Origin of the sequence: Nocardia sp. NPDC006982, from assembly GCF_042869435.1 — a bacterium.
Lineage (GTDB): Bacteria > Actinomycetota > Actinomycetes > Mycobacteriales > Mycobacteriaceae > Nocardia.
The window spans coordinates 230,687-288,357 of sequence record NZ_JBIAFV010000006.1 but is presented as its reverse complement, the minus strand read 5'-3'; the positions used below and the strand labels follow the sequence as shown (position 1 = coordinate 288,357).

49 protein-coding genes and 3 pseudogenes (2 of these 52 running past the window's edge) are annotated in these 57,671 nt (G+C 64.3%); 39 read left to right on the top strand and 13 right to left on the bottom strand.

All coding sequences use genetic code 11. The features are described 5' to 3' along the window. The 5 genes and pseudogenes from ACFYOW_RS25430 to ACFYOW_RS25410 form a co-directional block, all read left to right on the top strand. Nucleotides 1-437, top strand: the 3' portion of a protein-coding gene (locus ACFYOW_RS25430; RefSeq protein ID WP_387291853.1) for a TetR/AcrR family transcriptional regulator. It extends 232 nt beyond the left edge of the window; 437 of the gene's 669 nt are visible here — the last part of the coding sequence; its start codon lies off the left edge, out of view; its stop codon occupies nucleotides 435-437. Nucleotides 438-681: 244 nt separating this feature from the next. After that, a pseudogene (locus ACFYOW_RS25425) lies at nucleotides 682-2,105 on the top strand (AMP-binding protein); the annotation flags it as partial. Nucleotides 2,106-2,197: 92 nt separating this feature from the next. Beyond that, nucleotides 2,198-2,554: a DoxX family protein gene (locus tag ACFYOW_RS25420; protein ID WP_387291851.1), complete on the top strand. Its 357-nt coding sequence runs from the start codon at nucleotides 2,198-2,200 to the stop codon at nucleotides 2,552-2,554. Nucleotides 2,555-2,575: 21 nt separating this feature from the next. Next, nucleotides 2,576-3,763 carry a cytochrome P450 gene (locus ACFYOW_RS25415; RefSeq protein ID WP_387291849.1) on the top strand — a complete coding sequence of 396 codons (1,188 nt, stop codon included), beginning with the start codon at nucleotides 2,576-2,578 and terminating at the stop codon, nucleotides 3,761-3,763. 13 nt (nucleotides 3,764-3,776) lie between these two features. After that, nucleotides 3,777-3,974 (top strand): ferredoxin, encoded by a 198-nt coding sequence (locus tag ACFYOW_RS25410; protein WP_387291847.1) that lies wholly within the window; start codon nucleotides 3,777-3,779, stop codon nucleotides 3,972-3,974. Between the two features lie 21 nt (nucleotides 3,975-3,995). On the opposite strand, the gene ACFYOW_RS25405 is transcribed toward ACFYOW_RS25410, so the two are convergent. After that, entirely contained in the window at nucleotides 3,996-4,568 is a 573-nt protein-coding gene (locus ACFYOW_RS25405) for a TetR family transcriptional regulator (RefSeq protein WP_387291845.1), read from the bottom strand. Between the two features lie 95 nt (nucleotides 4,569-4,663). Here ACFYOW_RS25405 and ACFYOW_RS25400 point away from each other — a divergent pair, with 95 nt between their 5' ends. The 11 genes from ACFYOW_RS25400 (at nucleotide 4,664) to ACFYOW_RS25350 (ending at nucleotide 15,065) form a co-directional block, all read left to right on the top strand. Beyond that, nucleotides 4,664-5,473, top strand: coding sequence for a class I SAM-dependent methyltransferase (locus ACFYOW_RS25400; RefSeq protein ID WP_387291843.1), 810 nt, complete (start codon nucleotides 4,664-4,666; stop codon nucleotides 5,471-5,473). A gap of 210 nt (nucleotides 5,474-5,683) precedes the next feature. Beyond that, on the top strand, nucleotides 5,684-6,382 hold the full coding sequence (locus ACFYOW_RS25395; protein ID WP_387291841.1) for a TetR/AcrR family transcriptional regulator: 699 nt from the start codon (nucleotides 5,684-5,686) through the stop codon (nucleotides 6,380-6,382). A gap of 6 nt (nucleotides 6,383-6,388) precedes the next feature. Next, a complete protein-coding gene (locus ACFYOW_RS25390; RefSeq protein ID WP_245567560.1) occupies nucleotides 6,389-7,246 on the top strand; it encodes an ABC transporter permease in 858 nt (285 codons plus the stop codon). Further along, nucleotides 7,246-8,112 carry an ABC transporter permease gene (locus ACFYOW_RS25385; protein WP_040701171.1) on the top strand — a complete coding sequence of 289 codons (867 nt, stop codon included), beginning with the start codon at nucleotides 7,246-7,248 and terminating at the stop codon, nucleotides 8,110-8,112. The genes ACFYOW_RS25390 and ACFYOW_RS25385 overlap by 1 nt, the downstream gene beginning before the upstream one ends. 5 nt (nucleotides 8,113-8,117) lie before the next feature. Then, the gene (locus ACFYOW_RS25380; RefSeq protein WP_387291838.1) at nucleotides 8,118-9,209 is read left to right on the top strand and encodes an MlaD family protein; all 1,092 of its coding nucleotides are present in this window, start codon (nucleotides 8,118-8,120) and stop codon (nucleotides 9,207-9,209) included. Then, nucleotides 9,206-10,213 (top strand): MlaD family protein, encoded by a 1,008-nt coding sequence (locus ACFYOW_RS25375; protein WP_387291836.1) that lies wholly within the window; start codon nucleotides 9,206-9,208, stop codon nucleotides 10,211-10,213. Before ACFYOW_RS25380 ends, ACFYOW_RS25375 begins: the two co-directional genes overlap by 4 nt. Then, on the top strand, nucleotides 10,201-11,244 hold the full coding sequence (locus ACFYOW_RS25370; protein WP_387291834.1) for an MlaD family protein: 1,044 nt from the start codon (nucleotides 10,201-10,203) through the stop codon (nucleotides 11,242-11,244). The genes ACFYOW_RS25375 and ACFYOW_RS25370 overlap by 13 nt, the downstream gene beginning before the upstream one ends. Further along, nucleotides 11,244-12,347, top strand: a complete 1,104-nt coding sequence (locus tag ACFYOW_RS25365; protein ID WP_387291832.1) for an MlaD family protein — start codon at nucleotides 11,244-11,246, stop codon at nucleotides 12,345-12,347. The genes ACFYOW_RS25370 and ACFYOW_RS25365 overlap by 1 nt, the downstream gene beginning before the upstream one ends. 59 nt (nucleotides 12,348-12,406) lie before the next feature. Continuing rightward, a complete protein-coding gene (locus tag ACFYOW_RS25360) occupies nucleotides 12,407-13,444 on the top strand; it encodes an MlaD family protein (protein ID WP_357474463.1) in 1,038 nt (345 codons plus the stop codon). After that, nucleotides 13,441-14,409 (top strand): MlaD family protein, encoded by a 969-nt coding sequence (locus ACFYOW_RS25355; RefSeq protein ID WP_357474460.1) that lies wholly within the window; start codon nucleotides 13,441-13,443, stop codon nucleotides 14,407-14,409. Before ACFYOW_RS25360 ends, ACFYOW_RS25355 begins: the two co-directional genes overlap by 4 nt. A 38-nt stretch (nucleotides 14,410-14,447) precedes the next feature. Continuing rightward, nucleotides 14,448-15,065, top strand: a complete 618-nt coding sequence (locus ACFYOW_RS25350; protein ID WP_387291830.1) for a hypothetical protein — start codon at nucleotides 14,448-14,450, stop codon at nucleotides 15,063-15,065. Nucleotides 15,066-15,067: 2 nt separating this feature from the next. On the opposite strand, the gene ACFYOW_RS25345 is transcribed toward ACFYOW_RS25350, so the two are convergent. The 3 genes from ACFYOW_RS25345 to ACFYOW_RS25335 form a co-directional block, all read right to left on the bottom strand. Then, nucleotides 15,068-15,892 (bottom strand): SDR family oxidoreductase, encoded by an 825-nt coding sequence (locus ACFYOW_RS25345; RefSeq protein ID WP_387291829.1) that lies wholly within the window; start codon nucleotides 15,890-15,892, stop codon nucleotides 15,068-15,070. A gap of 77 nt (nucleotides 15,893-15,969) precedes the next feature. Then, nucleotides 15,970-16,401, bottom strand: coding sequence for an SRPBCC family protein (locus ACFYOW_RS25340; RefSeq protein ID WP_387291827.1), 432 nt, complete (start codon nucleotides 16,399-16,401; stop codon nucleotides 15,970-15,972). 143 nt (nucleotides 16,402-16,544) lie between these two features. Next, on the bottom strand, nucleotides 16,545-17,288 hold the full coding sequence (locus tag ACFYOW_RS25335) for a TetR/AcrR family transcriptional regulator C-terminal domain-containing protein (protein ID WP_387291825.1): 744 nt from the start codon (nucleotides 17,286-17,288) through the stop codon (nucleotides 16,545-16,547). A 77-nt stretch (nucleotides 17,289-17,365) separates the two neighbouring features. Here ACFYOW_RS25335 and ACFYOW_RS25330 point away from each other — a divergent pair, with 77 nt between their 5' ends. Genes ACFYOW_RS25330 through ACFYOW_RS25315 form a run of 4 tightly spaced genes read left to right on the top strand, consistent with a single transcriptional unit; the run spans nucleotide 17,366 to nucleotide 21,041 of the window. After that, on the top strand, nucleotides 17,366-18,220 hold the full coding sequence (locus ACFYOW_RS25330; RefSeq protein WP_387291823.1) for an alpha/beta fold hydrolase: 855 nt from the start codon (nucleotides 17,366-17,368) through the stop codon (nucleotides 18,218-18,220). After that, nucleotides 18,217-19,113 carry an alpha/beta fold hydrolase gene (locus ACFYOW_RS25325; RefSeq protein WP_387291821.1) on the top strand — a complete coding sequence of 299 codons (897 nt, stop codon included), beginning with the start codon at nucleotides 18,217-18,219 and terminating at the stop codon, nucleotides 19,111-19,113. Before ACFYOW_RS25330 ends, ACFYOW_RS25325 begins: the two co-directional genes overlap by 4 nt. Beyond that, a complete protein-coding gene (locus ACFYOW_RS25320; RefSeq protein ID WP_387291820.1) occupies nucleotides 19,110-20,690 on the top strand; it encodes an FAD-dependent oxidoreductase in 1,581 nt (526 codons plus the stop codon). Before ACFYOW_RS25325 ends, ACFYOW_RS25320 begins: the two co-directional genes overlap by 4 nt. An 18-nt stretch (nucleotides 20,691-20,708) precedes the next feature. Beyond that, on the top strand, nucleotides 20,709-21,041 hold the full coding sequence (locus tag ACFYOW_RS25315) for a hypothetical protein (protein WP_387291818.1): 333 nt from the start codon (nucleotides 20,709-20,711) through the stop codon (nucleotides 21,039-21,041). Nucleotides 21,042-21,085: 44 nt separating this feature from the next. On the opposite strand, the gene ACFYOW_RS25310 is transcribed toward ACFYOW_RS25315, so the two are convergent. Together ACFYOW_RS25310 and ACFYOW_RS25305 are read right to left on the bottom strand one after the other, a co-directional pair. Further along, on the bottom strand, nucleotides 21,086-22,234 hold the full coding sequence (locus ACFYOW_RS25310) for a DUF3500 domain-containing protein (RefSeq protein WP_387291816.1): 1,149 nt from the start codon (nucleotides 22,232-22,234) through the stop codon (nucleotides 21,086-21,088). Next, complete coding sequence (locus tag ACFYOW_RS25305) at nucleotides 22,221-23,300, bottom strand: zinc-binding dehydrogenase (RefSeq protein ID WP_357474431.1); 1,080 nt, start codon at nucleotides 23,298-23,300, stop codon at nucleotides 22,221-22,223. Before ACFYOW_RS25305 ends, ACFYOW_RS25310 begins: the two co-directional genes overlap by 14 nt. 265 nt (nucleotides 23,301-23,565) lie before the next feature. Between ACFYOW_RS25305 and ACFYOW_RS25300 the strand changes: the two genes are divergently transcribed. From ACFYOW_RS25300 to ACFYOW_RS25290, 3 genes are read left to right on the top strand one after another with little or no spacing between them, the layout of a single operon-like run. Further along, complete coding sequence (locus ACFYOW_RS25300; RefSeq protein WP_357474428.1) at nucleotides 23,566-24,351, top strand: SDR family oxidoreductase; 786 nt, start codon at nucleotides 23,566-23,568, stop codon at nucleotides 24,349-24,351. 34 nt (nucleotides 24,352-24,385) lie between these two features. After that, nucleotides 24,386-25,315, top strand: coding sequence for a dihydrodipicolinate synthase family protein (locus ACFYOW_RS25295; RefSeq protein ID WP_387291814.1), 930 nt, complete (start codon nucleotides 24,386-24,388; stop codon nucleotides 25,313-25,315). Nucleotides 25,316-25,367: 52 nt separating this feature from the next. Further along, complete coding sequence (locus ACFYOW_RS25290; RefSeq protein WP_387291813.1) at nucleotides 25,368-26,273, top strand: LysR family transcriptional regulator; 906 nt, start codon at nucleotides 25,368-25,370, stop codon at nucleotides 26,271-26,273. 24 nt (nucleotides 26,274-26,297) lie between these two features. On the opposite strand, the gene ACFYOW_RS25285 is transcribed toward ACFYOW_RS25290, so the two are convergent. From ACFYOW_RS25285 to ACFYOW_RS25275, 3 genes are all read right to left on the bottom strand, one after another. Next, on the bottom strand, nucleotides 26,298-28,436 hold the full coding sequence (locus tag ACFYOW_RS25285) for a bifunctional 3-(3-hydroxy-phenyl)propionate/3-hydroxycinnamic acid hydroxylase (protein WP_387291811.1): 2,139 nt from the start codon (nucleotides 28,434-28,436) through the stop codon (nucleotides 26,298-26,300). Continuing rightward, on the bottom strand, nucleotides 28,433-29,779 hold the full coding sequence (locus tag ACFYOW_RS25280; protein WP_387291810.1) for an amidohydrolase family protein: 1,347 nt from the start codon (nucleotides 29,777-29,779) through the stop codon (nucleotides 28,433-28,435). The genes ACFYOW_RS25285 and ACFYOW_RS25280 overlap by 4 nt, the downstream gene beginning before the upstream one ends. Nucleotides 29,780-30,005: 226 nt before the next feature. Then, the gene (locus ACFYOW_RS25275; RefSeq protein WP_387291808.1) at nucleotides 30,006-31,208 is read right to left on the bottom strand and encodes an MFS transporter; all 1,203 of its coding nucleotides are present in this window, start codon (nucleotides 31,206-31,208) and stop codon (nucleotides 30,006-30,008) included. Between the two features lie 413 nt (nucleotides 31,209-31,621). On the opposite strand from ACFYOW_RS25275, the gene ACFYOW_RS25270 reads away from it, so the two are divergent. The 5 genes and pseudogenes from ACFYOW_RS25270 (at nucleotide 31,622) to ACFYOW_RS25250 (ending at nucleotide 35,690) form a co-directional block, all read left to right on the top strand. Then, on the top strand, nucleotides 31,622-32,722 hold the full coding sequence (locus tag ACFYOW_RS25270; RefSeq protein WP_387291806.1) for a zinc-binding dehydrogenase: 1,101 nt from the start codon (nucleotides 31,622-31,624) through the stop codon (nucleotides 32,720-32,722). Further along, nucleotides 32,685-33,035: pseudogene (locus tag ACFYOW_RS25265) on the top strand (DUF3500 domain-containing protein); the annotation flags it as partial. The gene ACFYOW_RS25270 and the pseudogene ACFYOW_RS25265, both read left to right, overlap by 38 nt. A 20-nt stretch (nucleotides 33,036-33,055) precedes the next feature. Further along, nucleotides 33,056-33,892, top strand: coding sequence for a DUF3500 domain-containing protein (locus tag ACFYOW_RS25260; protein WP_387291804.1), 837 nt, complete (start codon nucleotides 33,056-33,058; stop codon nucleotides 33,890-33,892). Between the two features lie 9 nt (nucleotides 33,893-33,901). Then, nucleotides 33,902-34,693 carry an HpcH/HpaI aldolase/citrate lyase family protein gene (locus tag ACFYOW_RS25255; protein WP_387291802.1) on the top strand — a complete coding sequence of 264 codons (792 nt, stop codon included), beginning with the start codon at nucleotides 33,902-33,904 and terminating at the stop codon, nucleotides 34,691-34,693. Nucleotides 34,694-34,778: 85 nt separating this feature from the next. After that, nucleotides 34,779-35,690 carry a LysR family transcriptional regulator gene (locus ACFYOW_RS25250; RefSeq protein ID WP_387291800.1) on the top strand — a complete coding sequence of 304 codons (912 nt, stop codon included), beginning with the start codon at nucleotides 34,779-34,781 and terminating at the stop codon, nucleotides 35,688-35,690. 48 nt (nucleotides 35,691-35,738) lie between these two features. Here ACFYOW_RS25250 and ACFYOW_RS25245 read toward each other — a convergent pair whose 3' ends face one another. Beyond that, entirely contained in the window at nucleotides 35,739-36,248 is a 510-nt protein-coding gene (locus tag ACFYOW_RS25245; RefSeq protein WP_387291798.1) for an Lrp/AsnC family transcriptional regulator, read from the bottom strand. 272 nt (nucleotides 36,249-36,520) lie between these two features. On the opposite strand from ACFYOW_RS25245, the gene ACFYOW_RS25240 reads away from it, so the two are divergent. The 11 genes and pseudogenes from ACFYOW_RS25240 to ACFYOW_RS25190 form a co-directional block, all read left to right on the top strand. Further along, a complete protein-coding gene (locus ACFYOW_RS25240) occupies nucleotides 36,521-38,851 on the top strand; it encodes a pyruvate dehydrogenase (protein WP_387291796.1) in 2,331 nt (776 codons plus the stop codon). Nucleotides 38,852-39,111: 260 nt separating this feature from the next. Further along, nucleotides 39,112-42,342, top strand: a complete 3,231-nt coding sequence (locus ACFYOW_RS25235) for a protein kinase (protein ID WP_387292403.1) — start codon at nucleotides 39,112-39,114, stop codon at nucleotides 42,340-42,342. Between the two features lie 433 nt (nucleotides 42,343-42,775). Continuing rightward, complete coding sequence (locus ACFYOW_RS25230) at nucleotides 42,776-43,387, top strand: YceI family protein (RefSeq protein ID WP_387291794.1); 612 nt, start codon at nucleotides 42,776-42,778, stop codon at nucleotides 43,385-43,387. A gap of 96 nt (nucleotides 43,388-43,483) precedes the next feature. Next, entirely contained in the window at nucleotides 43,484-45,265 is a 1,782-nt protein-coding gene (locus ACFYOW_RS25225; RefSeq protein ID WP_387291792.1) for an FAD-dependent monooxygenase, read from the top strand. 799 nt (nucleotides 45,266-46,064) lie between these two features. Then, on the top strand, nucleotides 46,065-46,676 hold the full coding sequence (locus ACFYOW_RS25220) for a TetR/AcrR family transcriptional regulator (protein ID WP_387291790.1): 612 nt from the start codon (nucleotides 46,065-46,067) through the stop codon (nucleotides 46,674-46,676). A 311-nt stretch (nucleotides 46,677-46,987) separates the two neighbouring features. Next, a complete protein-coding gene (locus ACFYOW_RS25215; RefSeq protein ID WP_357474379.1) occupies nucleotides 46,988-47,653 on the top strand; it encodes a helix-turn-helix domain-containing protein in 666 nt (221 codons plus the stop codon). A gap of 409 nt (nucleotides 47,654-48,062) precedes the next feature. Beyond that, nucleotides 48,063-49,301: an SDR family oxidoreductase gene (locus tag ACFYOW_RS25210; RefSeq protein WP_387291788.1), complete on the top strand. Its 1,239-nt coding sequence runs from the start codon at nucleotides 48,063-48,065 to the stop codon at nucleotides 49,299-49,301. A 195-nt stretch (nucleotides 49,302-49,496) separates the two neighbouring features. Beyond that, nucleotides 49,497-50,246 carry a phosphatidylserine decarboxylase gene (locus ACFYOW_RS25205; protein WP_387291786.1) on the top strand — a complete coding sequence of 250 codons (750 nt, stop codon included), beginning with the start codon at nucleotides 49,497-49,499 and terminating at the stop codon, nucleotides 50,244-50,246. Continuing rightward, complete coding sequence (locus ACFYOW_RS25200) at nucleotides 50,243-51,412, top strand: hypothetical protein (protein ID WP_357474370.1); 1,170 nt, start codon at nucleotides 50,243-50,245, stop codon at nucleotides 51,410-51,412. The genes ACFYOW_RS25205 and ACFYOW_RS25200 overlap by 4 nt, the downstream gene beginning before the upstream one ends. Next, nucleotides 51,412-53,625, top strand: a complete 2,214-nt coding sequence (locus ACFYOW_RS25195; RefSeq protein ID WP_387291784.1) for an MMPL family transporter — start codon at nucleotides 51,412-51,414, stop codon at nucleotides 53,623-53,625. Before ACFYOW_RS25200 ends, ACFYOW_RS25195 begins: the two co-directional genes overlap by 1 nt. Nucleotides 53,626-53,784: 159 nt before the next feature. Continuing rightward, nucleotides 53,785-54,072: pseudogene (locus tag ACFYOW_RS25190) on the top strand (IS110 family transposase); the annotation flags it as partial. 77 nt (nucleotides 54,073-54,149) lie between these two features. On the opposite strand, the gene ACFYOW_RS25185 reads toward ACFYOW_RS25190, so the two are convergent. The 3 genes from ACFYOW_RS25185 to ACFYOW_RS25175 form a co-directional block, all read right to left on the bottom strand. Further along, on the bottom strand, nucleotides 54,150-55,043 hold the full coding sequence (locus ACFYOW_RS25185) for a PDR/VanB family oxidoreductase (protein WP_387291782.1): 894 nt from the start codon (nucleotides 55,041-55,043) through the stop codon (nucleotides 54,150-54,152). 104 nt (nucleotides 55,044-55,147) lie between these two features. Next, nucleotides 55,148-56,170 carry an MFS transporter gene (locus ACFYOW_RS25180; RefSeq protein ID WP_387292401.1) on the bottom strand — a complete coding sequence of 341 codons (1,023 nt, stop codon included), beginning with the start codon at nucleotides 56,168-56,170 and terminating at the stop codon, nucleotides 55,148-55,150. Between the two features lie 264 nt (nucleotides 56,171-56,434). Further along, a protein-coding gene (locus ACFYOW_RS25175) for a carotenoid oxygenase family protein (RefSeq protein ID WP_387291780.1) crosses the window boundary here: on the bottom strand, nucleotides 56,435-57,671 show its 3' portion. It continues 203 nt past the right edge of the window; the window shows 1,237 of its 1,440 coding nt (coding positions 204-1,440); its start codon lies beyond the right edge, outside the window; it ends in the stop codon at nucleotides 56,435-56,437.

Below are 57,671 nucleotides of genomic sequence, written 5' to 3'. Positions count from 1 at the left end.
TCTTGCGGACCCATGTGCTGCGTCCCGAAATGTCGCCGGTCGAGCAGATTCGCAGCGCGTTCACCGCGCAGTTCAGGTTTCTGGCCGCACATCGGGGGCTTGCATTGCGCCTGGTGCTGGGTGGTCGGGGCGCTGATCCCGAGGCCTGGGAGGTGCTCGAGGCAGGCCGGTGGCAGACCATCGAGGCCTGGATCTCGCTGCTGGGGCTCGACCCGCAGAATCAGGCCTTGCGCATGATGATCCGGTCGATTGCCGGCGCGATCGACGAGGCCGCCGTCTATTGGCTACAGAACGATGAACCGTTCGACGTCGACGCTGTGGTCGACTGCCTCATGCAACTGACGCTGGCGGCGCTGCGTTCGGCCGCCGCGCTCGACCCCACCCTCGAAGTGGAAGCGGCGCTCGAGCCGTTCCTGGATGAGCTCTCTGAATACTGAAGTTCAGCAAGGGTTTCCGTATATCTCGTCGAGTGGGTGACTCCGCGGTGGTGGAGGTGAACTCCGTAGCGGCGGCATTCAGTCAATTCGTCGACGGGCGGGTGCGGCAGCTGCGTCGTGGAAGGTGGCGGCCGCTCTCGGTGGCGAGTCGATACTGACGAAATATTCAGTTTGCTTGACTGACTAAGCCTTCATGCTTGACGATATCGTCAGGAGATTGAAGGGATGGAAACCGATGCCACCGATGCCGGCCCGCGAGGAGCTCTGGCCCCGCTACGAATTGCCGGCGGATCTGCTCGACATCGAATCGGTGCCGCTTGTCGAGCGCGGACTGCCCGAATCGACCTACGCTCTGCTCGCGCGGGCAGCAGAGTTGTGGCCTGACAAGACAGCGTGCACGGTGCTGCCCGATGCGGCGCGCTGGCGTGAACCCACGCACCGCGGTTATGCGCACTTGCTTGCCGATGTGCACCGGTGTGCAAACCTGTTGCACGCCCTCGGTATTCGACGCACCGATGCGGTGGCGTTGATCGCTCCCAATTGCGCGGAGCTGATATCTGCGACACTGGCCGCTCAGTTGGCGGGTATAGCCGCTCCGATCAACAGCGGCTTGTCCCGGGAACACATCGCACAGCTGCTCGAGCGGTCCGGGGCCCGCGTGCTGATCGCGGGCGGACCCGAATCAGCCGCTGGCACATGGGAATTTATATGTACTTTGGCTGCCGATGGATTGCTGGACGCGGTGCTGATACTGCGCCCGACCGCTGCGACAGGTGCACCGCGGCCGCTCGCGGAGATCAAGGGTGTGCGTGTCGCCTACCTCGGTGAGCTTGCGGCCGAATACGATTCGGCGCGGTTCACGGGCGATCCGCCTGCAGCAGACGATCTGGCAGCACTCTTTCACACCGGTGGGACCACCGGTGTGCCGAAGTTGGCCGCGCACACGCACTGCGCCGAGGTCGCCAATGCCTGGATGATCGCGGCGACCTCGCTGCTCGACGAGGAGGCCGTGGTGTTCGCGGCGCTGCCGCTGTTCCATGTGAATGCGCTGGTGGTCACCCTGCTCGCACCGCTGTTCAAGGGACAGTCGGTGGTTTGGGCGGGTCCGCTCGGCTATCGGGATTTCGTGCTGTACAGCGAATTCTGGAACATCGTCGAGCACTACCGAATTTCGGCCATGAGCGCGGTGCCCACGGTGTACGCGGTGCTGGCCCAAGTGCCGCTCACCGCCGACATCTCCAGCCTGCGCTACGCCATGGTCGGAGCGTCACCATTGCCGCCCGCGGTCCGGCAGAATTTCCACGCCCACACCGGCGTAACGCTGGTCGAAGGCTACGGCCTCACCGAGGCGACCTGCGCCAGCGCGCGCAGCTTCCCCGAACGGCCGCGCCCCGGTGCGGTCGGCCAGCGCCTGCCCTATCAGCAGGCGAAGTCGTTCGTATCGAAGCGGACGGCTCCTGGACCGACCTGCCCTACGGCCAGACCGGCGTATTGGCGATCAGCGGCCCAACGGTTTTCCCAGGTTATGTAGTGGATCGTGGCGAGCACGGCTATGTGCTGGATGGGCTGGGCAAGCTGGTCGACGGTTGGCTGGACACCGGGGATCTCGCCCATCTCGACGCCGAGGGGTTCATCCATTTGCATGGTCGTGCCAAGGATCTCATCGTCGCGACCATCGAACTCGACCGCGGCAGTGACGAAGGTCCGGTGGCGGAGGTGCTGGGCCGCTACGCAATCGAATGGAAGGTAGGTGTGGGTCGATGACAGTCGCATCCATCATGTTCGCCGTGCTGTTGGCGATCGGGTTTCTGCCGCTCGGCGCGGTCAAGGTGCTGGCCCTGGCACCGATGCGTCAGCGTGCCGAACATTTCGGCTACTCGGTGAGCGCCTTCCGCGGCATCGGCGTACTCGAGATCGCCGGGGCGCTGGGCGTGCTGGCCGGCCTGGTGTGGTGGCCGCTCGGGGCGGCTACCGGAATCGGGCTGGTGCTGTTGATGATCGGCGCCGTCATCACCCATGTGAAGGCCGGTGACAGCGCCGGCGAGTACGCGCCGTCGATCGGCTCCGGTGTACTGGCCATCGCCTATGTCGTGACCGTATTCGGTGCGCACCTATGACCGCGCGAAAAGAGGGTTCTGATGCGTAATCGAGCCAACGTCCCTGTCTACCGGCCCGATATCTATTCGCGCCATGGCATTCTCGACCCTTACCCGCACTACGCGCGGTTGCGCGAACTGGGGCCCGTGGTGTGGCTGGCCAAGCAACGCGCCTATGCATTGCCGCGCTATGCCGAATGCAAGACCGTCCTGCTCGACGATCGGACATTTGTCTCCGGAGCCGGTGTCGGTTTGAACCCGGTGGCCAATCGGCTCTCGAAGGGCACCACGCTCAATAGCGACGGTGAGGATCACAAACGTCGCCGCGCGTTGCTCGCCCGTCGGCTGTCGCCGCGGGGACTGCGCGCGATGCGCGAATCGATAGACCAGCAGGCGGCCGCGGCTGTCGAGCAGGCGGTCGCGCGGGGACGTATCGATGGTGTCGAATTGGCGGCCGCGCTGCCGATGTCGGTCGTGCCGGATCTGATCGGCTGGCCCCAGCACGGTCGGGACCATTTGCTGCGGTGGGCGGGAGCGACATTCGACGCGCTCGGGCCACTGAATCGGCAGTCTGTTTGCACAGCACCGTCGGGCATCGGGATGATGCACTTCACCCGACGGCTCGCCCGCGAGCGGGACCTGCTGGCGGGCAGCGTCGGGGAGGAAGTGCTACACGCGGTCGACGAGGGCAAGCTTTCCGACACCGAATGCCCCGCCCTGCTGATCGATTACCTTGCCCCGTCGTTGGATACCACGATCAGCGCGATAGCCAGCGCTATGTATCTTTTCGCGCGCCATCCCGAGCAGTGGCAACTGCTGAAGGATGAGCCCACCCGCATACCGAACGCGGTGAACGAGGTCGTGCGATTCGAATCACCGCTACGTGCATTCTCCCGCAAGACAATTCGTGATGTGGAGATCGCCGGAACCAGTATCCCAGCGGGTTCACGGGTGGTGGTGATCTACTCCTCGGCCAATCGTGACGCGCTGGAATGGGACGACCCCGACACCTTCGACATCCGCCGCGACGCCACCCGTCAACTCGGCTTCGGTCACGGAACGCACGGTTGCGCCGGTCAAGGTCTCGCACGGTTGGAAACACAGGCCATGCTCGCCGCCCTGGTCGAGCGTGTCGATCGTATCGAGATCGCCGGTGCACCCGAATGGGCGATCAACAACATCATCCACCGCTTCGAACATCTTCCGCTGCAACTCAATCCAGCTCGATAGAAGGAATCCGGTCATGAAGATCTCCGTCGACTACTCCCGGTGCGAGGGACATGGTCTGTGCGCCGCGCAGGCGCCCGAGGTGTTCAGCCTCGATGACAACGCCCTGCTCATCTACCGATTCGACGGCGCCGAGGTACCCGGCGATCTCGTCACCGCCGCCCGTACGGCCATGAACTCCTGCCCGGTCGCCGCCCTGCGAGAGATTTCATAACCCCGCCGCTGTCGAAATGCGCTACCCGGTTCGGGGTCGAATGACCCGTGCGGCGGCTTCTATCGCGCTTGCCCGGCGGTGCGCGATCACCGCCGGGTTGTCGGTGAGCGTGGTCGGGTCGGGCCATTGCGCCCAGGAAAGTCCGATGCCGAAGAGCATGACGAGCAGCTCGAGCGGGTCCCACACCGGATCGACAAGGTTTCGCTGTTGGGCTTGCTCGATCGCGGCGAGGGTCTGCGCGGGGATCGGTTTGCCTGCAGCCTGAGGTTCGTCGAGAGTCAACCCTTCCAGGTGGGCCCAAGTGATCATGCGCAGGAAGTCGGGTCGCTGACGGGCGAGATCGTAGAGCTTGCCGACGAATTCGGGGACGTCGTCGGGCTCGAGAGTGACTATCTGGAAGAACTCGGCGCCGTCTCGGGACGCCACTTCCCGGAACAACGCGGCCTTGTCGCCGAAGTGGGCGTACAGGCGTTCCTTGCTGGCGTGGGCGGCGTGCGCGATGCGGTCGATACGCGCACCGGCCAGGCCGTACCGCGCGAACTCGTCCCGGGCGGCGGACATGATCGCTTCGCGCAATTCGGTCGTGCTTCGCATCGGCTGAGCATAGGCTGAGAACAGTCAGAAGAACTAGTTCGTTTGTTAGCCTGGTAGCACCAGCTGTGTCGAGTCGCTTTCCAGGAGGATGGCAAATGACAGGTGCGAGTGAAGTCGAGTCGGCGATCGCCGCTATGCCGCGAGGTGGGCCGAATGCGTCATGGCTGGATCGGCGGATGCAGACCGATGTGTTGGAGTACACCGACCGCTACGACATTCCGGACGAGCTCAAACAGAAGGTCATCACGAGCCTGGATCGCGTGGGAACACTAGAGAAGGTGCATGAGAAGAGTGCGCGTGCGGCGCTGCGGGTGGTCTCGCATATACCCGCGCCGCGCATACTCGAGATCGGCGCCGGCCATGGCAAGCTTTCCGCCAAGATTGTGGAGTACCACCCCCAGGCCGCCGTCACCGTGAGCGACCTGGACCCCACCTCGGTCGCCAACATCGCCGCCGGCGAATTGGGCGCACACCCGCGGGTGCGCACGCAAGTAGTCGATGCGACCGCGATAGATGCCCCCGACGACAGCTACGACCTTGTCGTTTTCGCTAGGTCGTTTCATCACTTGCCGCCGGTTGTGGCCTACAAGGCGATCGCCGAAGCCACTCGGGTGGGGAAGCGATTCCTGGTCATCGACCTCGATCGGCCGTCGCCGAGCAGACTTGCGCTGGCTCTGATTCTGACGCTCCCTCTGTGGATCGTTGCTCTCCTCCCGCCGGTGCGCCCGCTGCTGCACGACGGATTCATCAGCATGTTGCGTGCCTACAGCCACTCGGCATTGACGACACTCGGCCGGGCCGCCGACCCACGGATGCGCATCGAATTCTTCCCCGATCTGTCGCGGTTCGGGCCGCCGTCGACAACCGTTTTGTTTTCGCGCCCGGACGTCACGCTGGATCAGTAACCCACTGCCGCGAGGCTGTGCGCGCCATCGAGGGGCGGTCCTGCGATGCGGCCGAGCAGGGCGGCCCCGAGCTGGATCCATGTGCAGATAGCTTTCTACCTGGTAATTAATTCGGCTATGGTGTAGCCGAATAGTCTCAGCAAAATAACGGCAACAATGTTGCTGAAACCTGTTGACGGCTGCGGTGATAGCGGTCACACTGTATCCATTATGAGTGGACGAGCTACTGTCGAGGACCAGATCGACCCGGGATCCGCTCTTCGTGACCAGCGTGTCCACGGCAGCTCCGAGGGGGTGGAGTCGCAAGAGACCGACGCGGTGAACGCCCGGGCGCGAGGCGCGCTGCGCACACGCGCCGCGCTGATCCAATCAGGCCGTCAGGCATTGGGTAGCGGCCGGGCCGAGCGGCTCGGTATCGCCGATCTGGCACGTCACGCCGGCGTCGCGGCCGGATCCTTCTACAACCACTTCCGTGGCAAAGATGAATTGCTCGACCTGGTTATCGCCGAGGTGGTCGAGGACCTCGCCCGGATCCTGGACAACGCTGCCGCGGGCATCGATGAGCCGGTCGAGCTCGTCCGGGCGCAGGTGCGGGCACTCGGTGCGCTCGGCGTCGCCGATCCCGACACCGCCGCGATTGTCCTCGCGACGCGATACCGAATTCTCGACAACCCCGACATCCGCTCACGCCTAGCGTCCGGCATTCGAGCAGGGCTATCGGCGGGGTGCTTCCACGTCCACGATGTGGGAGCCGCTCTGGATCTGACATGCGGGGTCGTTCTGGCGATCCTGCGAACTTCGCGGCGTGATCCGGCCGCTGTGACAGCCGAGTGGATCGAGACCCTCGCCCAGCAGGTGCTCTTCGCCCTGGGACATCCGGTATGCGAGAGCATCCCGAGCGAAAGATAGATTGTTTTGACTCTGGCACCCAACGTGTCGATCGAACAGCGCAAAGATTCATCCGCGCTGCGGATCGTGCGAGCAAATTTCTCCGATACCGTCGTATCGGGCTTACGCACCTGGGGACGGACGGTCGATCTCGCGATCGAGTCCGTCCGGGAGGGGCTGTTGGATCTGGTGCGTGGCCGATTCCAGTGGCGAGAGATGCTGCATCAAGCGTGGTACATGGTCACGGTCACGGCATTGCCCGCGATCCTGATGGCGGTTCCGTTCGGTGTGATCGTCTCGGTACAGATCGGCAACATGATCCGAGAATTGGGCGGTGACTCGCTGCTGGGGGCGGCGAGCGGGCTCGGAGTCATCAAGCAGGGCGCCCCGATCGCGACGGGACTGCTACTCGGCGGTGCCGGCGCCGCGGCGATCGCCGCGGACCTGGGCGCACGCACGATCCGCGAGGAAGTGGACGCGCTGCGGGTCATGGGCGTGAGTCCGGTCCGCCGCCTGGTGATTCCGCGCATTGCCGCGATGGTGCTGGTCGCACCGCTGTTGAACGTGCTGATCATCTTCACCGGTGTAGCCGCGGGTTACATCGTCGCGATCAGCGCGCAGGGCGTGACCTCGGGCAGCTATTGGGCGACTTTCGGTTCCTTCACGACGGTCACCGATGTGGGGATCTCGCTGCTGGAGGCGATCCTTTTCGGGTTCATCGTGGCGGTCATCGGCTGCCAGCGGGGGCTGGAGGCCAGGGGCGGGCCCCGCGGCGTGGCCGATGGCGTGAATGCCTCGGTGGTGCTGTCGGTGGTGTCGGTGCTTGTCGTCAATCTCGTTGTCAGTCAATTGGTTCAGATGTTCGTGCCGACGAGGATGGCCTGATGACCGCGACGCCGTACGCGCCGAAAGGACTGCGCTGGGCGTATCGGGTGATCCGTCGGCGGCAGCGGCTGCTGCTGCCGATCGACTCGATCGGGTTCATGTTGTCGTTCTGCTGGCAGGTGCTGTCGGCGATCCCGTTGACGCTCAAGCACTATCGGACCCAAACTATTCGCGCCATCAGCGAAACGACCTGGGGGAGAGGCTCGCTGATCGTCGGTGGCGGCACGGTGCCGATGCTGATCGTGCTGGGTATGGTGCTCGGCGCGGCGGTGGGTATCCAGTCGTACGGCACGTTGAACATGATCGGGCTCGGTCCGCTGACCGGGATCGTCTCGTCGTTCGCGAGCACTCGGGAGCTGGCGCCGATCATCGCGGGTATCGGATTCGCGGCGCAGGCCGGATGCCGGATGACCGCGGAGATCGGGTCGATGCGCATCTCCGAGGAGATCGACGCGATCGAATGTCTCGGTCTGCGGTCGATTCCGTTCGTGGTGACCACCCGGGTGATTGCCGGCGTGGTCGCGATCGTGCCCACCTTCCTGATCACACTGATCCTCAGCTATCTGTCCTGCGCATTGGTCGTCGTCGGCGTCCACGGCCAGGCATCGGGGGTCTACCAGCACTACTTCAGCCAATTCGTCAGCGGTCCCGATATTGCCGCTGCCGTGCTGAAGGTGATGGTTTTCGGCATCGCGGTAATCCTGATCCATTGCTATCAGGGGTTTTTCGCGACCGGTGGACCGGAAGGCGTCGGTATCGCCTCCGGACGTGCGGTGCGAGCCAGTTTCGTCGCGATCATCACTTTGGACATGCTGTTGAGCCTGGTCATCTGGGGTTTCAGCGCGACGATCACATTCACGGGGTAGCGAGAATGCCAACGTATGGGTTGCCAGGGGCGGCCACCACCGGGAAGTCCGCACGGCGGACGGGCGTGATCGCCCTCGCCGTTGTCGCGGTCGTGGCCGCGGTCTGGGCCGGGTCTCAGGCGATGCGCGCCGATGATCGGATGCGGGTAACGCTGCGCACCGAGCAGATCGGTGACGGCATTGTCACCGGAGCGCGAGTGCGGCTGGACGGGGTGAATATCGGCGAAGTCACCGGCATCGAAAGTGCCGGGGCGGGGCAGCAGCAGATCACGCTGCGGTTGGATAAGTCCCAGCTCACCGGACTCACCGATGCACTCGTCCTCGACTATGCGCCGTCGAACCTGTTCGGCATCAGCGAGGTCGAGTTGCGCCGCGGCCAGGGCGGTGTCCCGTTACACGAGGGCGGGAATGTCGATCTCACCGGCGCGTCGGCGTCTCGGGTCTCGAATGCCACGATGGGCACACTGATTCGGTCGCTGGGGCAAACCACCGACCGGGTACTGACGCCACAGCTGGCCGATGTGCTGACTGCTCTGGCCACCGATGCCAAGGCCTTCACCCCGATCTTGGAAGCCGTCGTGATGCTGAGCCGTGCGGTCGCCGAAACCCAGCGCTACGATCCGTCCTTTCTGATCGGGCAGTACGCCTCCACACTGCATGGAACGGCCGAATTCGCAGGTGCCACTGTCGATCTGCTCGACCACATCAACAACATCGAAGTCCTGCGCACCGACCAGCCGCTGTTCGACTCCGGAGTCGATATGATCGCCAACCAGTTGTTCCCGGCGATCACGAACCTGGGTTACACCGGGCAGCGGCACTACACCGGCTACACCGACATGCTGACACCGTTGCTGAACGTCACCGCTCAGATGGTGCCCACCCCACAGCGGTCGAGCGCGGAACTACGAACCCTGTTGGAGCGCATCGACAATTCGTTCGTCGACACCCCCGAGGGCCCGGTTCTGCGACTCGAGCTCACCTTGCGTGGGTTTCCGGTGCTGGCCGCCCCGCTGCTCGGCGCGGTGGGCAAGGGAGTCGATGTCGCGACGCCTGCACCGGGCGATCCCGCCGCGATTCCGGGAGGTACGCGATGAAATCGACTGTCGGCGTGGTGTTGCGGCTCGTGGCATTCGCGGCGGTGATGGCGGTGCTGTTGGCCACGGTGGTGGCGGCGATCCAGCGGCCGGTCTCCGGGAACACCGACTCGTTCCGCGTAATTTTCACCGACGCCAATGGTTTGAAGGCCGGGGACGATGTGCGGATGTACGGCGTGCAAGTCGGCAAGGTGCAGTCCATCGCGTTGGATCAGGGCCGAGCCTCGGTAGGTGTGAGCGTGCAACGCGACCACCCGGTGTTCGAGACGAGCACCTTCGCGATCCGGTACCAGACGCTGACCGGCCAGCGGTATATCGACCTACGTCAACCCGCCGCGCCGGGGGAGAGGCTGGCGGCGGGCGCGACCGTCGCGCCCGAGCACACGATCCCGTCCTTCGACATCACCACCCTGTTCAATGGGCTGCAACCGGTACTTCGGGAGTTTTCGCCCAGTGCCCTCAACCAACTCGCCGAAAGCGTCCTCGCGGTGATCCAGGGCAACGGCACCGGTTTGGGGCCGGCGCTGGACGCGGTGGAACAGCTGAGCCGCTATGCCGTCGATCGGCAGGTCGTGATCTCCACGCTGGTCCGGAACCTGCATGCCATCGACGACCGGGTCGGCGGTAAGTCGCCGTATCTGGAAACTCTGATCCAGGGGCTGACCGACCTGTTCACCGTGCTGGAGGACAAACTGAAAGGCCTTGTCGACTTCGCCCTTGCCGCACCGCCGGTGCTGGGGCCCATCGACGATATGCTCGCGACCCTCGGATTCACCCCCGACACCAATCCCGACCTCGAAAATGCCCTGCACGCCGCGTTTCCCGATCCGCAGGCGGCGACCGAAGTATTGGGCAAACTCCCCGGACTCCTGCAGGCGCTCGATGCGATGTTGCCTGCGGCCGGACCCGAAATGAACGGGACTTGTTCGAAAGGAAATGCGCCGGTGCCAGCGCAGCTGCGGGTATTCATCGGCGGTCAGAGGATCGAGCTATGCAACCGTTGATTTCAGGACTCCGCAAACGGATTCGCCTCGCCGGCGATCGCCCCGTCGCCGACGATCGATCGGTGCGCCGCCGCGAGCTGCGACTGGGCCTGATCGGCGCGGCCGCGGTGGTGCTGGTACTGGCTGCCTGTGGCGTCCTGTACGCGATGCCACCGGGCCGGGCGGAATACGGCGCCGATATGACCGAGGCCGGAGCCATCCGCGCCGGTGAGGACATACGCATGGCGGGCATCACCGTCGGAACGGTCAAATCGCTGGAACTGCACGACGATCGGGTGCACATGATCTTCACGGTGGATTCCGATGTCTTCGTCGGCGATCAGTCCACTCTCGACATCCGCATGCTCACCATCGCGGGCGGCCACTATGTGGCATTGACATCAGCGGGTTCGAAACCATTGCGCCAGAAAGTGATTGCGAAAGATCGGGTGCGCCTGCCATACACGCTCGGTCAGGCATTCCAGGACGCGGTGACCCCGATCCGCGATGTCGATGGTGAAACCCTGCGGCAGAATCTCGGCGAGCTGCAGACGGCACTCGTCCGGAGCCCGGACGGCCTGCGACAGCTGGGACGTGCGGTGGATTCCGTCGTCGATATCCTCGACAGACAGAATGCGGACGTCTCACGGGCACTGGCGGTTTCGCAGGAGTATTTGTCTGCGATCAGCGGCAACACCGCGCTGTATGGTCGACTCAATCGCGAACTCAACCTCACTACCGACATTCTCGTCGGCAAGCGGGCCGAGCTATACGCATCATTGGATCTGCTCGAACGGATGCTGTCGCGCCTCGCGGCGGCCGAACCGGCTTACGACAGCTCGCTGAAACCCATGCTCGACAAACTCGCCGAGGTGGTCCCCGAGCTGGAGAGGCTCACCGGCCGACTCGACCAGGTCGTGGCCACCGTCGAGCACCTGGGGCAGCAGCTGCAGCAGATCGCCGGTGGACCGAATGGTCCCGCCATAGACCGATCCGCGACAACTGTGCCCGCGCCCGCACTGTGCATTCCGGTGCCGGGGAGGTCTTGCTGATGCGCCGATTTCTTGCTTCCCGCGGATTCATGTCGGTTTCGGCCGTCCTGGTCATCGTCGTGCTCGCGGCCGCCGGGTACGTCGTGCTGACCGGCGCCGATAAGCCGATGCGCTCGTACTGCGCGATGATGCCGGACGCGGCGGGGCTCTACCTGGGCAGCCACGTCACCATGCTCGGCATTCCGGTCGGCACGGTGACCCGGATCGAACCGTCCGGTGACGGGGTGCGGGTCGACTTCCGAGTCGAGTCCGATCACCCGCTGCGCGGCGACGTTTCGGCGGTGACCCTGTCCGACACACTGGTCGCCGACCGTAACCTCGCGATGCTGTCGGCACCGCAACCCGCGCCGAAGTGGGATTCCGGTCGATGCATCACCCGCGCACTCACTCCGAAGAGCATGACCCAGACGCTGGATGCCCTGTCGAAACTCGCGACCGAGATGAGCGCTCCGGACGACCCGGCCCGACAGGGCACGGTCAGCGGCGGTGTTTCGGCCCTGGATACCGCCGTGTCGGGCACCGGCCCCGCACTCAACGAGTTGCTGTTCACGCTCGGTGACGCACTGAAATCACCGGACGCCGCGATCGGACGCATCGGCGAACTGATCGATGCGATCAACACACTCGCCGCGGCGATGAAGAACAACTGGGGCGATCTCGAACATATGCTCACGCGCCTGGCCGGCATGTTGGACCAAGCCAACAACGAGGTCATCGCGCCGTTCGTCGGGATCATCGACGCGCTGCGGGTACTGCTGCCCTGGTTCAACGACATCACCACGAAATTCGGGCGGCCGCTGCTGAACCTCGTGCGGGCGAGCGTGCCGCTGGTCCGCTGGGTCGGCGCGAATGTCGGCACACTCGAGCAGTTGGTCGACATGATTCCGACGCTGACCGACGCGTTCCGAAGGTCGGTCGATCCCGGCACCGGACAGGTCGCACTCGCCTACGCCGCCCCCAAAGTGGCGCTCGCCCAACCGGATGCCGATCAGCTGTGTGCGGCGATCAACGTCGCTGTTCCCGGCCGGTGTCGCAGCGTCGAGCACGGTTTGGCCGATGTCGATCTGGTTTCGCTGGTACTGGCCATCGCGGGAACGAAATGAGGACCGGGTTGCCGCTGTCGAAAACTTCGCTCTGCAACCGCGGAAGGCACTGGGGTGCAATGAAACTCACGACAAAGCTGCTCGCGTTCGCGGTGACGGGATGCACGCTGGGAGGCTGCGCACTCGATCCGTCGGCCATTACGGTCCCGGGCATGGGCCGTGGCGACGGTTACCGGGTGCATGTCGAGTTCGCCAACGCGCTCAACCTGCCGGGGCGGGCGAAGGTGATGGCCAACGGCGTACAGGTCGGTGACCTCGCGAAAGTGCGCGTCGTGGATCCCGCGGCCACTGCCGCAGGCCATGTGATCGCGGATGTCGATATCGATCGCGCGGTGAAACTGCCCACTGCCACCACCGCACAACTGCGGCAGAACACCCTGTTGGGTGATGTTTTCATCGAGTTGACCACACCGCCGAACGGGTTCGACAAAACCATCGCCGACGGCGGCACCATCCCGATCGCACAGACGAAACCAGCTGTACAGGTGGAAGACGTCATGGCCGGGCTGGCGACATTCGTTCAGGGCGGTGCGGTGCAGCAGTTCCAGGACCTGGTGAATCGCATGAATGCGGTATTGCCCGAACAGCCTGCCGACAGCGCGCATATCGCGCAGGTCATCGGCGCGGACTTCACCGATGTCGCACGGCATCTCGGCGAGGTCGACAACTTCCTCGACGGTATGGAAGCCAATGTGGCCATGGTGCTCGACCGCGATCGAGCACTGAGCGGGCTGCTGAATGAGCAGGGCGCCACACATGTCACCTCGGCGCTGAAATCCCTGATCCTCGTGCTCGGGCTGGCCGGTGCTATGGGCGACATCGCCCACGCCCTGACCTGGATGACGCCGCTTGTGACGGCGGGCGACGCCGCGGCGAAAGCTTTTGTGCCATTGTTGTTCACCGATCGGCCACTGGACCTGAACGCGCCATCGAACCTCAACCGACTCGTGTCACTGCTTCGAGACCAGATCATCCCGTTCGTCGAGCACGGGCCCAAAGTGGACATCACCGGTGTCGACACCGGAAATGGAGTCCCCGCGCAGGAACAAACCGGTCGGATCATCGACACCTTGCGCATGATCGGAGCAGTGCGTTGAAATCACGAATCCTCGGTCCCGCACTGTCATTGAGCAGCATCGCCTTGGTATCACTGATCGCTCTTGCCTACCTCACATTCGACGTGGTCGGCGTCGACTGGTTTACCAGCTATTCCAAACTGACGATGACACTGACCAATTCGGGCAGCCTCGGTCCGGAATCACCGGTATTGCTGTCCGGGGTTCGCGTGGGGAAGGTCGTGTCCGTGCGCAACGGCGACGGCGGCGTCCAGGTCAGCATGCGAGTACGCGACGATTACCACATCCCGGTGGCAAGCACGGTCAGCATCGAAAACCTCTCCGCGCTCGGCGAACCACAGGTCCAATTCACGCCCGTAAAGGACGCGGCCGCCCCGTATCTGCGCGACGGACAGCACATCGACACTCGGGCCATCCGGACGCCGACCTCGATACCCGAGGTGGCCCGGCAGGTGACCCATCTGATGGAACAGCTGGACCCGCAGGCGATCGGTGACCTCGTCGATACCTTCACCCGAGGACTGGCGGGCACCGAAGTGATCGTGCCGCAGCTGGCTCGATCCACCAGCCTGCTCGCCGCCACCCTGCTGTCCCGCACCGACGCCATACACAGCATGCTCATCGACCTGCAGGCGTTGGGCGCGGATATGGATTGGACCGGCCCGGCGATGAGCGCTGCCGCACCGGGCTGGAACCAGGTCGGTGCATCGGCGGACAACCTCGCGCAATCCATCGAGAGACTCGTCCGGATCGGACGGACGCCGGACATGTATGTCCAAGACACCGGCCTCATCCCGTTCGCCGCCGAATTCACCGACTACCTCGAGCAGATGGGTCCCGACATGGCGAAGCTGGTGCCGGTGCTCACTCCATTGACCACGCATGCCACCGGGCAGCTGAGTCGCGTCGACCTCAGCGCGCTGATTTCGCAAGCACTCGCCGAAACCGGGGACGGCGCCTTGCGTTTGCAGATCAACGTCAAATAACCGGCGAACAGATCGAAAACAACACCCCAGGAGCACATATGACCATCGATGCCAACGAACGAATCGACGAAGAAACGACAACTGACCGACCGGCACGGGCTGAGGACAACTCCGTAGCGACCGGGCGCGCATCGGGGACGGTGTCGATACGACTGTCCGCCATCGCATTCGGAGCCGCGATTATCGCTCTGGTGGCGGCAACGGGCGTATTCGCCGCGCTGTGGCTTTCGGCTCGCGGTCAGCTCAGCGACCGTGACGCCACCGCCGCCGCCGACCGCCGTGCCGAGCAAGTCGCCACGGATTACGCGGTCGGCGCCTCCACCATCAACTTTCAGGACTACAACGCGTGGATCGCCAAGCTCAAGGCGAATACCAGCCCGCAGTTGGCGAATAAATTCGATGCCACCGCACCGAAACTGCAGGAAATCTTGGTGCCGTTGAAATGGTCCTCGACCGCAACACCGGTCAGTGCCGTGGTCACCTCGGAGACCGGCGGCGTATACAAGGTGAACGTCTTCCTGAATGTCAACTCCACCAACGCCCAGACTCCCGACGGAGGCCAAACGACGGTGACGTATAACGTCACCGTCGACTCGGGTGCGGGATGGAAGATTACCGATGTCGGCGGTATGGACGGCGCTCTACCGCTGAAATGAGCCTATTTTTGCTGCTGGAAGAGACTGGTGAGATGCTCTTCCAGGGTCGTCATATGGAACGACGGCGCATAGGCTCCGACCGTATTCTCCGATGCGACGGAGCCATGGCTGTCCCAGTAACGAACCAAAGGAATGATCGATGAGAGTCGGTGTCCACGCCAGCGGAAATAAGGAAGGGCGGCCAGGAAAAGGTAAGCGTAACTTCGTGGTGCGACGAAGTCGATATCCCCATTCACCACACGATCCTTGCAGACCAACTCTTGCACGATGAACGGGGCCACGTCTTTTTGACTCACATAGCTGATGTGGCGCGACTTGTCGATAGGCAACAAGAACCTGCCCTTGTTGAGCAAATCCAGCCGCGGGTCGAAAACATCTTCCATATATGATCCGCATCGCAGCACGCTGTAGCCGATGCCACTCGACGCCAACAAGCGTTCGACCTCGAACTTGGCATCGAGAACACCGACGCCGGTGTTCCGGCCTGCTCCGAGCGCGGAGGTGTAGATCAGGTGCTTCAGCTTGGCCGCCTTGGCGCCTGCGATAACAGCGTTCGCTGCCTCGAACTCCGTCGACGGGTCATTCTGCCGCGCGATCGGCGTCAAGAAGAATGCCGCATCCGCGCCGTCGGCTGCCCGCGCGACATCGTCCGCGTTCATCATGCTGCCAGCGACGATCGTCGCTTCGGGATAGCGACGCGCAAGCGTATCGGCGTCGCGGGCGAGGAGACGGACCGAGACTCCTTGGGCCAGCAGGCCGCGTACGAAGACTTCGGCCACTTGGCCCGAACACCCGATCGCGGCAATGGTTTTCCTTGGCTCGTTCAATCGAACCACCTTTCTGGTACGACCGAATCTGTCCCGAACCGCGGGCCATAAACGGCGCGCGGTGCGGCGGACAGATATCAGGCGACGAGCCCCTGAGCCTTTTTCAGCGATTTGTCGAGGGCGCTGACGAGCGAGTTCTTGAAGACCCCGCCCATGGGGCCGTCGATCATCCCGCCGTCGATACTGGCTGTTAACTCGACCGTGGTGGTCTCGGCCTCGCCTCGCAGGCTGATGGCGAGTGCTAGTTTGACGCCGGCCCTTGTGGTTCCGCCCATGGCGATCGAGCGCGGCGCGTCGACATTCTCGAAAGTCCAGTCGATGGTGACCGGCATGTTCATCACGCTCGCACTTGCGGTAGCGGTGTCGCCGCTGGTGAGCTGGGCTGGGACGGCGCTCTTCCACGATTTGTGAATCACAAGCCAATCGCCCCAGCGCGACGGATCGCCGAGGACCTTCCAGACCTCGTCGGGACTGGCCTTGTAGCTGGCGCTGGTTTGCACGGTACGCATGCGATTCTCCTGTTCTCGGCACACTCGCGATCTCGCGCACGACGGCTGTCGCCGCGCGGAGTCCGGGTATCTAATTCGGCTACAGCGTATCCGAATTAAAACCGAGCGCCAAGATGGATCGAAAGCAGCGGCATCCGAACGAATCAGGTGGGGTCCACTGCGTCGGCCGCCGCGTCGTGCAGCGGCACGAGGCCCGCGACGAGTAGCTGCAGACCGAAGCGGAATTCACTTTCCAGAGTTTGCCTCGGCAGACAATCGGCGACCGCGATCGTGGCGGGGAATCGCGCCGGATCGAGTTGGCGATAGAGCGCGGTGAGTGGGGCGGGGTCGATGTTGGCTTCGGTGTCGTGGCCCTGTAGCTGTGCGGCGAAGCCGACGGCATAGCGGGCAATGGTGGCGTATACAAGCGCCGCGGACTTCGGGGGGAAGCCGTTGGCGAGCAGCATGGCCAAGACTCGCTCGCGCAACATGAGCGAATTGGGTCCGATCGGTACCTGCTCGATGATCAGGGGCGCGATCCCCCGGTGATGGTGCAGAACCGAGAAAATGGCCTCTGCGGCGGCGATGCATGCGTGCTGCCAGTCGTCATCGGGCGCGGTGTCGTCGATTTCGATCTCGCCGAGCACCGAGTCGACCACGTGGGCGATGAGTTCGGCACGGTTGGCGACTGCTCGGTAGAGCACGGCGGTGCCCGTTTCGAGACGTTGGGCGAGCGTGCGCATCGACAGCGCGTCGGCACCTTCCTCGTCGACAATGCGCAGCGCGGTCGTCACAATCCGGTCGAAGGGCACCCGTGGGCGGCCGGGGGAGCGGCGAGCCGGGGTCTCGGCGGCGTCTGAATCGGCGGTGGTCACACTCGCATTGTTGCGCATCGACAGGCTGGACACGTGATCATTATATAGTGGTCACATTGTTGCCATTATCACTTGACCTGCGCTCATGTACCGGCAACACTGTAACCATTATGAGTAGACGAGCAGTCGCCGATGATTACATCGACCCTGATTCGCGCTTCGCGATCGTCGAGGGCCGTAACCTCCACTACAAGCGGGCCGGGACGGGGCCCTCGGTGTTGCTTCTGCACGGCAGCGGCTCCTCGCTGCACTGCTTCGACCAGGTGGCCGCGGCGTTATCGTCGTCGTTCGATGTGATTCGCCCGGACCTGCCCGGCTTCGGTCTCACCGGCCCGCGCGCCGACCGGGACTATCGGATACAGACCTACGCCAAGACGGTCGCCGCCTTCTTGGACTCCATCGGGGTCTCCAACGCGTCGGTGGTCGGCAATTCCCTCGGCGGCAATATCGCCTGGAACTTCACCCTGGATTACCCGCAGCGGGTGGATCGGCTGGTGTTGATCAATGCCACTGGCTACCCGGGCAAGTCGTTGCCGTTGGCGCTGCGCCTGGCGCGTAACCCGATCGGTCGCGTGTTGGTACGGAATTTGGCGCCTCGTTCGGCCACCGAACGCAATCTGCGCTCGGCGGTCGGGTCGCGCCCTTCGGTGGTGGATGACGCAATGGTCGACCGGGTGCACGCGATGCTGACCCGGCCCGGCAACCAAGAGGCGTTCATCGACTTCGCCAACACCGACCAGATCGACCGCACCGCCGAGATTCCCGCCATCGCCGCGCCGACGCTGGTGCTGCGCAGCGCATCCGTCGATGGACAGCATTTCACGCGCGATATCGCAGGCAGCCTCGAACGGGTTCACTCCTCCGGCGGCCACCTGCTCCCCGACGAAGATCCCGAATGGGTGGCCAGCGCGGTGCTGAACTTCTTGACCGCCGAGGCGAACTCGCCGAAGAAGGGAAAGCGATGAAGTACTTCGTGGTGCGCGGCGAGACCCGCCACCTGGACGAGGCCACACGTGCCGAGTTGCGCGGTGACTTCATCGAATGCGGCGACGGGATCACGCATTACGAGATCGCCGGGCCCGAGGGCGGAGAGGTCGTCGTGTTCGCGGGTAGTTTGACCACCCCGCTGTTCTACTGGGATCAACTCGCCGGTGAGCTGCATTCGCGCGGATTCCGCACGGTTGCCTACAGTCCGTACGGGCGCGGCTATTCCGATCGCGTACGAGCAACCTACGACGAGGCCCTGTTCGTGCGGCAAATCGCGGATTTGACCCAGCGTCTGGATCTGACCGAACCCTTCCATCTCGTCGGAGCTTCGATGGGTGCGTTGGTGTCGATGGCTTTCGCTCAACAGCACACCGACCGGATCGCCACCTTTACCTTGGCTGGCCCCGCCGGGCTGCAGCCCACGCCCGCCTTCGTCCCCTTGCTGCGCCAGGAGATGTTGGGCACCTTTCTGGCAAAGAAGCTGGGTAGCAAAATGCTCGACCGGCACCTGTCCCACAATGTCCGGGATCCGCAGCAGTCCGCGGCGCTCACGGCGATGGTGCGGGAGTGTTATCAGTTCGAAGGCTCGGTCTACGCCTTGGCCGCAACGATCGCCTCCTTCCCGCTGGGCAGTCGTCAGGACCTCTACCGGCGAACCGGGACACTTCCGTTCCCGACGTTGTTGCTGTGGGGCGACGAAGATCAAGTCACCCCGATCACGAGCTTCGACGAGGTGCGCCAGTTCTTGGCGCCCGTGGAGTCGCACATTATCTCGCCGTGCGGGCACATGGTCCCCTACGAGGAGCCCGCCCGGATGAGTCTGCTGTTCACCGCGTTTGTCGAAGCTGCCAGGAAAGAGTCGTCACGATGAAGACCAAGACCGAACTGACCGACGTCCTGGTCGTCGGCGGCGGGCCGACCGGCACCGCCTTGGCGATCGATCTGACCCGCCGCGGACTGGCGGTGCGCATCATCGACAAAGCCGCGAGGTCTTTCGACGGTTCGCGCGCCAAGGGAGTCCAGCCGCGCAGTCTGGAAGTGCTCGAGGATCTCGGCGTCCTCGACGATATCCGCGCAGGCGGAGCCGAGTACCCTCTGTTGGGCATTCATGCGGGTCCGCTGACTATTCCGTGGCATATGATCTCCCGCAACGAGCTGACATCCGATGTGCCGCACCCGAATACGTGGTTGATTCCCCAGTTCCGCACCGATGCCGCGCTGCGCGCCGGACTGCAGCGGCTGGGCGTGACAGTCGAATCGAAACGTGAACTCGTCGGATTCGAGCAACACCGGGACGCGGTCGTGGCGACGGTCGCCGGTCGCGACGGTGTCGAAGAGATCGGCGCCCGCTACCTTGTCGGCGCGGATGGTGGGGCGAGCACGGTCCGCAAAACAGCGGACATCGGCTTCGAGGGCTCGACGGACGAATCCGATCGGATGATCATCGTCGACGCCGTGGTGGAGGGTCTTTCCCGGGATCGCTGGCATGTGTGGCCGCGTCCGGGCGGCCGGTTCGTCGGTGCGTGCCCGCTGCCGCACTCTGATCTCTTTCAGGTGATGATCCGTCTGCAACCCGGTGAGGAGCCTGCTCTCGACGAGGACAGCCTGAATGCGCGCATCCGCAAGCAGACCGGCGACAACCGCCTCCGCTTGTCGAACATCGGCTGGACATCGGTATTTCGCCCCAACATTCGACTGGCGGACCGGTACCGGTCGGGTCGGGTATTCATTGCCGGTGACGCCGCTCATGTCCATCCCCCCGCGGGCGCGCAAGGACTCAATACTGGTCTGCAGGATGCCTACAACCTGGGCTGGAAACTCGGCCAGGTGCTCGCTGGGGCGCCGGAGAGCCTGCTCGACACCTACGAGGCCGAGCGGCAGCCGATCGCGGCCGGTGTCTTGGGCTTGGCGACCAAGAAGTACGACGGCCTGGCCAAACTCGACCCGTCCTCGATCAAGCGCGGCGATGACGAACGCCAGCTCGGCCTGCACTACCGCGGCGGCCCACTGGTAACCGCCGATGCCGAACAAACCGCTGCGCTGCGGGTCGGCGACCGGGCGCCGGACGCGAAATTGCTGGACGCGGCCGGGGGAGCGCAGCGCCTGTTCGACCTCTTTTCCGGACCGCATTTCACCGCAATCGGCTATGGTCCCGCGGCCGTCGAGGAACTAGCCGCATTGGCGTGGCCGTCGGCGGGTGCGGGACTGAAAAAGGTCGCCATCAATGGCGGTGAGCAGGTCGACGCCGATGTCGTGCTCGTCGATATCACCGATTCCTTCGCTCGGATCTATGGCGTGGCCGACTCCGCACTCCTGTTGATCCGCCCCGACGGCTACATCGGCTCCATCGCCACCACCGACATGGCGCGGGTAACCCTGGCACACGCCGCCGCGATGACCCCGGCCGTCGACGCCTCCGCCGTACCCAATGTCGGGGGAAAAGGGTGAACCGCGACAACGTCGCGCGTGGAACGGCTGCGTCGCGACCTGACGAGCTTCGGACACCGAATGCTCGAAGAAGATCGGGCCGCCGTCAGCGCCGCTGAGGGCGTTTATCAGTTTGGAAATGCGATGATGTGGCATCTGATGGTCGATTTCGGTATCGGTTCACCATTGCATTTCGTTGCCTCCTACGAGGCGGCCGTAACGTTCGCGCGGGAGGCCATCGAAGGGGGTTGGGCTCGGGCCGTCGCTGTCGATGATCGGGTGGACCAGAGTTATCCGGTTATGCCGTGCCAATGCCTGTTTTCGACGCCGAGCGGGCCGGGTCCCGCAGACATGTTCAAAAACGCCGGTTGACGACTGCCCGGGGGACACCAGGGCAGCCGTTCAGCCAACGTTGTTCAATGCGAGCGTCGGCGATGCTCGGCCAGACTGTCCAGCCCGAAATCCGAACGCGGGTTACGCCAGACGGAGTGTGCGTGGTTGGCGTGGCGCTGGGTGTTGTCGTACTCGATGAGCAGTTCCGGGCCCTGGATGCGGTAGTAATGCGGTTCTCCCGCCCGCAGGCTGCCCGCCCATCCGAAATGGATCTCGTCGAGTACGTGATCGGCCGCGTAGTGCGCCGAGTGGGCCTCGGCTAGTGCGCTCGGTGCACGTCCGCTGTACAGATCGATCAATTGTCGCAGAATGTGGCGCTGTCCCGGGTCGAGGTCGCGCGCGGATAGGCCCGTGGGCGGCAGGTAGATGGCCATGGCCGCGTGGTCGGCTTCGGTGTATCCGCTGCCTTCTTCGGCACGCCGGTCGACGGCATCGACCAGATCCCGCAGTGCCGGGTCGCTGAACCTGCCGCGCCACAAATCCTGCATGTGCATCATCGTGTCGCCGTGTGCGATGGTCGGCCGGTTACCGGAGACGATGTCGGATATCGCGCTCTCGTGCAATAACGCCACGCGGTATCGGTCCGGGTCCAGCGACCGTGCCAATTCCCGCGCGGCCTCTTCTGGTCCGCCCAGCGGCCGTAGCGCTGAACCGAGTAGTGTAGTACTGGCCGGATCGGCTCCGATGAAGCACGGCGTCGTCGAGACGATGCGGCCGCCGACGATCAGGTTGTTCAGCGAGATGTGGTGGCCGCCGAAACGCCATGCCCAGACCGGGTCGCCCGGTCGGCCGAACAATCTGAGCCAGTAGAGGCCCGGATCCCGGCCCCGTTCCCGTCCCCAATTGACGTGCCATCCTTCGACCTGATCGAGGACATTCTCCAGCCCCATCACCGTTGAGACGGTGGCATATCCGGCCTCTGACAGGCCTGAGGCGACCAGCTGCATTGCCAAGCCCTGCTGGCGTGCGGTCTGGTCGCGAAGGGCGAGTCCACCGTGATCGGTGGGTGTGTAGAACCACTGGAGGCGTTCGGCCTCCGCGTCCGGAGCGAGTGGGGAGGCGAATTGCGCCTGAACTCGCTGTTCGTGAGTCAGGGTCGCGAGCCACGCTGTCGCACGCTCGGCCATGTCGGTGGCGACCAGCTCGCGGACGGTGACGTCATTCGGCGACATCGAGCATCACCTTGATGGCGTTGTCTCGTCGTCCGGCGTAGGTATCGAAAGCTTCGGCGATGTCCGCGAGCGGGAAATGATGTGTCACCAGGTCGGCGGTGTGCAGTCGGCCGTGGGATGCCAGCGACAGGGCCCTGGCTACCGAGCCCGCGCCTTCGCCGCGGACGGTGTGGATCGAAATCCCGTTCATGACAGCGTGATTGAGGTCGGCAGACACCGGCTGTTCGAAGAATCCGGCCAAAACGACCTTGCCGGAGCGTTTGGCCATGTGGATCGCGTCGTCGACCGCGCTCGCAGCGCCCGAGCACTCGACGACGACGTCGGCGCCCAGACCGCCGGTAACCTCCCGGACCGCGGCGACGGCATCTTGCTCGCGGACATTGAACAGGTGATCGGCCCCGAACTGCTTTCCGATTTCCAGCCGCTCGGGGCGGGTACCGGCAAGCGTCACAAGGTCCGCCCCTAGCTGGCGGGCTACCTGCACAGCCAACAGTCCGATGGGACCGGGGCCTATCACCGCGACGGTGGCACCGACCAGGAGCGAGTCGAGCACGTCGTAGACATGCATCACGGTGCCGGCGGTGGTCAGCATGACCGCCGAGTCGAAGTCGATGTGATCGGGCAGCCGATACAGCGTCGAGACATGATTGACGACATATTCGGCGAAGCCGCCGTTGACCGTCATACCCACGACCCGATGCCCTTTGGTCGCGTTGCCGTAGTTCAGGCAGTCCGTATAGCAACCGGACAGGCAGTTGGCGCAGCGCATGCAACCCCGATGTGCCTCCGTGACAACACGATCGCCGACCGCGAATTCGTCGACAGCACTGCCGACCGCTGCCACGACGCCGGCATATTCGTGACCGGGAACGAATGTGCCCGGCGCCGGGCCTGCGCCACCGAAGAAGCGTCGGCTACGGACCTTGAGGTCGGTGCCGCACAACGACGCCCGGTGCACTCGCACGAGAACGTCTTCCGGCCCCGGGCGCGGCACCGGCATAGTTTTGGTTTCGATGATTCCTGGCTCGCCGATTACGGCCGCGAGCATCGTATCCGGAATAGACACAACACCGCCTTTCGTTGGCTATTGATGAATTATCAGTACGCTACGTGAAGGAAATCTTTTTTGTCCAAGTGTCATTTTGCGACGATTGCGTGGCTCTTTTTGTCGATGAGGCGCTGAACTGGGCGTATAAGTTTTCCCTATAGAGGGCGGCGAATATACCTATTGGGCGCGGACAGCTCCGTGATGTACGGTTCGGAACATATGTAATTACCGGACTCATGGAAAACGCCGGATTATCATCGGGCCTGCGGTCGAGGAGTCAACATTGGATCTTGGGATTGGCAGCAGAACTGCACTGGTGCTGGGCGGAGGTGGCGGCCTCGGCGGTGCGATCGCGGAAAGACTCGCGGCCGAGGGCGCCAACGTGGTCGTCGCTGATATTCATCTCGAAGCCGCCGAATCACGCCGCGACGCGATCGTCGACAGGGTCGGCCGGGCCATGGCAATGGGTTGGGATATTGCTGACCTCGACGTCATCGAAGGCAATGTCGACGCGATCGAGCAGACCTTCGGCCCGGTCGACATCTTGGTGAACAACACCGGTGGGCCCGCGCCGGCGCCGGTTCTCGGCCAGCCCCCTGCGCTGTGGCTCGACACTTTCCGTTCCATGGTGCTGTCTGTGATCGCGATCAGCGACAGACTTGTCCCCGGCATGCAGACGCGCGGGTGGGGGCGCGTCATCACCAGCACCAGTTCGGGGGTCGTCGCACCCATTCCCAACCTCGGCCTGTCGAACAGCCTTCGTGCCGCACTGCTCGGCTGGTCCAAGACGCTGGCCCGTGAGGTCGCCGCGGACGGCGTCACCTGCAACGTCGTCGTGCCGGGACGGATCGGCACCCAGCGCGTCGAGCGTCTCGACCAGATCAAGGCCGAGGCGCAAGGCAGAACCGTCGAACAGATCGCGGCCGACAGTGTGGCCACCATCCCGATCGGCCGCTACGGCGAACCACACGAGTACGCGTCGACCGTGGCGTTCCTGGCGAGCAATGCGGCGTCGTACATCACCGGCTCGGTGGTGCGCGTCGACGGCGGGCTCATTCCCAGCCTCTGAAACCGAAAACCCCACAGCCACAAGGATATCAGCCATGGCCCTGCTCACCCGCGAGGCAAAGGGCGTCTTCGCCATTTCGCCCACACCCTTCGACGAGGGCGGCGCGGTGGACTTCGACTCACTGCGCCGAATCGTCGATTTCTACGAATCCGTCGGTGTCACCGGGATTACCCTGCTCGGCCAGATGGGCGAGGCACCGAAACTGTCCCACGACGAAGCAACACGAATCGTGAGCCAAGTGCTGCAGTGGACCCGGCTGCCGGTAGTCGTCGGCGTCTCCGCCCCGGGTTATGCGGCGATGCGCGAACTCACCTCCGATGTCATGGCGGCCGGGGCGGCGGGTGTCATGGTGGCACCACCCAACACACTGCGCACCGATGACCAGATCGTGGGTTATTACGAGGGCGTCGCGGCCACGCTCGGCGATTCGGTCCCCCTTGTCTTGCAGGATTACCCGTTGTCGTTCTCGGTTGTCATGAGCCCCAAGGTCGTCGGACGCATCGCCCGCGCCGTCCCCAGCTGTGTAATGCTGAAGCACGAGGACTGGCCGGGGCTGGAGAAGATCAGCGCATTGCGCGATTTCGAAGCCGCCGGCGAAATGCCCCGTCTCTCGATTCTGTGCGGTAACGGCGGCCTCTTCCTCGATTTCGAGGTCGAGCGCGGGGCAGACGGCGCCATGACCGGATATTGTTTTCCGGAAATGTTGGTCGACGTGGTTACCGGCGCCGACCGTATCGAGGAAAGTCATGACATCTTCGACGCACACCTACCGTTGTTGCGGTACGAACAGCAACCGGGTATCGGACTGGCTGTACGCAAGTACGTCATGAAGCGGCGCGGACTGCTCGCCTCCGATGCTCAGCGGGCGCCACGCGGCGTGCTGTCGAGCCGAGCGCGGGCAGAAATCGACTATTTGCTCGCCCGACTCGGTCGCTTGGATAAGCGAGTGAATCTGGTCGCGTGATTTCCCTTTGCTCCACGTTTGCAGCGTCCGTGGACGGCGGTAACGTCATCTGATGCGACTGCGCCAACTGGAGTATTTTCTCGCCGTCTGGGAAAGTGGGTCCTTCAGTGCCGCCGGGGCACGGCTATATGTCTCGCAGCCCTCGCTGTCCCAGCAGATACGTTCGCTGGAGAAAGAACTCGGCGCGGAATTGCTCGAACGCGGACGACATGGTCTTGCCCTCACACCCGCCGGACGCGTCTTCCTGCCCCGGGCCCAACGTGTGTTGCAGGCCGCAGAAGAAGCGGCGGATGCGGTACACCAGGTTGTCGAGGGACGAAGCGGTGACGTGCACGTGCTCACCGTCCGATCGATCGCCTCCGGGATACTGCCGCCGAGCGCTGTGCGATGGCACGCGCTGTTCCCGACCGCTGTCCTCCGGGTGCACGACTTCTCGCATCGCCGCGCCCTCGAGGACGCCGTTCGCAGCGGGCAGGGCGATCTCGCGGTCGGCCCGCGACCCGAACCGTGGGACGGACCGGTCGTCTCACTCGGTTACGAGGAGATGGTGCTGGTCGGCCCGGCGGGACGAAATATGGGTTCCGCAGTGGGAGCCGAAGAACTCGCCTCGGCCGATTGGATCCTCTACGAGGCCGAACAAGGCATGAGTGAGATCGCCGACCGGGTAGCCACCAGCCTCGGATTCACCCCTCGTGCCGTGGCTCGCACCGGACAGGTGACCGCCGCATTGCTGTTCGCGATGGAAGGCCTGGGCGTAGCACTTGTGCCAAATAATGTCGTGCCCGGCGGCTGGGTACAGCACACCAGACGGATCGGCCCCGGTGTCTACCGCGAGATCGTCGCCTACAGCCGCAGCGCGCCGACCCAACTGGCCCAACGGTATCGGGACTTACTCGTCTCCCTCGAGCTTCCGCTCACCGCGGCGAGGGATCTTCCGGCAGATGCGCTGCGCTGTTAGCGGCCACGGTTCATGTGCGCGCGGTCAGTAGGAGGCAAGCAGGCGGGTGCTCTCGGTTCCCGGGTGGGCGAGGATGAGACGGCCTCGGATCTCGAGGTCGAGCTTGGGGCGGACCATGTCGAGTGGAGCCGCGAAGCCATAGGCGGACAGGTCGATCCGCGCGGTCGTCGCGGCAACGATTTCGGGGCCGTCCTGTTCGAGCTCGACCTCGAGGCGCATTTCGGTCGTGGTGCCGCGAACTGTCAGCTTGCCGACTACCGCGAGTCGCCCTGGGCCGCGACCGACGGCGTCGCCATGGAATGAGATCAGTGGGTGGGTTTGCACGTCCAGGAACTCGGGCGCGCACAGATGCCGGTCTCGGAATGCGAGACCGGTCGCGATGCTAGCGGCGTGAAGTTCCAGCAGTACCGTGGCCGATCCATCCTGACCCCAGGTCATCGAGCCGGATGCTCGACGAAAGCGGCCGGTTACCGGGAGCAGTCCCCAGAGCCCGCGGGCGAAGAACCTGATGTCCGCGGTTGCGGGATCGAGTTTCCAGACACCGGTTCGCTCGACCGCCTCGGTGTGTTCCTGAGCAGCCGATTCATTTGATATGTGCGGCATCAACTTCCTCAGCGTGTTTTCGAGCGCATTCGACGAGGGATTCGCGCAGACATAGTGGTCGGGACGGAGTACGACGAATGGCTGTCGCCTGAAGTATGGACGGGCCAGCTCATGAAGGTCTTCGAGGATCTGGGTCGGCGAACCACGATGGACGGGGCGCTGCCCCGGCGAGATCAGCGTTACATAGGTCGCGCCCAAGACGTCTTCGGCGATGCGGCGGCCGTTTTTCGATAGCGCTTCGCGTGGATCGGCGTCCCAGCCGATGATGCGCCAGCCAGAGCCCGAGATGTCATCGAGGCGGTGCTCCGCGCCGCTGAACGTCCGCACGATCGGCTGCGGAAATAGGCGGCCAACCGGAGAGCGCAGCGATGGTGGTGCCAAAAGCAAGCCGCGTCGGTACCGGGCCGGCGGCCGCCAGCGGCCTTGGCGAACGCGTTCCCGTAATGGCGGGACACGCAGGAGCGTTCCGGCCGCCGCGTCGCGAATCGCCGCCGCCCAGCGCGATTGCATCGTGACCAGATGGCCGGCCCGGACCGACAGCTTGGTTATCGCGTCGGCGTGCGGCCGCCGTTCGGCTTCGTAGGAGTCGAGGATCTGCAGTGGCGCGCCGGCGTTCACCACGGCCGCGATTTTCCAGGTGAGGTTCGTGACATCCCGGATTCCCGAGTTCAGGCCCTGGCCGATCATCGGAGGCATCAGGTGGGCGGCGTCGCCGCACAGCAACACCCTCCCGACGCGCCAATGCTCGGCGCTCTTGGCTCGGAAGGTGTAGATGAGATGGCGCAGGATCTCGGCGGTGTCGGGGTCCGCATCCTCAGCGATCACTCGCCGCGCGGCCCGGGGTGTAAGGATTTCTTCTTGGTCCTCCCACGGCATTACCTTGCGTTCCCAGCGGTGCCCACCAGCGGCGAGTCGGCCGGTCAGGCGGGGCGCCGCCGGGTCCAGCGTCATCTGAAAATACGGAAGGTGTGTGACCGGCTCCGGCAGCTTCGCATCGAGGATGAGCCACGTGTCGGTATATGCGGATCCGACGAGCTGGACGCCGATCGCTTCGCGGGTGGCGCTATTGGCGCCATCGCAGCCGACAACGAAGCGTGTGCGCGCGTTACCGGTCCCGCCGTCGACATCACGAAACGTGAGTTCGACGCCTTCGTCGTCCTGGGTCAACCCGGTTAGCCGGTGCCCCAGTCGGATATCGACATCCGGGTACTCCGCAAGGGCCGCCCGAAGTTGCTTATCCAGCAATGGCTGGTAGATCGCCGATATCCACGGATGCCCCTGGAGTTGTTCCGTTGGCAGTGTCGTCGCGACGACCTTGCCGCGAGCCGACACCCACTGGGCGCCGGCCCTGAGGAGCATGTCTGGAACGGCGCGCTTGTACACCCCCGCTTTCTGCAGCGTGCGCAGCGCTTCTCCGTCGAGAACGCCGACGCGCGGATTGGGGTACACGTCGCACTCGCGCTCGAGGGCCAATACCGTCAACCCCGCACGCGCCAGCAGCAGCGCCGCAAGCTCACCGACCGGCCCCAGGCCGATCACGGCAACGTCGAACGTGATCATGACAGGTGTCGGCAACCCGTGAAAAGGATGTCGGTAGCTCGGGAACGACTCACGAGGCCTGCCGCCGAACTTTCGAGGTGCTGCAATACCGATTCGATGTCCACGCCGAGCAGTCGGCCATCGCGCTTGACGATTCGTCCGTCCACGATCACGGTGTCGACGTTGCTGGTGTCCATATGCTGTACGACGGCGCCCGGCGCGTGATTTACCGGTCCGGCATTGAGTGTGCGAGCGTTCAATGCGATGACGTCCGCCCGTTTGCCCGGGGTGAGGGACCCGATCAGATGGTCCAGGTGGGCTCCCTGGGCGCCGCCAAGTGTTGCCATTCGGAGTATGTCCCGAACCGTGACCGGCTGAACCTCGGGTGAGTTGCTCTGCATCGCTACTTGGATTCGGCTGCGCTGCCACTGGTAGGCCGCACGCATCTGGGAGAAGAAGTCGACGGGTGCGATGCCGACCGTGTCCGTGCCGAAACTTGTTGGGATGCCATGTTCGAGGGCCGTTTGCAGCGCCGGTTGGCCCATGGCGAGCGATTGCTCCGCGCTGGTGGAGACCGATACCTTGCCACCGGTCCGTTCGATGGCTCGCCATGCGGCGTCCTCGATACCGAGGCAGTGGATGTAGGTGATCCAGGGGCCGAGCAGTCCCTCCTCCTCGAACTGTTCGAGCACGTAACCCCAGCTGGTGTCATTGACATGCGCGAACATGGGCAGACCGAGGTCTCGCGCAAGCTGGAACAAGTCCTCATCGACGTGATAGCCCAGTGCCAGGCGGACGAGTGTTCCGTCGTGCACCTCACCGGTCGTTTCGATGAGGCGACGGATGTCTTCCGGATGGGCGTACGACGGGTCCGGCTCGTGATCGCCGAGTGACGGCGAGAAGCTGAAGACGCACCGGATTCCGGATCGGCGGATTCCTTCGAGCGCGGCGTCGGTGTGCTCGGGGGTGTACGAGCATTGCGACGTGTCGACGACGGTCGTCGTTCCCGCGGCCAGGTTCTCCAGTGCCCCACCGAATTGTCCCCAGTAGACGTCCTCCGGCGTGTACTGGTGGAACAGCGCGTCGGCTCCGGCCCGGGATTGCATGAAGTAGTCCATGTCGAGGGCATCGGCCCAGTACGAGCGCAGGGCGGTCTGGAACATGTGGTGATGCGAGTTCACGAAGCCGGGAAGGACGATCTTGCCCGCGCAGTCGAGCACCTGCGCGTCGGCCGGTAAATCCTGCCCCACCTCGACGATCCTGCCGTCCTCGATGAGCACATCGCCACGTTCATGATCACCCAGCTTCTCGTCCATCGTGAGGACGATTCCGCCGCGCAGCAGCAAGCGACCGTCGGAATTCATGACCGCCTCCAATTGGACACACAAGGTGGGTTGCAAAGCGCCTTTGTCATAATGGACACAGTGTTGCCGTTATTATGCTCGGTGTCAATGGCTACCTCGGCAACGGAGACGGCGACAATCGCGTAGGCCCGCGCACGTCGAAGTCGGCGGAACGCTGTGCACCCTCGGTACCGGACGCGATGACGAGCGAAAGGGCTTGGCCTGATGTCTGTTTCAATGCTGCTCGCTACTGGACTGCGGCACCACGGCAGGTGAGGTCGGGGGCCGAAGCCGGTCCGGGATCCGGCGTCGCGGCGCGAACGGTGCCGAGCAATGACACCGTGGCCACGGCGCCGAGGATTGCTCCGAAGACGATGCCGATGTGGGAAAGGTTCCAGTGCTGGGCGGCCAATCCCACGCCCAAGACGGGAACGGAGATCGCGAAATAGGCCACGACGAAGTAACTGGAGGCGATTTCGCCGCGCTGCGAAGGCGGAGCCGCTTCCACTACCGCGCCCAGTCCTTTGCTGAAGCTCGTGCCCTGTCCGACACCGGCGATCACCGCGGCCGCGATGAGGATCAGTACCGACTGGGCGCTGAGAGCCGCACCGACCAGTGCGGCGCTGATTATCAGGGCCGTACAACCGAGGATCATGGCGTTGGGAACGGGCAGCGTCCTGGTGAGGACTTGGGCAGCCGCGGACGCGGCGAAAGTCAAGGAAACCAGCAATCCGGCAACGGCCTTGTTGTGAACGTGCAGAGATTGATTCAGGAAGGTCGGCACGACCGACGCGAATAGGCCGATCACGCAGAACCCGGCGAAGGCCGCCGGCGCCGCACGAATGAACGCCTGCCTTGCCTCGGGCGGAATCGAGAACCGCTGCACGGTGAGCCGAGCCCGCGGCTGTGCCGCAATGGTCTCGTCCGCATTCCTGATAGCTGGCACCGCCAACCCGACCATCACCAGGTGCACCGCGAAAACACATCGCAGCGGCCACGGGCCGTATTGCACCAGCACGCCCGACAGCGTCGGCCCCATACCCAATCCTCCGATGTTCGCGACACCGGCGACCACGTGGGCTCGGGTTTTCCATATCGCGGGTGCGGCTTCGACGATCATGGCGGTCGCGGTACCGGTGAAGATACCGGCCGACAGCCCCGACAGCGCTCGCCCGAGCAGCAACTGCCACACCGGCCCCGCAGTGAGGAACACCAGCGAACTGGCTGCGGAAAAGGCCAGTCCGGCGATGAGTAGCGGTCGACGTCCGACCACGTCCGACCACCGGCCGAACAGAATCAGTGCCGCGACGACTCCGGCGGCGTAAATGGCAAAAATCGCTGTGGACGTGCTGATGGAGAATCCGAGCTCGGCGGCATACAAGGTGTACATCGGCGTCGGCATCGTCGTACCGAGCATGACCACAGCGAAGGCGTAACCAACCTGCACCATCGACCTACCGCGCCGACCGCGCGCGCCTGTGAGGCGCAAATCTGTCTTGACCGCTAATCGAGTCTCCATAATGGCAACAGCGTCGACGCTATCGCCGCTAATGTCCAGCTATATCGGCAACGATGTGGCCGATATTACTCGGAGCGGTATCGAAGCGGTCGACGCAGATCGGTGCCAACCGGAATTTGCGCCGGACCTGAGCTCGAGCAGGATTTCACAGCCAAGATCTCCCCTCCTCCAGGCGAGCCGCGCCGACGCTTTGTTAGCGGTGGCCCACGCGACGGACGTCACGAGCATCTATAGGTGTTGCCTATGCGTGTCTCGCGCTTCTGGTCTTGGACTTGCCGACGACGGGGCCAACACAATCGAGGACCAACCGGTTTTCTGCTCGAATTTCAACTGAAAGGTTGCAGATGCCCTCTGAGACAATGTTGGCTGCCGTACTCGGCGAGCCCGGGACGATCGCAACCACGCGGTTGCCTGTGCCCGAGGTGGGACCGGACGACGTCCTGGTCCAGGTCCGCCGGGCATCGCTGTGCGGTTCGGACCTCAAGATTCGAAGTCGGAAGTTCTTCGCCGGTGACGGACCGCCTCCGGGAACCTTTGTCCCCGGGCACGAGTACGCGGGTGTGGTGGCTGCGGTGGGGAGCAGCGTCGACGAGTTTTCGGTTGGTGACCGGGTCGTGACCGAGGCGCATCGCGGCTGTATGCGATGCGTCAACTGTCTCTCGGGTTCCTACACCGATTGCCTGAACTCCGGCAAGCGGGAGAAAGGGCATCGGTCACAGGGGATGACGGTCAACGGCGGGTTCGCCGAATATGTGGTCAATCATGTGTCCACCCTGCATCGGCTGCCGGATTCCGTTGATTTCGACGCGGCGGTAGTTCTCACCACTGTCGGCTCGGTTATGCACGCCTTCGATGTCCTCGGCTCCCTCGTTGTCGGCGCGAGTGTCGCCGTGATCGGCCCCGGGCCCATCGGGCTGCTGGCCGTTCAGGTCGCCCGCCAACTCGGAGCCGACCCGGTGGCTCTGGTGGGTACCAGGTCAAGCCGGTTGGCGCTCGGCAAGCAGTTCGGCGCCGACGTGGTGCTCAACTCGCGCGCGATGGACGCCGTCGCCGCGGTACGCGATCTCACCGGTGGGCGCGGCGCCGATATCGTCCTCGAGTGCTCGGGCGCCGCGCCCGCTGTCGATCAGGCGATCCATATGGCCAAGCGGTCCGGCAAAGTCGTGCTCGTGGGCTTTTTCGAGCAGCCGGTGCTGGCCGACCTCAACCATGCCGTCATGAACGGAATCTCATTGCAGACCGTTCGTGGCGAGGGAACAGGCTCTGTTGCACGAGCCGTTTCCCTGGCAAGCCAGGGAAGACTGAACACCGACCCACTCGTGACACACCATTTCGCACTCGGCGACATCGGTGAAGCGTTCGACACCTACGCCGAACGAAGAGGCGATGCCATCAAGGTGATGCTCGATGTGTACGACGATGGGGAACCGATCCATGGTCGGTAGCGTCCCGGATTCGGTGATGTCGGCCGCGATTGACGAACCACGGCAGGCAGTGGCCGCCGCGATGGCGAGCGCTGCCACGGCATGGCTGGACGCACTGACCTCCGGTCAGCGTGCCGCCGCACTGTTCGATTCCCCGCTGGTGCCCGATGCCGAAGCGGAGCGAGTGCGGTGGTACTACACGCCGACCGACCATGGCGGGCTCGCGCTACGTCACCAGTTGGCGCATCAGCAGAGCCTGGCGATGCAGTTGGTGGCGTCGGGACTGTCCGAGGCCGGGTACGCCACTGTCGCGACCGTGGTCGGTCTAGAGAACGTCCTGGACCAGGTCGAAGGTTGGAAGGCTCGCTGGGCCCGCAACGGGGTCGCGATCCCGGACTGTACTGGCTCAGGGTGTTCGGCGTGCCGGGCGACCCGGTTTGGGGTTGGCGCTTCGGAGGTCATCACATCTCGCTCAACAACCTCATCGTCGGCGGCCGTCTCGTGTCGACGACACCCTGCTTCATCGGCGCCGACCCGGCAAGCACCTTGTTGCTGGGTGGGGCGCCGCTACGGCCGCTCGGCGGGATCGAGGATGTCGCACGGAACCTCGTCAGGTCCTTCAACGCGGAACAGCGCGAACACGCATTGCTGCACGAGTCCGCGATATCGGACATCGTGTCCGGCAACCGAGCCCGTGTGACACATGGCGACACCATGATGCATATGCAGGATCTGTGGCGCGGCCAGTTCGCGGACCCCGCGCTGAACAAGCTTGTCGATGACGTCGACCGGAACGCGGAAGAAGCCAGCGGGTACACCGAAGCCGATCACGCTGCCCTGGCGATTTCCGTTCCGCCCAAAGGAATCAGTGCGCGCAACCTCGATTCCACCCAGCGCGACGAGCTGCGACGACTGATCGCGCTGTACACCGGCCGTGTATCGGCCGCGATGGCAGAGGTACACGCCGCGCGCTACGCAACCGACGCGGTGCTCGACGTCACCTGGTTCGGCTGGGCGGGTGGTATGGCACCCGATGATCCCCACTACTACCGGATACAAGGCCCGGACCTGCTCATCGAGTACGACAACACGCAGCGTCAGGCGAATCACGCGCACGCCGTATGGCGGGATCTGTCCGCTGACTTCGGCTTCGACACCCTTGCCGAACATCGAAACAATCACTCCCATTAAGGGGGCACTATGACAAGAAATTCGACAACAAGCGCGACAGGATTCGCTGAGCGGTTACGGTCCGGGCGACAGACCATCGGCTACTGGGTGGTGTGCGACAACCCGGTGGCCACCGAACGGATCGCCATGTCCGGCTACGACTATGTCTGCATCGACGCCCAGCACGGCCTGATCGAATATCGGGGCCTGCTGGCCGGAATCACCGCGATCGACGCCGCGGGCACCGGCACGGCAGCGCTTGTCCGGGTGCAAGCCAACGATCCGTTCTGGATTGCCCAGGCCCTCGACGCGGGTGCCCGCGGCGTCGTCGTGCCGATGGTCGATACGGCGGCTGAGGCCGAAGCCGCGGTGGCGGCCTGTCGCTTCCCACCGGTAGGCCACCGTAGTAACGGGGCCCTGCGCGCGGGGCTGCGAATCGGGCCGTCGCCGGCCCGAGCCAACGCCGAGATCGCCTGCATGGTGATGATCGAGACCGTATCCGGACTACGCAATGCCGCCGAGATCGCGTCGGTTCCCGGCGTCGACGCGATCTACATCGGACCATCGGACCTGCGCCTCGCACTCGGCGGCGCCACCCCCACCGACCCCGCGGTCGACGCCGAATTCGACGACGCCCTCCGCACCGTGCTGAAGGCTGCCGAAGCGGCAGGAAAAGCAGTAGGCATCCATTGCCCGGACGGCGTCACCGCCGCGCGCCGACTAGCCGAAGGCTTCAACTACGTCAGCATCGCCAACGACCTGGTGCACCTGGAACAGGCTGTCAAAAGCCACCTCGCGCAGGTGCCTGACGGATCCGACTAGCCAATGTGCCGAATCACTCCAACCCTGAGACTGAGACCCAGGCCCATATAGACAAAGCCGATGGGGGCTCGTAGCGTGCGGACTCGTGAATCTACGACGGCTTCAATACTTTGTGGCGGTCTGTGAGCTGAAGTCGTTCACCATGGCGGCCGAGCGGATGTTCATCGCTCAACCTTCACTTTCCCAGCAGATAAAGCGTCTGGAAACAGATCTGAAGATCACGCTGCTCGATCGCACGGCGCAGGGTGTCCGGCCCACTCCCGCGGGCCGGGCACTGCTGCCCGTGGCGCAAGATATTCTCGCCGTCGTCGAGAGAGCCGAACAAGCAGTTGATGATGCGCGGACCGGTCGACGAGGCGATCTCGAGGTGCTCACCGTCCGATCGGTGGCCAACGCCATCCTTCCCTCGGGCATCGCCGTCTGGCACGAAAGGTTTCCCGAGGTCGTGCTCGAGATCAAGGATTACCCGCATGCCACAGCGATGGAGGCTGCGTTCCGTGACGGCGAAGGCGATCTGGCGATCGGTCCTCGAACGGGGTTATCCGGCGCCGATGTGGCCTCCATCGGATTCGAAGAACTGGTCCTTGTCGCCGGGCGCGACAGCGGCGTATTAACCGACGCGCCGCTGTCATTGGCGGATCTGAAGGGCCATCAGTGGGTGCTGTTCGACAAGGAGAACGGGCTGACCCGGGTGATCAGAACACTCTGCGCCGCAGCAGGATTCGAACCGCTCGCCGCGGTCTGGACCATGCAGGTCCAGGCCGCATTGGAGCTGGCATCCAGCGGTGTGGCGGTTACGCTGGTCCCCGACAATGCGGTACAGGGGGAATATCGTCGCTTCGCCCGGTCGTTGACACCGCCGATTTACCGCGAAATCTGCGCGTACTCCCGACCCGGTTCCCGGTACATGTCTGATGCTTACGTCGACATCCTCTGCCGAGCCCAGTCGCAACTGTTGGTGCGAGCTGATCTCCCGCACTCCTGTTCCCTCACCTGAGCCGACCACTTGCGGGCGTGCGAGCCTGTCCCAGGCTTCGATGTGGTCTCACCGTGAATCGGGTTGACGTTCGTCCTGCGCGGCACTGGCCAGTGCGGCGACCAACGGATTGATGCGGTAGTCGACCAGTTCGCGCATAACCAGTGCGGTACTGGTGCGTTTAACGCCTTTGATGTCGAGGATCTGACCAGCCACTCGGTAGAGGTCATCCGCGTCGCGGGCTGCTACATGAATGAGCAGATCGGCGACACCGCTGAGTCCGTGTACTTCGAGGACTTCCGGAATGTCGGCGAGTGCTGCCGCGACAGCGGCGAGTTTGCGCTGGGTGACGTTGGTGAGGACAAATGCTTGCAGTGGGTAGCCCAGCGCCAGCGGATTGATGCGCCGCTCGAACGAGTGCAGCGAGCCCGCGGCGTCGAGCTTGCTCAGGCGCGCCTGCACAGTGTTTCGTGACAGTCCGGTCTCGGCGGCAAGAGCCAGCACGGTCGCCCGCGGAGCGTCGGCGAGCGCGAGCAGGATCCGCGCATCGATCTGGTCGACGGTGGGCGTGCTTGGCATTGTGATAACCCCGGTGTAGTCGGAACGGATCCCTCGGATGCAATCTGATCAACTCGAGGTACAAGTATTGCGCAGAAGACGCTGAGTTGCTGCACTGGACGGCAGTTCTGCACAACAGGACGGTCATAGGAGGGCGATCCGCCCGATTCCCGGCTGAATCCCGATTCGGACGCACAACGTCCATGAGCAATCCGGATCCGGTCACTGTGTGCCCCCGACCGAGAGTTCGAATGCGCATGGCCGCAACAAATTTGGTGCGAGGAGAAGCCCCGATGAACGCCCCGGCTGTCGATCCTGAAGCCCAGAGCTTCGGTGCGCCCCCTCCCGAAGCGCTCGAGGCGATTCAGCAACGAGTGCTGTGGCTGTCCACGGCGATGATCCACCATGCCAATCGGGTACGCCCCAACCCGAGCGGGCTCAAGGTCGGGGGCCATCAAGCGTCGTGCGCGTCGATGGTGTCGATCATGACCGCACTGTGGTTCGAGCACCTCCGGCCAGGTGACCGCGTGTCGGTCAAGCCCCACGCGTCCCCGGTCCTGCACAGCATCAACTATCTGCTGGGCGAACTCGACGAGTCGTACATGACCGCATTGCGCGAGTTCGGTGGATTGCAGTCCTACCCGAGCCGGGCCAAAGACCCCGACCCCGTCGACTACTCGACCGGATCGGTCGGAATCGGAGCAACCGCTCCGATTTGGGGAGCGATGGCGCGCCGTTATGTCAATACCATCGGCGGCGACGCCGGCACCGGTCGCCAGTACTCCCTGGTCGGTGACGCCGAACTCGACGAAGGCGCGGTGTGGGAAGCCATCCTCGATCCCGGCATAGTCGATTTGGGCGAGGTGGTGTGGATCGTCGATCTCAACCGGCAATCTCTCGATCGTGTGGTACCCAACATCGCCGCACGCAGGCTCGAGAAGATGTTCGACGCCGCGGGCTGGCAAGTGATCACCGTAAAATTCGGGCAGCTGCTCGATACGCTGTTCGCCCGACCCGGCGGAGCCGAGCTCCGGGACCGGATCCTGGATATGCCGAATCCGGAATACCAACGGCTGCTGCGCTGCAACGCCGACGAACTGCGTACCCGGCTGCCCGGCACCGGGAACGGGAGCACCGAAATCACAGAGCTGATCGCCGGGATCGACGACCAAACGTTGACCGCGGCGATCCGCAACCTCGGCGGCCACGACCTCGCGGCCTTGTCCGCGGCGTACCGGCAGATCGATGACACACGGCCGACCATCATCTTCGCCTACACCATCAAAGGTTACGGACTGCCCATCCAGGGCCACCCCCAAAACCACTCGTCACTACTGAGCGTCGACGAGTACGCCCAGCTGGCAAGCGAATTGGGCATGGACCCCCACAAACCCTGGCAGCGATTCGACGACGGCACCGCATCCGGACGCGTCTGCGCTATGGTCGCGGAACGGCTGCGCCGCGACCCGATCAGCACTGCCCGACCCGCGACGATTCCGTCCGATTTCGGCCGCACTCCCAAGAGCACGGCGACCACGCAATCAGCGCTCGGGCGGGTGTTGCTCGACTTGACCCGGGCGGCGCCCGACGCGGCCAAACGTGTTGTCACAGTGAGTCCGGACGTGAGTTCGACGACCAACCTCGCCGGGTGGGTGAACAAGGTCGGGGTGTGGTCGTCGGCAGAACGACACAACTGGTTCGCCGACGACGCCGAGACAATCCTGCATTGGCGCGAAAAGCCCACCGGCCAGCACATGGAACTGGGCATCGCGGAAACGAACCTCGTCGGCCTGATCGGTGAACTCGGCGCAACCTGGAGTCGATGGGGACAGCCGCTGCTCCCCATTGGAGTTCTCTACGATCCTTTCGTCGAACGCGCCCTCGAACCCTGGTCGTATGGCATCTACGCCGGCGGCCAATCCATACTTGTCGGCACTCCGTCCGGCGTCACCCTGGCCGCCGAGGGCGGAGCACACCAATCCATCAAGACACCCTCGATCGGCCTCGAACAACCGGGCTGTGTCAGCTACGAACCCGCATTCTCCATCGACGTCGAGTGGACGTTGCTCGCTTGTCTGTTCCGCCTCGGGCGGCCGGACGGCTCCTCGGCCTACCTGCGCCTGTCGACCCGGCCCGTCGACCAGACGCTGGCAGCAGTCCCATCGGACCCCGCTGCACGCGAACGCCGCCGCCGACAGGTCGTCGCCGGTGGCTACCCATTGGTCCGTCACGACGACGCCAAGGTGACCATCGCGGCAATGGGCGCGATGATGACCGAGGCCCTCGCCGCCGCAGCACGTCTCACGCACACAGGTGTCCCCGCCGACGTCCTCTGCATCACCAGCCCCGGCCTCCTGTTCCAAGCAATCCAGGCACGCCGAGGCCGAGGCACCGGCGAGACCTGGATTCTCGATCAGCTCTTCCCTTCCGATCGCGCCACCCCGCTGCTCACGGTCCTCGACGGCCACCCACACACGCTGGCTTTCCTGTCCGGGATCAATCGGGTGCGCCACACCGCATTGGGTGTCTCACGGTTCGGGCAGGTCGGCTCCCTCGACGATGTCTACCGCTATCACGGCATCGACTCCGACAGCATTGTGCGCGCCGCTCTCGATCTACTTTGACAGGTGTCGCAAGGGTGCGCCGGCTGAAGCGTCGTTTGAAGCAGTCGCCGGCGCAGGCGGCGAGCGAGGTCCACCGCTTTTCCGGGCGAGGGCGCTCTCGGCTGAAAGCCGACAAGGACGGCCCGTGCACTGTGGTCGGCGATACGCTGGGCATTGTCGAAAGGTAAGCGCATGGTGCCCGATGTTCGTGCACGTATGGAGTGGATTGCCCACCGCTGATGGTCGGCGATGAGTCACCGCGGACCCAACGTGACGTGAATATGCCCGTCTCGGTGGAGTTGAGCGCGTCCGGATTCGAGGACGCCGAAGAGATCGGCCGCGGTGGTTTCGGGGTGGTCTATCGGTGCACGCAGGTGGTCTTGGACCGCACGGTTGCGGTGAAGGTGCTGACCGCCGAGCTGGACGAAGACAACCAGACGCGGTTTTTACGCGAGCAGAAGGCGATGGGTCGGTTGACCGGGCATCCGAACATTGTCACGGTGCTCCAAGTGGGTGTCACCGCGAGCGCGCGGCCCTATCTGGTGATGCCGTATCACCCGTTGGATTCGCTGGACACGTGGGTTCGTCGGCAGGGTCCGTTGCCGGTGCAGACCGTGTTGTGGATCGGGGTGAAGGTCGCGGGTGCGCTCGAGAGCGCGCATCGGCTCGGCATCGTGCATCGGGATGTGAAGCCGGGCAATATTCTGCTGACCGATTACGGGGAGCCGGCGTTGACCGATTTCGGTATCGCCCGCATTGTCGGCGGGTTCGAGACGGCCACGGGTATCTTGACCGCTTCTCCGGCGTTCACGGCACCGGAGGTGCTCGGCGGCGAGACGCCGACTGCGGCGGCGGATGTCTACGGTCTGGGTGCGACCTTGTTCTGCGCGTTGACCGGGCATGCCGCCTTCGAGCGTCGGAGCGGTGAGCAGGTGGTGGCACAGTTCTTACGGATCACCAGCCAGCCGGTGCCGGACCTGCGTGCGGGCGGAATTCCCGATGACGTGGCGGCGGTGGTGGAATCGGCGATGAACCGAGATCCGACGAAGCGGCCGTCGGCGTCGGAGATCGGCGAGGCGATCCGGCAGGTACAACACCACCACGGATACCAGGTGGGCGAGATGGCTCTGCACGGGAAACCGGTTGCAGCCCAAGGGGTGTGGGACCACATGCCGGATTCGGCTCCGCGGCGGATCGAAGAGGGTCGCGGTAGCACTGGTGAGCTGCCGCTCGAGTTGACCAGTTTCGTCGACCGTCGCACTGAGACGGCGGAGATCAAGAACCTGCTGTCGGTGTCGCGGTTGGTGACGTTGGCGGGGATCGGTGGGGTCGGCAAGACCCGGCTGGCGCTGCGGGCGGCGTCGAATGCTCGACGCGATTTCGCCGATGGGGTGCGGATGATCGAGCTGGCCGACGTGCGGGACCCGGTGTTGCTGGTCGATGTCGTGGCGGCCGGTATCGGCCTGCGCGACGATTCGGCTCGGCCGATGCGGCAGGTGCTGCTCGGGTTCCTGCGTTCCCGGGAGATGCTGCTTGTTCTGGACAACGGCGAGCAGATTGTGCGGGCGTTGGCGGAGCTGGTCGAGGAGTTGTTGCTGGGGTGTCCGGGTGTGCGGATTCTGGTCACCAGCCGTGAGCCGTTGGATGTCGCCGGGGAAGTGGTGTTGCGGGTGCGGCCGTTGGCCGTTCCTGGCGCTGGCGGTGCGCTGACGCTGCGGGGATTGCCCAAATACGATGCGGTGAGTTTGTTCGCCGATCGCGCTGCGGCGGCCGTGCCGGGGTTCGCGGTCACCGAGGACAATAAGGCCGCGGTGGTCGGGATCTGTGCCCGGTTGGACGGGTTGCCGTTGGCGATCGAGCTCGCCGCGGCTCGGATGCGCGCCATGTCGCCTGAGCAGATCCTGGAGCGGCTGAGCGACCGGTACGCGCTGCTCACCCGCGGTATGCGCAGCGCGCCTAGGCGGCAGCAGACGTTGCAGTGGTGTATCGACTGGAGCTATCAGTTGTGCACGCCGGTCGAGCAGCGGTTGTGGGCCCGGTCGTCGGTGTTCGCCGGCGGTTTCGAACTCGATGCCGCCGAGCAGGTGTGCGGCGCCGACCTTGCGCCGGAGAATCTGCTGGATGCCTTGTCCTCCCTGGTCGACAAATCGATTGTGAACCGCGACGAAGTGGATGGCGTCGTGCGCTTCCGGATGCTCGAGACCATGCGCGACTACGGGCGCGAGCAGTTGCAAGAGTCCGGCGAAGACCGGGATCTGCGTCGACGACACCGCGACTGGTGCCAGCGGTTGGTGCTGGATTCGGTGGCGGACTGGTTCAGTGACCGCCAGCCCGACTGGCTGGCTCGCGTCGATCGCGAGCAGCCGAATCTGCGGGCTGCCCTCGAGTTCTCCCTCTCCGAGGACAGTGCGGACTCGGCCGATGCCGGGCTGCGCACCGCCAATGCGCTATTCGGGTTCTGGAGCTTTCGGGGTCGGTACGGTGAAGGTCGACGGTGGCTCGACCGCGCCCTGGCCAACCCGGACGCGGGCTCGATATCCGACCGTGTCAAGGCGCTTGAAGCCAGCATTATCATGGCCACGGCGCAGCGGGACCTTCGATCGGCAGCGTCATTACTGGAGCAGGCACGCGACCTCGCCGAACAGGATCCCACTCCCATGAACCAGGCGCTGATCGCCTACGCCGACGGCATGCTGGCGCTTTATCGAGACGACCCCGCTCGCGCAGTCTCCTTCTTCGAGCGTGCCGTGGAGGCGTTCAGCTCGAATAGGCGAGGGTACCTATACATTTCCGCGTTGATGCTGCTCGGTGGGGCCTATACAGCGCAGGGCGATATACCGCGGGCAATCGAATGTCACGAGCAAATCCTGTCTATTACCGAAGAATGCGGTGAATCACTTTATCGGTCGAGTGCGCTGTGGGGGTTGGGCCTTGCAACATGGCTGCAAGGCGAGGGGTCTCACGCGCAGCAGTTGCTGCAGGAATCGCTGCGAGTCAACCAGCGCATGCGCAGCCCAGTCGTAGCGGCGCTCGATCTCGAGGGACTGGCCTGGACCGTCGCCGATGAGGACGGTGAGCGCGCGGCCGTGCTGATGGGTGCCGCGGAGAATCTTCTGCGGTCCGCCGCGTCTGGGTTTGCTGTCTTCCCGGGGGCGACCCACGTTCACGACGAATGCGAGCGCACGGTGCGTCGCACGCTCGGCGAACGACGATTCGATACGGCCTTCCGGCGCGGCCAGGCCATGGAACACAACGCCGCAGTGACCTACGCACTGGGTGAGGCGCCGCCCGCCACCGCGCGCGCTTCGCAACTGACATTGACCAAGCGCGAACGGCAGGTCGCAGACCTTATTGCCCAGGGACTCACCAACAAGCAGATCGCCGCGAAATTGGTGATCTCGCAGCGCACCGCGGACGGGCATGTCGAACATATCCTGAGCAAACTCGGATTCACCTCCCGCGCGCAAATTGCGGCCTGGATCGCGGACGAGGCCCAGCGCGAGCGTTCCTGACCGCACTGATAGAGATCTCGGGCGGTGGTCGTCTTCGCTCCGCGAAAGCCTTGGCCGCCGGGTGCGTGGGCATACGAACCACCACCTTCAGCGGAGGGGGCTGCGGGTGAGGCTTGAAACCGTGATCGGGAGTTCAAAGACGTTCCTGAATCTCAGGGTGTGACCCCGCTGTTGACACCGGCCGCAATAACGGTAACATCGTTGCCGATATGGTGGGTCGAATTCGCAACTCGCTCAGGCTGGAGCGACTGTCCGAAAAATCCGTCGACGCAGTCGCTGTCAGGGTCGACCTAGCTGGTGTCGACCCGGCTGCATGTGGCGGGCCGCAACGCCCCTGTCTTGATGAGAGTCTTGGAACAGTGAAATATGTTGTCGCCATGCCATTTTCGGAATGCATTCACGCACGCACAGGTTCATCGGATCGGTTGTGGGCATGAGCACTGGTGATCGAGCGCACACCGGGATGGTGGTTCGCGCTGGTGTCTGGAAACTCGACCCGACAACCGCGGACATCGGGTTCTCCGCCCGCGGGCTCTGGGGGCTGCTCCCGGTCTGCGGCCGCTTTCGCCGAGCTTCCGGCTCGATAACCTGGAGTCAGGATGGAACCGCCACGGTTCTGCTGGAACTGCACGCCGCTAGCGTCACCACCGGTATGCGGATGCGAGACCGGCATCTGTGCGGGCCCGAGTTCCTGGACGCGCGAACGCACCCGGTGATTTCGTTCCATGGTCATGCCGTCAGTCGCGGACGCACCCGACTCGAGGTGCAAGGCAAGCTGACCGTTCGCGATGCCACGACCGAAATGCAACTCGATGTCGAGCTTGCACCGGACGGCCCCGAACTCGTCGCCGCGACGGCCGCGCGGGTGGACCTGTCCGCCTATGGTATCGGGCCACGATTCGGCATCGTCCGCCGCAATATCGACCTCGAGATCCGAGGCCGCCTCATCCCCGCCGCCACGTCGATGCTCACACCGCGTATGCAGCCGACCCGTACCGACGATGGAGTGCTCGACCTCGGCGCGCAGCACAACACCGAGCGTTGACCCAGAGAACCGGAGAACAAAGATGTCTCAGTCGACCCCCCGACCCGGCACGGCTCAGGAGACCACACCCGAGAAGATCAACGTCGAGACGCTGCCATGCCCCAGGTGACCATCGTCGGCGCGGGCTCGACCGGATGTACCTTGGCATTACTACTGGCCCGCTACGGTATCGCCAGCACCGTCCTGGAACGCCGTACCGAGGTGTTGAACCACCCGGCCGCGACGATTTTGAACGCCCGCTCACAGGAAATTTGGCACCACGCCTCCCCGGAACTGGCCGGGCGGATCGCCGCCCTGGCACCGCCGCCCGAGGAGATCGCCACGATCCGGTGGTACACCGATCTGAGCAGCCCGCGACTGGGTGAGATCGACCTGCTGGCCTTCACCGAGCGGGTGGAGCGCGTCAAGAGCCACAGCCGGTTCCTCATCTCACACATCGGCCAGCAGCAGCTCATGGCGGTCCTCTGGGACGTCGTCGACGCTGATCCCCTCGTGAACGTCCGGCGAGGCGTCCAGGTACAGCGCGTCAGTACGACGCCATCGGGCGCGACGGTGCGGGCGGTAGCCGCAGACGGTGCCACCGAGGAGATTACGTCGCGGTTCGTGGTCGCCGCCGACGGCGCGAACAGCGCTGTGCGCGACGCGCTGGGCATCGCGATGCGCGGGCCGGTGCTGGCCAACATGGCCAGCGTCTTCTTCAACGCCAAGCTGTTCTCCGACGGCACCCGCCCGCTGCTCAGCTTCATCTACTCCCCGGCGTTCTGCGGCATTTTGGTAGCACACGCTGACGACAACTACGTGTTGATGACCCCGTACCTGAGCGAAAAGCAGGAGATCGCCCGGGACGGGCGCGGGTTCTGGGCGCGGACGCTGCCGCGGGTGATCGGGCGTGAGGAACCGTTTCGGATACATTCCACCGGCACCTGGACAATGACCAGCCAGATGGCCGAGACCTTCACCAGCGGCAATGTGATCCTGGCCGGTGACGCGGCCCACCGGTTCCCGCATACCGGCGGGTTCGGCCTCAACAGCGGTGTGCAGGACGCGCACAATCTCGCCTGGAAACTGGCCGCGGTATTCGAGGGCCGCGCACCGGCCACGTTGCTGGACAGCTACGAACCCGAACGACGGCCCGTGGTGGAACGCTTCGCCTCGCAAAGCGTCGCCAACCACTTCAATCTCGACGATGTCATGGATGGACTGACCTCGGGCAACCGCACCCTTGCCCGGGTCACCCGCACTTTTGCACACCCTCTCGTCGATCGGCTCCCTGCGATGATCACACGGCGCGTCGCCGACGGCATGATGAAGCTTGCGATGCGGCCGACCGCGAAACTATTGGGAGACAGCGCATCTGCGCGCGACCGGCGCGAGGCAGTCGAACGCCGGATACCGGGCCAGATGGAAGAGTTCGCATCCACTGGGCTCGAGTTCGGCTACGCCTACTGCGGGGGTCTCATCCGGACCGAGCCGACGCCACAGCCGATGCACGGTGAAGGCGTAATGGAATACCGGCCGACGACGTGGCCCGGTGCCCGTCTGCCGCACGCCTGGCTGGCCGGTGACGGCGGCGTCGTGTCCACCCACGACCTGCTCGACCTGCGTGACTACACGCTGTTCACCCCGGAGCCGCAGACCTGGCGCACCGCCGTCTCCGCCGCGATGCCCGTCACCGTGGTGGGCCTGGACGCCGCAATTGCCGACCGGCAGCAGATGCTCGACCTGTTCGAGGTCGGCGAGCACGGTGCCGTCCTGGTCCGACCCGACGGGCACGTCGCCTGGCGCACCACGGCCCGCGCATCGTCCGGCGTCGCGGAACTCGAGCAGACGGTCAGCGACCTAACGATCTCCACCGCGCCGGAAAGCGCCGCACCCTGATCACTCTCGGCCCGCGATTCGCACCTCAGCTGCGATAGGTACTGTGCGAGCCACGGAGATCCCGCGTGCCGCCGCCTGCATCGCCGGAATGACTGTTCGGGCTTCGTCGTCATCGGGCACGACTGCCGGCAACGCCGCCACGACCCGCCCACTGTCAATGGCAGGCGAATCGCCGATGTCCAGGTCTGCTTGGTGTCGTTGCCGGAAGGGGATGCGGAAGTAGCCGCCGGTAACGTGTGCGGTGCCGAGATCGGTGGGGTGGATGAGCGGATGCCGTCGTATGGCAGCGGATTGCGAGGCGGGGTGCCGCTGGTCCAGTCGAGTGCGTCGAGTACTGCGCGGTCGTGGATGCGTCCGGCGGTGCCGAGGGCGCACATGCTGTAGACGATGCCGGGGCGTTGGGTGTCGCGACCTGCCGTGGTGCGGTGCGTAGTTCGTGCACGGGTGTTTGTGGTGGGATGACCGGTGCGATCAGCACGACAGCCACCACCCGTCGGCAGTGCCGAGGTGTTTGGTTCAGGATCGCTGGATCATGTTGTGGGCCAAGGGGTTACCTCCGTGGTCGTGGGCGCTCGACCGCACGACCCGTGGTGTGGTGTGCTCGGCCGCACCGTCGGGGCGTGAACGATTTCGGGAGCCATCCGACCACCCCGAAGAGGCGGCGCCCACCATCCATGGCAGCGTGGATGATCAGGGAAAATTGGATTCCCGGTCGCGGCGTGTGCGAGGCACCCCGTGCGGCGGGGCGGAATTGGATCGAGCATCGGGATTCGGCGGTGTCGGGGGCGATTCTGGCTCGGTGACTACATTCTGTGAGGTGACCCAGCAGCGCAAAGCGCGTAGTGATTCCGCGCAACGACGCAAGCAGATCGCGGTGGCTGCCCTGCATGTTTTGGGTGAGCAGGGCATGCGTGGTTTCACCCACCGGGCAGTTGACGCCGCAGCCGATCTGCCTACCGGTTCTGTCAACTATCACGCGCCGACACGGGAGCGGTTGCTCGAACTCGCGGTCGAGGAGTTGTTCGTTCAGGACATGGCCGTCGCGCAGGAGTTGTTTTCTGGCGGACAGCAATGGTCGGCGGCGGCGATCACCGCAGCAGTGACCCAGTTCATCGATGCGATGACCAGAGCGCAGGCTCGCTATCGTGTGGTCGCGCGTCACCACTTGGTGGGCGCGAGCCGGACCAACCCGGTTCTGCGCGACAAATTCGAGCAGCAGCGCGCGGCGTTCGTGCGGTTCGTCCAGGATCGTTTCGCCGATGTCGGGCATCGGCCGAACGCCGCCGCGGCTGAATTGTGTGTGATCGTCATCGAGGGACTTATCGATCGACAGGTTCACTTCGAACAGTCGGCACTGGATCCGGCAACCATCACATCGATCGTCGAAATGGTCGAAACTTCACTGCCCTAGAAATGATCATGCTCGAGCTTCGTGATCGACCGCGACATCGCCACCTGCCGATATTGGCGCGCTCATATGAGCGGCGTGATGTGTTCTGGCACGCCGAGCAGCGCTTTTCCGTAGGTGTCCGCGGCAGGATGACCGCGGGCCGGGCGGCTACGTCGGAGTCACGCCCTCGCTGCGCCAGCGGTGCGAAGGCCGCTGTGAGTGCGATGTTTCACAAGTTGAATCTAGGTCAATGAAATAGAATCAATTTGTTTCTGGATCGGGAGGACGCCGATCGGGGGAGGGCAAGGACCCGGCGGAGGGGAAGGATGTCGATGGCCGCCACACGGGCCGGTACTCGCGGAACAGCGCGAGCTGCGCAAGCCAGTGAAACCCGCCAACGGTTACTCGATGCGGCGGTACGGCTGTTCGCCGAGCGCGGCTATGACGAGGTCGCCGTCGCCGACATCACTGAGGCCGCGGGGGTCGCCCACGGCCTGCTGTATCACCACTTCGGCAACAAGCGCGAGATCTACCTCGCGGTTATGCGTCAGACCGCCGAAGAACTGAACGCATCGTTGGTGCTGCGGCCGGACCTGCCCCCGCAGCGCCAGATCCGGGAGGCGCTGGCGTCGCATCTGCGCTATCTCGCTGCGCACAAAGGTTTGTCACTGCGGTTGATTCTCGGTGGTCGCGGCGCCGACCCCGAGGCGTGGGCAACGTTCGAGGATGCACGGTGGCGGGCCATCGAGTGGCTCGCCGCGGTAGCCGGGATGGACCCCCAGCGTCCCGCGGTGCGCATGACCGGGCGCGCGATCGTGGCGGCCATCGACGAGGGTGCCGCGTACTGGTTGGACGACGGCGAAACCTTCGCGGTCGAGACCGTGGTCGAATGGATCATCCAGCTTGCGACATCGGCCGCACGGGCTGCGGCCTTACTGGATCCGAGCCTGGACATCGATGCCGCCCTGGCGAAGGTTTTCGTTCATCCGATGTTGTGAGACCTGCCCGGTCGGTCACGCGGCGGTGACGCGCCCGCCGCGTCGATACCGTCGAGTCGCCTCACCCGGCGCATTCCCAGCCGTCGATCTGCTGGCTGCTTCTAGGCGGTGATGGCGATACCGCTGTTACGCCGCGTAGCTGCCGGTCCAGTGCTAGCGCTGCCCACGCTCGCCGGTGATCAACTACTCGCTTCGCGAGCGTTGTGAATCGTCACAGCATGTGGTTTCCCGCCGCGCTACTCATTGACTTGGATTCAATCACCTGCAAGTCTCAGCAGGCGTTGAGACTTTGCTTGCTCACATCACTTCGAGGCCCGGGATTCCAAGCGTCCGACGGTCGGTAGGTCCGACCGTTCGGGCCCGCACTCATGAGCCTCACGCATTGCGACTACTGGAAGAAATGGTGCATATGGACGACAAGCTGGCTTTCGGGGATGAATTGTCGCGGCCGCGGTGGCCGTATTCGGACGCCTTGATTACCGCGGAGAGTCGAGGGTTGCGATTCGGCGGGAAGTATGCCGATGTCGTGGCGCTGAGTACCGGCGACCCTGCGGCGCTGCGGCCCTATATCGACGACGAGACGCGTCGCCGCGTGGCGGCGATGCCGTCGACGCGAAAGCCGAACGCGCTCGTATTCGGTGCCAACGGATTTGTGGGTGCTCACCTGGTCGGTCGGTTGAGCCGGGACCCTTCCATAGACGTCGTCCGGGCCGTCGTGCGACCGCAGGGCGACGAGTCCGCCTACGACCGGTTGCAGCGCACGCTGGCCCATTACGAGATCGACGTCGATATAGCCAAGCTCCGAATTGTGGAGGGGACGCCGACGCAACGGCGTTTCGGGCTGAGTAGTGCGCGGTATCGGGAACTGGCCGAGGAAATCGGCCAAGTATTCAACTGTGCGAGCTCGACCGACTACACCGACAGTTACTTGGAGCTGCGCAACGACTGGTTCCTCAGTCTGCTCCGCATGCTGGAATTTTCTATTACCTCCTGCCGGAAACATGTCACCTATGTCGGCAGTATCGGTTCGCATCTCTATCAAAAGCCCGACGACTTCCGGCGCGGTGACTCGTGGTGGTACTCCGGGTATGCGCAAATGAAGTGGGTGAACGCCACGTTGCTCGGGTGGCTCGCGCGCTCGGACACCTACTCGATTACATTGTGCGAGGCGCCCTATATCCTCGGAAGCACCGATCGAGGCTTGGATCCCGGGCGGGTTTATACGTTCTGGCGGATCATCGAGCTGGCACTCGCGGTCGGTGCGATCTGGGACGGTCCCGGCATGAACTACATCCCCGTAGATGTGATGTGTGAAGTTCTCACTACCAATGCTCTTCAAGAACATCCGCAACCGCGACTGTTGCCGAGCAATCCGCATGGCTATGGTCACGACCTCTACGCGGAGTTGCTCGGGTTGGAATTGGTTACGTGGGATCAATTTGTCGACCGTGTGAGTTCGCGCATTTCACCGAAGTTCGCCGACACCATGTTGTCCGATAATATCGACAAACTGATGCGGCTGGTACACAAGTCAGAAGTGATCTTCCCGCCCGGGTACGACACTTCATGGTGTGACAACCGGCGGCTGTTCAAGCTCTATTTCGAGAAAGCGCAACTGAAGACAGCAGCTCCTCTCGCGCTGGTATGACGTGGAATACGAAAACGAACCGGCATCCGTCCGGCTACGTGAGGTGCTCCGGGACGGCGAACTTGCCAACTTCACGCTCTCGCTCGGCTTCTACGGAGTATGCGCGCTGATCGGTCTGTTGCCGAGGGGCATTCGCGCACGACCGCTGGGTGCATTCGTCAGTTGGTCGGAGCGAGTGGACGAAAGTCGATATTGATGAGCGTACATTCCACACGGGCGATCGCTGCGTCGGTGGTCGCGCTGACCGGCGGATTGGGCGCCGCATTCGTCTATTGGCGCGTGCGGTTCTTCTTCCGCGATCCCGAGCGCACGCCCCCGGCCGATCCGAGGGCTGTCGTCGCCCCAGCCGATGGCGTGGTCACCTACGTCAAACCGATCCAGAGTGGTGCGATTCCGGACGCGGTCAAGAAGGGGCGCACGATCACCCTCACGGAGTTCGCCGGGCTGGCGACGGTATCGGAGGGCTATCTCATCGGGATCTATATGACCGAGTACTCGGTGCACCGAAACCGTGCGCCGATCGCCGGAACCATTTGCTTCCGTCAGCACCGCGCCGCCGCACCGTTCAATCGCTCGATGGCGCGAATGAGCGCCAACCTCATCGCTCGTCAGACCCCCTACGATGACGGCTGCGACTACCTGCTGACCAACGAACGCCTGACGGTCGGCATCCGGCATGCCGGCGGAGCGATAGTCACGGTGACCCAGATAGCGGACCTATGGGTCAACCGGATAGTCGCCCGCGTGAAAACCGGAGACCACGTCACCCGCGGACAGCAGTACGGGATGATCCGCTTCGGTTCCCAGTGCGACGTGTTCCTACCCGATGAACTGGTCGCAGATATCGACGTCCGTCCCGGGCAGTACGTCTTCGCCGGGAAAACCAGGCTGGGCACAGCACGAGTATCAGTCTGCGACGATCGAGTTCACGGGGAGGCGACATGATCACTGTCCACGCAGTGCTGACCCGCCCCGACTGGGACGAATTCCGTGCAATTTCCCGAGGAATCTATCGAGACGACCCGTTCCCGGCGCCCGACGATTCGATCGACATCGACCGCGTCTTGATCCGACCGCCGACATCGGTAGCGGCCACCAGACGGATCCAAGCGTTCGTGGCCCGGGCCCAGGGAATTCCGGTGGGGCGCATCGCGGCGATCCATGATCTGGGGTTTACCGAATACACCGAGGAGAGCATCGGATTCTTCGGATTTTACGAAGCCATCGATCAGCAGGACGTCGCGGACGCATTGCTGGACGCGGCATCCGCCTGGCTTGCCGACCAGAATTTGACCAGCATGTCCGGGCCGTTCAGCCCGTCGATGTTCTACAGCGCCGGTGTCGTTGTCGGCGACGCGCCCGAGCGGCCGTTGGTGGGAATGCCGCACAACCCCGCCTACTACGGCGGACAGTTCGAAAAATGGGGGCTCGTCGGAGTCAAGGACTTCTACAGCTACCAGTTCGACGACCCCTACATCCTGTTCACCAACCCCGCCTTCGCACGTCACCGGCAGATGTATGAGCGGGTGCGTGCCAGGTCCGACGTGACGTTTCGAACGATGAAATACCGAACGATCCGCCGTGACGCGAAGATCGTCGCCGCCTTGTACAACAAGGCATTCGTCGACTTCTGGGGCTATTCACCGTTGTCCGCGGCGGAGTTGTTCGACCTGCTGAAACTCATGCTGCCCATCCTGGACCGCGAGCTTGTCCTGCTCGCGGAATTGGATGGAAAGCCCGTCGGATTCCTGATGGCGATACCCGACGCAAATCAGGCCGCAGCACACGCGGCGCGATTGCCCTTCCGATCGGCTCGGGATCTCGCCACGGTGTGGCACCTCAAGCGGCCTGGTCGGCACAAAATCGTCGACACCGTCCGCGTCGACATGCTTTTCGTCGACCCCGAATGCCCGGATCGGGCGGTAGCACCATTACTGATCATGGAATTGAGTCAACGGATGAAGGACAAGCGTTATCAGAATGTCGAGGCGGCACCGGTTCTCGACGACAGCGCATGGATGAAAGGCTCGTTCCTGACTCGCATCGACAAGGCACCGCACCGGGTGTACCGCATCTATGGTCGTGACCTCGAACCGAATGTCGAGGACTGATGCTCGATACCATCACAGGAGACGACCGCGGCACAGGTTCGCCGCCTTTCGGCTACTACTGGGGCCGCCGCGTCGCCCGCTATCGCTGGTTCGTCGTCGGGGTATGGGCGCTCATTTCGATCGGTTCGGCGTTGTTGTATCCGGTGCTGCAGAACAGCTTGGTGGGTGTCGACTTCTCGGTCCCCGGAACGGAATCGAGTCGCTCCGACGAGCTCGTGACGCGGCATTTCCAATCATTCGGTTCCGAGCAACTGGTCCTCACTTTCACCTCCGCAGTGGTGACCGTCGAGGGTGAATCGTTCCGCTCCGCGGTCGAATCCGTAGTGGCGGCGGTGCGTGCCGACGATCAGGTGGTGGGGGTCATCGCTCCTTATCAACCGCTGGGGTCACAGCTGATCTCCGCGGACAAGACCGCCGCGGTGGCGTTGGTCGGGATCAGCGGAGGGCCGCGTGAGCGAGTGGAGGTGTCCGAACGGCTCCAGCGCCTTCTCGCCGATCGGGTCACCGGCGAAGTGACGGTGGCGCTGACCGGCTATTCACCGATGACAGTGGATCTGACCACGGTGGAATCCGAGGATGCCACGCGTGCGGAGAGTATCGGCCTTCCGATCGCCCTGGCAGTGCTGATCCTCGCTCTCGGTGGGTTGGTCGCGGGTTTCGTGCCCCTGGTGGCCACCGGCCTCGGTCTGCTCGCGGCGTTCGGGTTGTTCGCGTTGATGTCGAACCTCATGAGTTTCGATGCCCTGGTCACCACGGTCTCATCGATGATCGGGCTCGGACTGGGGATCGATTATTCGCTGTTCGTGGTCAGCCGGTTCCGTGAGGAACTCCGCAAATTCGATGTCGAATCACGGCGGGAGCGGGTCGACCACGCGGTCGCAGTGGCAATGGGGACAGCCGGGCATACGATCGCGATCTCCGGTCTGGTGGTGATGATCGCGCTGGGTGCCCTGACCATCGTCGATGTCCCCGCCGTACGCAGCATTTCCCTTGTCGTGGCTGTGACGGTGGTGTGTGTGCTGCTCGTAGCCTGGACGCTACTGCCTGCCGTGCTGGCGATCCTCGGACCGCGGGTGAACTTCCTCGCGCTACCCGTACGATCCCAGCCCTCGGAGTCGACCACCGGACCAGCAGTTACGAGTTGGTGGTCGCGTTGGGCCAGCCATGTCACAGCTCGCGCGTGGCGATACACCGCGCTGGCGACATTGCTGCTGGTGCTGTGCGCGATCCCCCTCGGATCGATTCGCTACGGCGTGGATATCGGAGCGGGCGCGCTCGCCGAGCAGTCCAGCGGACGAGCCGACAAGATCCTGACCGAGAAGTTCGCCCCTGGCACCATCTCGCCGATCACTATCGTCCTGACCGGCCCCCACGATTCCCCTCTTACCGAAACACAATTCCTGCAAGCCGCGCATTTCGCGGATCAGGTGCGAAGCGACCCCCGGGTCGCCTACACCCAAACCCAACAAAAGGACGGCCGCCGACTGCTCGTCGTCATCGCCTCGGTCCCGATCGATTCGAATGCGGCCAATGACCTGATCGGCTCGCTCAGAGACTCCGCCACCCAGCTGGCCGCGAATCAAGGACCTGAGGCGGCGGTGGGCGGAACGACGGCCTTGGTTGTCGATGCATCAGCGGAAATATCGGCGAAAATGCCCTGGGTCATCGCCTTGATCCTCGGCTTCTCGTTCGTCTACCTCGCGGTCGTGCTGCGTAGCATCGTCATCCCCGCCAAGGCAGTATTGATGAACCTGCTGGTCACCGGCGCGGCGCTCGGACTGACGGTCGCGGTGTTCCAGTGGGGATGGGCCTCGGACCTGCTTGGCTTCCACAGCACCGGCTTCATCCAGGTGTACCTGCCCGTCACCGTCTTCGCGGTCGTGTTCGGGCTGTCGATGGACTACGAAGTATTTCTCATCGGCAGAATGCGCGAAGAGTTCCGGCGCACAAGCAACAACGACACCGCGATCGTCGACGGTATCGAGCACACCGCCCGCCCCATCACCGCTGCCGCCGCGATCATGATCGCGGTATTCGCCAGTTTCATCACCGCCGATGTCCTCGAACTCAAACAATTCGGCTTCGCTTTGGCCGTAGCCGTCTTCTTCGACGCGATCGTGGTTCGGATGATGCTGGTACCGGCCATGATGAAGCTGTTCGGGGCACGCAACTGGTGGCCCGGCACCCGCTCGGGCGAGGCAGCGGTGCCGTAAACGAACGTGTGGGCGCGAAGTCTTTGCTCAACTCCCCGTCGCGGTTTGCTGCCCCGGCGGCGAGTCCGGTCGTTCGATCAGGACGCTTTGTTCCGGGCGGTGTATCTCCAAGTGCGGCGTCGCAGTTTCTCGGCGAAAACGGGGTCGTCCCTGGTGGTCCGCACCATGCCACACACATTGCGGCGAGTCGGTGTCGGAAACCCTCACCGAGCTCGGCGTTCTGGTCGGTTTCGACGACGACCTCGCCGGTGAGGCGACTCGCACAGCAACTGCATCCGCGGGCTGCTGACCAGCGTCCACCCCGCCCTCGAACGTGTCCTGGGGCCGCGCGTCGTCCACCCGGCGGCGCTGGAGATCCTGTCGGGCTGCGGCGGACCCGAAGGGATGCGCGCTGCGGGCAGACGCAAACTTCCTGCCATCGCGACCAAGCACGCGCCCCGCGTGGGCGACCACTCGACCCCTCTTGGGTGCGCGAGGGATCGCTCGCGCACGCGATCGACCGGCAGCGCCGCGTCGGGAACGGCCTACAGGTCTAGGGTGAGGCGCGGGGTCTGTGACCGGGAGATGCAGATCATCATGGTCGCGCCGGTGGCTTGCTCCTGCGGGGTCAGGATGCTGTCGCGATGGTCGACATCGCCGGCGAGGACGCGGGTTTCGCAGGTGCCGCATATGCCCTCGGTGCAGTGGTACGGGACGTCCACGCCCGCGGCCAGCAGACCAGACAGGATCGACTCGTCCGCCGCAATGGGCAAGATCCGGCGCGAGCGCGAGAGTTCGACCTCGAAGGCGGCGTTGACGGAGTCGGATGCCACGCGTGCCGTGAAGCGCTCTGTGCGCAGGGACGCCGCGGGAACGATGGACTCGATTGCCTCGAGCAGCGCGGCGGGGCCACAGGCATAGACGAGCTCGCCCGGGCGCAGATCCGCGAGGTAACCGTGCAGATCGAGGAGGCCCTCGTGGAGGAAGATGCGACCGGAACCGTGACGGGACGTCAGCTCCTCGGTGAAGGCCATTGTGCTGTGAGAGCGCCCGCCGTAGAGCAGCGTCCACGGTGCTGGGCAGGCGTAGTCGAGCATGGGGAGAATGGGGGTTATGCCGATGCCGCCTGCTATGAAACGGTAGGCGGGCGCGACTTCGAGGGAAAAGTGATTCCGCGGACCGCGGCCCCGTACCCGTGCTCCGGGTAGGAGAGTCGTGTGAACGAACTCGGATCCGCCGCGGCCGTTCGGTTCGCGCAGAACGGCGATGCGCCAGGAGTGCGAGTCGCCGCCGCACAGGGAGTCCTGGCGCTCGAGACCAGGTGCCAGCTCGATGTCGATGTGGGCACCGGGTTCCCAGCCAGGCAACGGATGGCCCCCGGCGGCACGCAGGACCAGGGATACGACGTCGGCGGCCTCTTTGGCGGCGATCAGCGACAACGAGGTCGATCATGTCGGTCATGGGCGGATCCTTTGTGGGTGTCCGTGGCGGGGCGCCGGAGCGCTGACGGGATCGCGGAAAGTTGGGGTCGTGGATTTCGTCGTCACCTGTCGGAGCGCGGGCGGATATCGTGTGGCACCGGTGTGGTGTGGTCGACCCTGTGGGCTGTCGGTCGGGGAAGGGCCTCGAACACCTCTGGTGTGACGCTGAGGGTCAGCGACCTGCTGTAGCTGTCTGCGATCCACGCACCGAACAACGTCATGACGCCTGTGATGTCCTTGCTGACGGCGCCGACGACCACGACGACGAAGAGCGTGATGAAGGTAGGTGGGTTGATCAGGACGAATGCCGCGGTCGCCCGAACGGTCCGCGCGAGCGAGCCAGGCGTTTCGTGACGGTGGATCGCGGTACCCGCTACAACGAAGAGCGTGATGACCACCCCGGTGTCCAGCACCGTGCCGAAGCCCAGGTAGGCGGGGCCGAATTCCCGGAAGCTCGACCAGGCGATCACGGTCGCTCCGATAAGGCCGATGCTGGTCCAGACGACGACGCGACTGGTCGACGTGGCGCGGCTTCGTCCATCAAGAGCGACGATGGATATGTCGGCGCCGTGGGGCAGCAACCACACGGCCAGGGCGAAGGCGATGCTCCCCACGCCTGCCCCGATAACTGTCATAACACGCCAAGCGCCGTCGACCGCGAGTTCGCCCATGATGGGTGGGGTAACGATTCCTACCACCGGCATTCCGAACAGCGCGATTCCGAACGCCCATTTGTTTTTGGCGGCGGCGTCCTTGGCGAATCCCAGTATCAAGACAATGGCGGCACCCATGCCGATTCCGGCGAGCATTCTGAGAAACCCCAGCTGCCAGGGGGCGGTGGCCAGCGCGCATGCCCCCGACGAGAGTGTCGACCACAGGACCGCGGCGAGTGTGGCCCGCCGACGCCCGAGACGCCGCGCCAGCGGCACGGCGGTGGTGGCGCCTGCCAGCATTCCGAGGAATACCGTGCTCCCGATCAACCCGGCATCGCGCGGGGACAAATGCCACCCGGGCTCGGTGAGCAGGGCCTGGAGAAAGCTTGGGAACACGATGATCTGGAAACTCTGTGCGGCCACCAGAACCACTCCGAGCAGAGCCAGGCTGCGGCTTATCGGGTGTGGGACAGTGCCAGACGACACGACGGGGGCCTCCAGACGAAGTGCAGGAAACGTCGGACCGGCACCGGGTCGCAGTGCAGAGGTTCCTGCGCTCGGACGAGCCCGGCCGAATTCCGATAAAGCTGCAGGGCAGGGTCTGAGTCACGCGATCCTGCAGACGAGTTGCTGAACAGCCCGGACACGGGCCGCCAGGGCGTGTGACCCTGGCGGCTCGTGGCTGCGCCGGGTGGCTCAGGCGCCGAGTATGGCGGCGTCGAGTTCTGCGGCGGTGGCCCAGGTGCCGTGGAATCCCATGGGAACCCGATGGTTGAGCTTGATCCGGGCGATCGGGGCGGCGGTGAAGTCCCGCGCGTCCTGGACGATGACTTCGCTGCGGTCGGCGGCGGGATCCCACCAGATCGAAAGCAGCCAGCCGTCGTCTTCGGTCGTGGCACCGGGACGGGGCACGAATTGGGGTTCGCTGGGGGAGGTCAGTGAACCATCGAGGGTTTGGATCGCGGTCTCGCCGGTGTGGTAGTCGTGTTTGGCCAGGCCATCGGTGAACCAGTCGCCGGCGCCCCGGGTGGTGGCGTAGTAGCCGTACCGGTGTGACAGGCCGGTGCGTTGTTCGTTGATCTGGGGGAATTCGCCGAGGATGTCGGTGGCCTGGCTGTCCTTCATCGTCCCGGTCGCGAGGTCGAGTTCCCAGCGCCAGGGCGTGGCGACCAATTGCTTGAACCACCAGTTCCAGTCCCCGCCCGGCGGCCCTGACTCGATTTCTTGCTTGCTGGGGCCGAAGCGGTCGGTGCGGAGTCCGTCGACGACGATCGTGGTGCCGTCTTGGTAGGCGTTGAGGAAGTGGGTTGGGGCGTAAGCGTCGGGGGCTTCGAACCAGCGCACCGCACCGGTTTTGCGGTGCAGGACAGCCCAGCGGCAGGTGTCCAATGTCTCGGGTTCCCAGACCGTCGAGGGCAGGCCCTGGAAGACATTCTCCATTCGGACCATCGATGGGTTGGCCAGGAAGATCGCGTAGTCGGTGGTGACGGCGTAGTCGTGGACGAAGGTCGGGACACCCAGGTCGACCTGGTGGCGGTCGAGGACTTTGCCCTGTTTGTCGGCCCGGTACCAGGTGACGGTGCCGGCCATGGTGACGAAGAACAGCATGTCGCCGTTGGCGGGATCGATCTTGTAGTGGGCCGTCATGGGTCCGACGACCTCGCCACCGAAGTCGTAGCACTGGCTGGTCGTGGCCAAAGTGTCCGGTCGCAGCTCGTGTGGGGGGGCGGCTTCGCACAGGACCAGCAGGCGGTTGTCGTAGACGGCGACGTGGGTGTTGGCGGGGTTTTTCGGGAATACTCCCTCGGGCAGCGGGGTGTCGCTGCCGTGCATGAAGCTGCCGAAGATCGCCTTGCCCTGCTGGCGCTCGAGCTGTAGTCCGGCGGTCGCCACGTACCGGTTGCGGTAGCTCGCCCTGCCCTCGCGCAGGAAA

Coding starts and splice junctions, on each gene's coding strand:
- ACFYOW_RS25205 (WP_387291786.1), top strand. CDS start 49,497: ATGAGCGTACATTCCACACGGGCGATCGCTGCGTCGGTGGTCGCGCTG.
- ACFYOW_RS25330 (WP_387291823.1), top strand. CDS start 17,366: ATGAGTAGACGAGCAGTCGCCGATGATTACATCGACCCTGATTCGCGC.
- ACFYOW_RS25290 (WP_387291813.1), top strand. CDS start 25,368: ATGCGACTGCGCCAACTGGAGTATTTTCTCGCCGTCTGGGAAAGTGGG.
- ACFYOW_RS25350 (WP_387291830.1), top strand. CDS start 14,448: ATGACCATCGATGCCAACGAACGAATCGACGAAGAAACGACAACTGAC.
- ACFYOW_RS25195 (WP_387291784.1), top strand. CDS start 51,412: ATGCTCGATACCATCACAGGAGACGACCGCGGCACAGGTTCGCCGCCT.
- ACFYOW_RS25415 (WP_387291849.1), top strand. CDS start 2,576: ATGCGTAATCGAGCCAACGTCCCTGTCTACCGGCCCGATATCTATTCG.
- ACFYOW_RS25245 (WP_387291798.1), bottom strand. CDS start 36,248: ATGCCAAGCACGCCCACCGTCGACCAGATCGATGCGCGGATCCTGCTC.
- ACFYOW_RS25200 (WP_357474370.1), top strand. CDS start 50,243: ATGATCACTGTCCACGCAGTGCTGACCCGCCCCGACTGGGACGAATTC.
- ACFYOW_RS25210 (WP_387291788.1), top strand. CDS start 48,063: ATGGACGACAAGCTGGCTTTCGGGGATGAATTGTCGCGGCCGCGGTGG.
- ACFYOW_RS25410 (WP_387291847.1), top strand. CDS start 3,777: ATGAAGATCTCCGTCGACTACTCCCGGTGCGAGGGACATGGTCTGTGC.
- ACFYOW_RS25405 (WP_387291845.1), bottom strand. CDS start 4,568: ATGCGAAGCACGACCGAATTGCGCGAAGCGATCATGTCCGCCGCCCGG.
- ACFYOW_RS25235 (WP_387292403.1), top strand. CDS start 39,112: ATGCCCGTCTCGGTGGAGTTGAGCGCGTCCGGATTCGAGGACGCCGAA.
- ACFYOW_RS25320 (WP_387291820.1), top strand. CDS start 19,110: ATGAAGACCAAGACCGAACTGACCGACGTCCTGGTCGTCGGCGGCGGG.
- ACFYOW_RS25215 (WP_357474379.1), top strand. CDS start 46,988: ATGGCCGCCACACGGGCCGGTACTCGCGGAACAGCGCGAGCTGCGCAA.
- ACFYOW_RS25420 (WP_387291851.1), top strand. CDS start 2,198: ATGACAGTCGCATCCATCATGTTCGCCGTGCTGTTGGCGATCGGGTTT.
- ACFYOW_RS25240 (WP_387291796.1), top strand. CDS start 36,521: ATGAACGCCCCGGCTGTCGATCCTGAAGCCCAGAGCTTCGGTGCGCCC.
- ACFYOW_RS25270 (WP_387291806.1), top strand. CDS start 31,622: ATGCCCTCTGAGACAATGTTGGCTGCCGTACTCGGCGAGCCCGGGACG.
- ACFYOW_RS25285 (WP_387291811.1), bottom strand. CDS start 28,436: ATGATCACGTTCGACGTTGCCGTGATCGGCCTGGGGCCGGTCGGTGAG.
- ACFYOW_RS25400 (WP_387291843.1), top strand. CDS start 4,664: ATGACAGGTGCGAGTGAAGTCGAGTCGGCGATCGCCGCTATGCCGCGA.
- ACFYOW_RS25325 (WP_387291821.1), top strand. CDS start 18,217: ATGAAGTACTTCGTGGTGCGCGGCGAGACCCGCCACCTGGACGAGGCC.
- ACFYOW_RS25380 (WP_387291838.1), top strand. CDS start 8,118: ATGCCAACGTATGGGTTGCCAGGGGCGGCCACCACCGGGAAGTCCGCA.
- ACFYOW_RS25280 (WP_387291810.1), bottom strand. CDS start 29,779: ATGAATTCCGACGGTCGCTTGCTGCTGCGCGGCGGAATCGTCCTCACG.
- ACFYOW_RS25370 (WP_387291834.1), top strand. CDS start 10,201: ATGCAACCGTTGATTTCAGGACTCCGCAAACGGATTCGCCTCGCCGGC.
- ACFYOW_RS25395 (WP_387291841.1), top strand. CDS start 5,684: ATGAGTGGACGAGCTACTGTCGAGGACCAGATCGACCCGGGATCCGCT.
- ACFYOW_RS25365 (WP_387291832.1), top strand. CDS start 11,244: ATGCGCCGATTTCTTGCTTCCCGCGGATTCATGTCGGTTTCGGCCGTC.
- ACFYOW_RS25385 (WP_040701171.1), top strand. CDS start 7,246: ATGACCGCGACGCCGTACGCGCCGAAAGGACTGCGCTGGGCGTATCGG.
- ACFYOW_RS25255 (WP_387291802.1), top strand. CDS start 33,902: ATGACAAGAAATTCGACAACAAGCGCGACAGGATTCGCTGAGCGGTTA.
- ACFYOW_RS25275 (WP_387291808.1), bottom strand. CDS start 31,208: ATGGTGCAGGTTGGTTACGCCTTCGCTGTGGTCATGCTCGGTACGACG.
- ACFYOW_RS25375 (WP_387291836.1), top strand. CDS start 9,206: ATGAAATCGACTGTCGGCGTGGTGTTGCGGCTCGTGGCATTCGCGGCG.
- ACFYOW_RS25340 (WP_387291827.1), bottom strand. CDS start 16,401: ATGCGTACCGTGCAAACCAGCGCCAGCTACAAGGCCAGTCCCGACGAG.
- ACFYOW_RS25310 (WP_387291816.1), bottom strand. CDS start 22,234: ATGTCGCCGAATGACGTCACCGTCCGCGAGCTGGTCGCCACCGACATG.
- ACFYOW_RS25225 (WP_387291792.1), top strand. CDS start 43,484: ATGCCCCAGGTGACCATCGTCGGCGCGGGCTCGACCGGATGTACCTTG.
- ACFYOW_RS25295 (WP_387291814.1), top strand. CDS start 24,386: ATGGCCCTGCTCACCCGCGAGGCAAAGGGCGTCTTCGCCATTTCGCCC.
- ACFYOW_RS25230 (WP_387291794.1), top strand. CDS start 42,776: ATGAGCACTGGTGATCGAGCGCACACCGGGATGGTGGTTCGCGCTGGT.
- ACFYOW_RS25360 (WP_357474463.1), top strand. CDS start 12,407: ATGAAACTCACGACAAAGCTGCTCGCGTTCGCGGTGACGGGATGCACG.